47 protein-coding genes and 1 riboswitch (2 of these 48 only partly in view) are annotated in these 57671 nt (G+C 68.9%); of the genes, 22 read left to right on the top strand and 25 right to left on the bottom strand.

Translation table 11 applies throughout. From position 1 onward, the window contains the following. The 4 genes from sigM to ACFWU3_RS13355 form a co-directional block, all read right to left on the bottom strand. Positions 1 to 349 carry the start of an RNA polymerase sigma factor SigM gene (sigM, locus tag ACFWU3_RS13370; RefSeq protein ID WP_384435564.1) on the bottom strand. Its footprint begins 368 nt before the window's first position, so 349 of the gene's 717 nt are visible here — the first part of the coding sequence; it begins with the start codon at positions 347 to 349; the stop codon falls past the left edge of the window. A 189-nt stretch (positions 350 to 538) separates the two neighbouring features. Further along, positions 539 to 2254, bottom strand: a complete 1716-nt coding sequence (locus tag ACFWU3_RS13365; RefSeq protein ID WP_384435561.1) for a protein kinase family protein — start codon at positions 2252 to 2254, stop codon at positions 539 to 541. Between the two features lie 120 nt (positions 2255 to 2374). Next, complete coding sequence (gene murJ, locus ACFWU3_RS13360; protein WP_384435558.1) at positions 2375 to 4528, bottom strand: murein biosynthesis integral membrane protein MurJ; 2154 nt, start codon at positions 4526 to 4528, stop codon at positions 2375 to 2377. Between the two features lie 45 nt (positions 4529 to 4573). Beyond that, positions 4574 to 6967 (bottom strand): DUF6049 family protein, encoded by a 2394-nt coding sequence (locus ACFWU3_RS13355; RefSeq protein WP_384435556.1) that lies wholly within the window; start codon positions 6965 to 6967, stop codon positions 4574 to 4576. Between the two features lie 249 nt (positions 6968 to 7216). Between ACFWU3_RS13355 and ACFWU3_RS13350 the strand changes: the two genes are divergently transcribed. Continuing rightward, a complete protein-coding gene (locus tag ACFWU3_RS13350; RefSeq protein WP_384435553.1) occupies positions 7217 to 8659 on the top strand; it encodes a CCA tRNA nucleotidyltransferase in 1443 nt (480 codons plus the stop codon). A gap of 103 nt (positions 8660 to 8762) precedes the next feature. On the opposite strand, the gene ACFWU3_RS13345 is transcribed toward ACFWU3_RS13350, so the two are convergent. From ACFWU3_RS13345 to ACFWU3_RS13335, 3 genes are all read right to left on the bottom strand, one after another. Continuing rightward, on the bottom strand, positions 8763 to 10055 hold the full coding sequence (locus ACFWU3_RS13345) for an MFS transporter (RefSeq protein ID WP_384435550.1): 1293 nt from the start codon (positions 10053 to 10055) through the stop codon (positions 8763 to 8765). Between the two features lie 75 nt (positions 10056 to 10130). Then, positions 10131 to 11213, bottom strand: a complete 1083-nt coding sequence (locus ACFWU3_RS13340) for an inositol-3-phosphate synthase (protein WP_384435547.1) — start codon at positions 11211 to 11213, stop codon at positions 10131 to 10133. 59 nt (positions 11214 to 11272) lie between these two features. Next, positions 11273 to 11989: a helix-turn-helix transcriptional regulator gene (locus tag ACFWU3_RS13335; RefSeq protein ID WP_384435544.1), complete on the bottom strand. Its 717-nt coding sequence runs from the start codon at positions 11987 to 11989 to the stop codon at positions 11273 to 11275. 359 nt (positions 11990 to 12348) lie between these two features. On the opposite strand from ACFWU3_RS13335, the gene ACFWU3_RS13330 reads away from it, so the two are divergent. Together ACFWU3_RS13330 and ACFWU3_RS13325 are read left to right on the top strand one after the other, a co-directional pair. Further along, the gene (locus ACFWU3_RS13330) at positions 12349 to 15060 is read left to right on the top strand and encodes a transglycosylase domain-containing protein (RefSeq protein WP_384435540.1); all 2712 of its coding nucleotides are present in this window, start codon (positions 12349 to 12351) and stop codon (positions 15058 to 15060) included. Positions 15061 to 15172: 112 nt separating this feature from the next. Further along, positions 15173 to 16678 carry a glycosyltransferase family 87 protein gene (locus ACFWU3_RS13325; protein WP_384435537.1) on the top strand — a complete coding sequence of 502 codons (1506 nt, stop codon included), beginning with the start codon at positions 15173 to 15175 and terminating at the stop codon, positions 16676 to 16678. Positions 16679 to 16742: 64 nt separating this feature from the next. On the opposite strand, the gene ACFWU3_RS13320 is transcribed toward ACFWU3_RS13325, so the two are convergent. From ACFWU3_RS13320 to ACFWU3_RS13310, 3 genes are all read right to left on the bottom strand, one after another. Then, on the bottom strand, positions 16743 to 17774 hold the full coding sequence (locus ACFWU3_RS13320; protein WP_313945332.1) for an alanine racemase: 1032 nt from the start codon (positions 17772 to 17774) through the stop codon (positions 16743 to 16745). Between the two features lie 85 nt (positions 17775 to 17859). After that, entirely contained in the window at positions 17860 to 18978 is a 1119-nt protein-coding gene (locus ACFWU3_RS13315; protein ID WP_313945333.1) for a peptidoglycan bridge formation glycyltransferase FemA/FemB family protein, read from the bottom strand. Positions 18979 to 19207: 229 nt separating this feature from the next. Further along, positions 19208 to 19531: a hypothetical protein gene (locus ACFWU3_RS13310; RefSeq protein WP_384435533.1), complete on the bottom strand. Its 324-nt coding sequence runs from the start codon at positions 19529 to 19531 to the stop codon at positions 19208 to 19210. Positions 19532 to 19790: 259 nt separating this feature from the next. Here ACFWU3_RS13310 and rpsF point away from each other — a divergent pair, with 259 nt between their 5' ends. The 4 genes from rpsF (at position 19791) to rplI (ending at position 21506) form a co-directional block, all read left to right on the top strand. Then, complete coding sequence (gene rpsF / locus ACFWU3_RS13305) at positions 19791 to 20081, top strand: 30S ribosomal protein S6 (RefSeq protein WP_159689873.1); 291 nt, start codon at positions 19791 to 19793, stop codon at positions 20079 to 20081. A 74-nt stretch (positions 20082 to 20155) separates the two neighbouring features. After that, positions 20156 to 20752, top strand: coding sequence for a single-stranded DNA-binding protein (locus tag ACFWU3_RS13300; protein ID WP_327682417.1), 597 nt, complete (start codon positions 20156 to 20158; stop codon positions 20750 to 20752). Positions 20753 to 20805: 53 nt separating this feature from the next. Further along, on the top strand, positions 20806 to 21042 hold the full coding sequence (gene rpsR / locus ACFWU3_RS13295; protein ID WP_003956534.1) for a 30S ribosomal protein S18: 237 nt from the start codon (positions 20806 to 20808) through the stop codon (positions 21040 to 21042). Positions 21043 to 21059: 17 nt separating this feature from the next. Further along, on the top strand, positions 21060 to 21506 hold the full coding sequence (gene rplI / locus ACFWU3_RS13290) for a 50S ribosomal protein L9 (protein ID WP_313945336.1): 447 nt from the start codon (positions 21060 to 21062) through the stop codon (positions 21504 to 21506). A 104-nt stretch (positions 21507 to 21610) separates the two neighbouring features. Here the strand turns inward: rplI and ACFWU3_RS13285 are convergent, their stop codons facing one another. After that, entirely contained in the window at positions 21611 to 22948 is a 1338-nt protein-coding gene (locus tag ACFWU3_RS13285; RefSeq protein WP_384435529.1) for an MATE family efflux transporter, read from the bottom strand. 442 nt (positions 22949 to 23390) lie between these two features. Here ACFWU3_RS13285 and dnaB point away from each other — a divergent pair, with 442 nt between their 5' ends. Both dnaB and ACFWU3_RS13275 read left to right on the top strand, forming a co-directional pair. Further along, positions 23391 to 24857: a replicative DNA helicase gene (gene dnaB, locus ACFWU3_RS13280; RefSeq protein ID WP_384435738.1), complete on the top strand. Its 1467-nt coding sequence runs from the start codon at positions 23391 to 23393 to the stop codon at positions 24855 to 24857. Positions 24858 to 25078: 221 nt separating this feature from the next. After that, positions 25079 to 25711: a DUF2461 family protein gene (locus ACFWU3_RS13275; RefSeq protein ID WP_384435526.1), complete on the top strand. Its 633-nt coding sequence runs from the start codon at positions 25079 to 25081 to the stop codon at positions 25709 to 25711. Between the two features lie 73 nt (positions 25712 to 25784). On the opposite strand, the gene ACFWU3_RS13270 is transcribed toward ACFWU3_RS13275, so the two are convergent. After that, on the bottom strand, positions 25785 to 26348 hold the full coding sequence (locus tag ACFWU3_RS13270) for a dihydrofolate reductase family protein (RefSeq protein ID WP_384435523.1): 564 nt from the start codon (positions 26346 to 26348) through the stop codon (positions 25785 to 25787). Positions 26349 to 26704: 356 nt separating this feature from the next. Between ACFWU3_RS13270 and ACFWU3_RS13265 the strand changes: the two genes are divergently transcribed. Then, positions 26705 to 28087, top strand: coding sequence for a serine hydrolase domain-containing protein (locus tag ACFWU3_RS13265; RefSeq protein WP_384435521.1), 1383 nt, complete (start codon positions 26705 to 26707; stop codon positions 28085 to 28087). Between the two features lie 76 nt (positions 28088 to 28163). Here the strand turns inward: ACFWU3_RS13265 and ACFWU3_RS13260 are convergent, their stop codons facing one another. The 5 genes from ACFWU3_RS13260 to ACFWU3_RS13240 form a co-directional block, all read right to left on the bottom strand. Continuing rightward, positions 28164 to 29327, bottom strand: a complete 1164-nt coding sequence (locus tag ACFWU3_RS13260) for a winged helix DNA-binding domain-containing protein (protein ID WP_384435518.1) — start codon at positions 29325 to 29327, stop codon at positions 28164 to 28166. Positions 29328 to 29352: 25 nt separating this feature from the next. Beyond that, positions 29353 to 29805, bottom strand: a complete 453-nt coding sequence (locus tag ACFWU3_RS13255) for a GNAT family N-acetyltransferase (protein WP_384435515.1) — start codon at positions 29803 to 29805, stop codon at positions 29353 to 29355. 10 nt (positions 29806 to 29815) lie between these two features. After that, a complete protein-coding gene (locus ACFWU3_RS13250) occupies positions 29816 to 30274 on the bottom strand; it encodes a MarR family transcriptional regulator (RefSeq protein ID WP_313945343.1) in 459 nt (152 codons plus the stop codon). 101 nt (positions 30275 to 30375) lie between these two features. Next, the gene (locus ACFWU3_RS13245) at positions 30376 to 31233 is read right to left on the bottom strand and encodes a GNAT family N-acetyltransferase (protein WP_384435511.1); all 858 of its coding nucleotides are present in this window, start codon (positions 31231 to 31233) and stop codon (positions 30376 to 30378) included. Positions 31234 to 31238: 5 nt separating this feature from the next. Continuing rightward, a complete protein-coding gene (locus ACFWU3_RS13240; RefSeq protein ID WP_384435508.1) occupies positions 31239 to 31784 on the bottom strand; it encodes a DUF2269 family protein in 546 nt (181 codons plus the stop codon). A gap of 761 nt (positions 31785 to 32545) precedes the next feature. On the opposite strand from ACFWU3_RS13240, the gene ACFWU3_RS13235 reads away from it, so the two are divergent. Next, positions 32546 to 34273, top strand: a complete 1728-nt coding sequence (locus tag ACFWU3_RS13235) for a globin domain-containing protein (RefSeq protein WP_384435505.1) — start codon at positions 32546 to 32548, stop codon at positions 34271 to 34273. A gap of 99 nt (positions 34274 to 34372) precedes the next feature. Here the strand turns inward: ACFWU3_RS13235 and ACFWU3_RS13230 are convergent, their stop codons facing one another. From ACFWU3_RS13230 to ACFWU3_RS13215, 4 genes are all read right to left on the bottom strand, one after another. Continuing rightward, positions 34373 to 34852 (bottom strand): NUDIX domain-containing protein, encoded by a 480-nt coding sequence (locus ACFWU3_RS13230; RefSeq protein ID WP_384435502.1) that lies wholly within the window; start codon positions 34850 to 34852, stop codon positions 34373 to 34375. A gap of 52 nt (positions 34853 to 34904) precedes the next feature. After that, on the bottom strand, positions 34905 to 35795 hold the full coding sequence (locus ACFWU3_RS13225; protein WP_384435499.1) for a LysR family transcriptional regulator: 891 nt from the start codon (positions 35793 to 35795) through the stop codon (positions 34905 to 34907). Between the two features lie 348 nt (positions 35796 to 36143). Beyond that, entirely contained in the window at positions 36144 to 37271 is a 1128-nt protein-coding gene (locus tag ACFWU3_RS13220; RefSeq protein WP_384435496.1) for a cystathionine gamma-lyase, read from the bottom strand. 169 nt (positions 37272 to 37440) lie between these two features. Then, positions 37441 to 37818 carry a phage holin family protein gene (locus ACFWU3_RS13215; RefSeq protein ID WP_384435493.1) on the bottom strand — a complete coding sequence of 126 codons (378 nt, stop codon included), beginning with the start codon at positions 37816 to 37818 and terminating at the stop codon, positions 37441 to 37443. Positions 37819 to 37869: 51 nt separating this feature from the next. Here ACFWU3_RS13215 and ACFWU3_RS13210 point away from each other — a divergent pair, with 51 nt between their 5' ends. The 4 genes from ACFWU3_RS13210 to ACFWU3_RS13195 all read left to right on the top strand — a co-directional run bounded on the left by ACFWU3_RS13210 (position 37870) and on the right by ACFWU3_RS13195 (position 39951). Then, positions 37870 to 38187 carry a cupin domain-containing protein gene (locus tag ACFWU3_RS13210; protein WP_313945351.1) on the top strand — a complete coding sequence of 106 codons (318 nt, stop codon included), beginning with the start codon at positions 37870 to 37872 and terminating at the stop codon, positions 38185 to 38187. A 128-nt stretch (positions 38188 to 38315) separates the two neighbouring features. Beyond that, positions 38316 to 38528, top strand: a complete 213-nt coding sequence (locus ACFWU3_RS13205) for a DUF5326 family protein (RefSeq protein ID WP_313948945.1) — start codon at positions 38316 to 38318, stop codon at positions 38526 to 38528. A gap of 109 nt (positions 38529 to 38637) precedes the next feature. Beyond that, positions 38638 to 39408: an IclR family transcriptional regulator gene (locus ACFWU3_RS13200; RefSeq protein ID WP_384435490.1), complete on the top strand. Its 771-nt coding sequence runs from the start codon at positions 38638 to 38640 to the stop codon at positions 39406 to 39408. A gap of 108 nt (positions 39409 to 39516) precedes the next feature. Continuing rightward, positions 39517 to 39951: an SsgA family sporulation/cell division regulator gene (locus ACFWU3_RS13195; RefSeq protein ID WP_384435488.1), complete on the top strand. Its 435-nt coding sequence runs from the start codon at positions 39517 to 39519 to the stop codon at positions 39949 to 39951. Between the two features lie 15 nt (positions 39952 to 39966). On the opposite strand, the gene ACFWU3_RS13190 is transcribed toward ACFWU3_RS13195, so the two are convergent. After that, positions 39967 to 41313 (bottom strand): YibE/F family protein, encoded by a 1347-nt coding sequence (locus tag ACFWU3_RS13190; RefSeq protein WP_384435485.1) that lies wholly within the window; start codon positions 41311 to 41313, stop codon positions 39967 to 39969. Positions 41314 to 41384: 71 nt separating this feature from the next. Then, positions 41385 to 41541, top strand: a riboswitch (TPP riboswitch). Between ACFWU3_RS13190 and thiC the strand changes: the two genes are divergently transcribed. Continuing rightward, a complete protein-coding gene (thiC, locus tag ACFWU3_RS13185; RefSeq protein WP_384435482.1) occupies positions 41534 to 43300 on the top strand; it encodes a phosphomethylpyrimidine synthase ThiC in 1767 nt (588 codons plus the stop codon). (Overlaps the previous riboswitch by 8 nt.) 101 nt (positions 43301 to 43401) lie before the next feature. On the opposite strand, the gene ACFWU3_RS13180 is transcribed toward thiC, so the two are convergent. The 3 genes from ACFWU3_RS13180 to ACFWU3_RS13170 all read right to left on the bottom strand — a co-directional run bounded on the left by ACFWU3_RS13180 (position 43402) and on the right by ACFWU3_RS13170 (position 46881). Next, a complete protein-coding gene (locus tag ACFWU3_RS13180) occupies positions 43402 to 44232 on the bottom strand; it encodes a hypothetical protein (RefSeq protein WP_384435479.1) in 831 nt (276 codons plus the stop codon). A 147-nt stretch (positions 44233 to 44379) separates the two neighbouring features. Continuing rightward, entirely contained in the window at positions 44380 to 45594 is a 1215-nt protein-coding gene (locus ACFWU3_RS13175) for a metallophosphoesterase (RefSeq protein ID WP_384435476.1), read from the bottom strand. A gap of 174 nt (positions 45595 to 45768) precedes the next feature. Then, entirely contained in the window at positions 45769 to 46881 is a 1113-nt protein-coding gene (locus tag ACFWU3_RS13170) for a LacI family DNA-binding transcriptional regulator (RefSeq protein ID WP_384435473.1), read from the bottom strand. A 355-nt stretch (positions 46882 to 47236) separates the two neighbouring features. On the opposite strand from ACFWU3_RS13170, the gene hisC reads away from it, so the two are divergent. The 6 genes from hisC to ACFWU3_RS13140 all read left to right on the top strand — a co-directional run. After that, on the top strand, positions 47237 to 48316 hold the full coding sequence (gene hisC, locus ACFWU3_RS13165) for a histidinol-phosphate transaminase (protein ID WP_384435470.1): 1080 nt from the start codon (positions 47237 to 47239) through the stop codon (positions 48314 to 48316). A gap of 237 nt (positions 48317 to 48553) precedes the next feature. Next, a complete protein-coding gene (locus ACFWU3_RS13160; RefSeq protein ID WP_384435467.1) occupies positions 48554 to 50062 on the top strand; it encodes a cytochrome ubiquinol oxidase subunit I in 1509 nt (502 codons plus the stop codon). A gap of 21 nt (positions 50063 to 50083) precedes the next feature. Next, positions 50084 to 51085 (top strand): cytochrome d ubiquinol oxidase subunit II, encoded by a 1002-nt coding sequence (cydB, locus tag ACFWU3_RS13155; RefSeq protein WP_384435464.1) that lies wholly within the window; start codon positions 50084 to 50086, stop codon positions 51083 to 51085. A 6-nt stretch (positions 51086 to 51091) separates the two neighbouring features. After that, positions 51092 to 54631, top strand: coding sequence for a thiol reductant ABC exporter subunit CydD (cydD, locus tag ACFWU3_RS13150; protein ID WP_384435461.1), 3540 nt, complete (start codon positions 51092 to 51094; stop codon positions 54629 to 54631). Between the two features lie 53 nt (positions 54632 to 54684). Then, entirely contained in the window at positions 54685 to 56400 is a 1716-nt protein-coding gene (locus ACFWU3_RS13145; protein ID WP_384435458.1) for a GAF domain-containing protein, read from the top strand. Positions 56401 to 56555: 155 nt separating this feature from the next. Next, positions 56556 to 57671, top strand: partial view of a M23 family metallopeptidase gene (locus ACFWU3_RS13140; RefSeq protein ID WP_384435455.1) — the 5' portion only. The gene runs 132 nt beyond the window's last position; 1116 of the gene's 1248 nt are visible here — the first part of the coding sequence; its start codon is at positions 56556 to 56558; its stop codon lies off the right edge, out of view.

Below are 57671 nucleotides of genomic sequence, written 5' to 3'. Positions count from 1 at the left end.
GCTCAAGGAGCTGTTCCAGGCGCTCCGTGTCGTCGACGGGCGATGTCTTGCGGGAAGCAGCCTTGCGTGCCCGGTCGAGACAGGCATTCACCGTGATGCGGTGAAGCCACGTGGTGACAGCAGACTGGCCGCGGAAGGTGTGTGCTGCACGGAAGGCGGACACGAGTGCGTCCTGTACGGCGTCCGCGGCTTCCTCCCGGTCTCCCAGGGTGCGCAGGGCCACCGCCCAAAGCCGGTCGCGGTGCCGGCGTACGAGCTCTCCAAAAGCCTCGGGGTCGCCCCCGACATGGCGGGCCAGCAGCTCCGAGTCACTGAGTGAGTTGGACGCCCCAGTCGTCACGGCCTCCACCCTCTGTCCGGTACCACCCTGCCTGTGGTCACGCTCGGTCGTGGCTCGGACTGTCTATCACGATTCGCGTCGCCAAGGTCAGGGAGATGAAGAGCATAGAGCCGGGCCGGTCCCCAGGGGTACCGGCCCGGCTTCGACATCGCTTGTCCGGCCACAGCCGGCGGACGCTGCTGCACCCGACCGGGCCGCTCAGTGTCCGAGGAGCTTGATCTCCGAGATGCCGCCCCGGAAGGAGGACGGGGAGCTGTCCGGCGCCAGTTCGGTGATGCGGACCAGCACGTAGCGCGTACTTGTCGGCTTGTCGAGCGTGGCCTTCACGTCCTTCCCCGCCTTCTCCAGAGCAGTGAGACGTTCGGAGAAGTCCCCGAGCGACGTGGGGTCGGAGGCGTCCTCACCGGCGGCGAGGACCTCGACCTTCTGACCGCTGCGGTACATGACGACCTCGATGCCGACGACCTCCTGGACCTTGCCCAGGTCGACGATGATCCCGCTGCCCTGGCGGCGGTAGTCGAGATTGCCGAAGTTCGCGGCGCCGTCGTATCGCGGTGTGATCCACGCGGTGTCGGGCCTGCCGTCGACGGCGTTGGGTGCGTCCGCCTCCTGTATGCCGCCGGAGGTGCTCGGCACGAACTCCGACGCGTCCTTGATCTCCAGCGGCTGAGGCGCCTTCACCTTGTCGTCGTCACCCTCGCCGGGGTTCGTCTGGGTGTTGCCCGAGCCCTTGTCCTTGTCGATCAGCTTGTCCGCGATCTGCCAGCTGCCGAGCCCCAGCGCCGCGATCAGCAGGGCGGCCACGCCCCACTTGAGGACCCGGCCCGTACGGCTTTCGAGCGGTGCCGGCGGGACAGGCACGGGCTGCGGGGCAGCCGACCCGCCGTGGTTGGCCGGACGGCCGTAAGAGCCCTGCTGGTACGTCGTCTGCTGATAGTCGGGGGTCGCGGTGAACGACGGCTCGGGCGGGCGGATGCGGGGCATCGCGGCGACGGCCTTCGCGAGCTCGTCAGGCGTCGTGCACGGCGGCTCCTGGCGGGAAGCCGTGGCGCCGTCATTGATCAGAGCGCGCATGGCGAGCTCCGAGAGCCCACGGTGCACCCCTGCCCGCACCTGGTCGGGCGCGACCAGACCGACGCCCTTGGGCAGTCCGGAGAGCCCGTACGCATCGCTCTCGTACGGCCAGCGCTGCGTCAGTGCGGCGTAGAGCAGAGCGCCGATCGCTTCGGTGTCGGTGCGCTGAGGGCGCTCCGCGGTGATCCCTCGGAGGGCGGCGTTCACCGCGAGGCCGCGGATGCGGTACTGCCCGGTCGAGCTCCGCAGGACCGCGCCGGGGGTCAGCTTGAGATGCGCGAGCCCTTCGCGATGTGCCGCGGCCATGGCTTGGGAGAGTTGGTCGACGAGCTGATAGGCGTCATGCGGTTCCATGGGCCCCATGGCGAGCAGGGCGGTGAGCTCTGTCGCGTCCGGAATCCATTCATGGACGACGTAGACGAGGTCGTTCTCCTCGACGGCGTCCAGCACCTGCACGAAGCGGGGATCGCCGAGCAGCGCCGATGAACGGGCTGCGGCGAGGACGGATCGGGCCCGGGGATGATCCGCGGGCAGCAGGTGGACTCCGACGGCGCGGCGCAGTTTTTCGTCGACCGCACGCCAGCTGCTGAAACCGTCCAGACGGGTGACGCACTCCTCGAGCCGGTAGCGTCTGGCGAGCTTGTGGCCACTGTGCAGCTCAGGCGTGGCGATGGTGGGCTCGGTGCCCTGCCCGTCGCTGCCTGCGTCCGGCGCGGACTTCTTCGCCGTGTCCTCGGTTTCAGCCGCCCCGTCGCTCGTGGCCTTCCCCGCCTGCGCGGACAGCGGATCATCTCCGCTGTTGTCAGCCACGTCGACGGCGGCCGTGCTACGTTCCGCCACCGTCGTTCCTGCCTCCCCATTCCGTTGCGCATAACCAACAGCCATGCCAATTGTGCCCACAGTCCGCCGCTATGCACGACACACGGCGGCTGACGATGGTTGTGCGAGCCCGCTGTCCGACTAGCGGCCGAGGCGTCCGCGCACCATGCCGACCATGGAATTGAGCTCCTCGATGCGCATCCGCTTCGCGGCCAGGAAGAAGACGCCCAGCAGCACCGCACCACCGGCCACCAGCGCGATCAACGAGCCTCCGGCACTGATGCCCAGGAGCTGGATGATGCCGTAGGCGGTAGCGCCTGCCGCGGCCGCAGCGGGCACGGATGCCATGCAGAGACGGGCATAGGTACGCATGACGCGGGTGCCGTCCAGATCGCCGCCGAGGCGCTTCTTGAGCCGCCGCCAGGCGATGCCCACACCGACCATGTACGCGAGGCCGTAGGACGCGGCCATACCGACGACTGCCCAGCGGGCGGGCAGCACCACGAACGCGATTCCGGAGGCGGCGGCGTTGACGAGCGCGACGATGACCGTGTTGTAGAACGGGGTCCGGGTGTCCTCGTAGGCGTAGAAACCGCGGAGCACGACGTACTGCACCGAGTACGGGATGAGGCCCAGACCGAACGCCATCAGCGTGTAGCCGATGCCGAGAGCGCCCTCCGAGCCGGATCCGGCGTAGAGCAGCGTCGCCATCGGTACGCCCAGGGCGACGAAGGCGAAGGCGCAGGGGACGATCGCGACGGCAGAGGTGCGCAGTCCGTACGAGATGTCGTCGCGCACCGCGGCGGGGTCGCCGTCGTGGGCGGAGCGGGAGATCCGGGGCAGCACCGCCGTCATCACGGACACGGTGATGATGGCCTGCGGCATCTGCCAGAGCAGCAGCGCGTAGTTGTAGGCGGTGATGCCGGTGCCGGTGTAGTTGTCCTCTTCGGCGATCGAGCCGGCCCAGGTGGCCAGCTGGGTGACCACGATCATGCCCAGCTGGTTGGCGAGGACGAAGAAGAAGGTCCACTTGGCGAGCCCCACGGCCTTGCCCAGGCCGTGCCCGCGCCAGTCGAAGCGCAGCCGCATCTTGAAGCCCGCGTCCCGCAGGTACGGGATCATCGCGAGCGCCTGGACGGTGAGCCCGAGCAGAGTGCCGAGGCCCAGCAGGCGGACGCCTTCGGGGGTGATGGTGGAGCCGCTGACACCGGACTCGGTGAAGCTGCCGAACGCCCAGATGAAGGCGCCGAAGGTGACGATGATGACGATGTTGTTCAGGACCGGGGTCCACATCATCGCGCCGAAGCGGCCGCGGGCGTTGAGGATCTGCCCGAGCACCACATGCAGGCCCATGAAGAACATGGTCGGCAGGCAGTAGCGGGCGAAGGTGACTGTGACCTCCATCCGCTGCGGGTCGGAGGCGATCTCCGCCGACATCATCCGGACCAGCAGCGGCGCCGCCAGGACACAGACGGCGGTGACGCCCGCCAGCAGGACGACCACGAGCGTGAGGAGGCGGTTGGCATACGCCTCACCCCCGTCGTCGTCGTTCTTCATGGCCCGGACGAGCTGGGGGATGAACACGGCGTTGAGGGCGCCGCCGCCGACGAGGACGTAGATCATCGTCGGCAGGACGTTGGCGACCTGGTAGGAGTCGTTGAGGGTGCCGACGCCGATCGCCGCGGCCATCACCAGGGTCCGCAGGAAGCCCGTGAGCCGAGAGACGATCGTGCCCGCGGCCATCACGGCGCTGGACTTCAGCAGGCTGCCGGCCCGGCCGGCCGACTTGGCGGGTGCGGGCGCTGCCGGCACCGGTTCGGGGGCCGGAGCGGTCTGCCCCGAGCTCTCCTGGTCACGGAAGAGGTGCGCGAACGCGTCGTTCTCCTGCTCCTCCTGGCCCGCGTGGGTCACCAGGTCGTCGACGCCCGTGTACTGGGTCGTCCTGGCGTCGTCGCCATAGGGCAGAAGCCGCGACGCCCCACCGGGCTCGGGCGGCGGGGTCTGCGCCCAGACTCGGGGGTCGGGAGCGTGCTCCGGCGCCTGCGGCTGGTGGTACAGCGGCTGCGGTTCCTGGTAGGTACCGGGAGGCGGCGGCGGGTGGGAGGCACGGTCGTACAGCGCCTCGGACACGGGGTCCTGGGCGGACAGATCCTGCTCCCGGTAGGGGTCGCGGTCGTACGCCTCCTGGACGTACGGATCCTGCGCATAGGGGTCGGGCGCGGGGGGCGGCGGGACCTGGCCTGCCGGGTCCACGCCCGCGCCCTGACCGCGGTCACCGTCGTACGGCGCGTTCATTGCTACCCCACCTCATCGTCCCCGGCCGACCGGCCACGACATCGCTCAACGGTCCACTTTCTCACCCGTACTGGACGGGTTGTCGCTTTCCCGTCCGGTGTCCGGCGCCGGGTCACTCGCCTGCCCGGGATCCGGGTCGGCGATGTCGCCCTGGGGCCCCGTGGGCTCGTCCGGTGCGTCACCGCCGTCAGGCGTGGGCTCCGCACTCGCGGAACCGGCGTCGCCGCCGTCCCCGCCGTCGGGGTAGTCGCCATTCTCGGCGATCGGCGCCTGGGAGGCCGACCGCTTGCGCTGGCTGTACATGCGGACTCCGGCGAGGACCAGCAGCAGAACACCGCCGGCGATGACGAGCATCACAGTGGGGGTGATCTCGGAGACCTTCACCGTGAACTGCATCTTCTCGCCGTACGGCTTGCCGTCCTCGGTGTAGAGCTGCGCCGTCATCTTCACCGGGCCGTTCGCGTTGGCGGCGGCGTCGAACTTCACCGACTGGCTGTGCCCGCCCTCGACCTTGATCGGCCGCTCGGCGATGGCGTTGTCGCCGTCGAGGCTCAGACGGGTGGCGTTGTCCGAGCTGAGCCGCAGGACCAGGCCGTCGATGCCCTGGACCAGGCGGTTCTGCACGGTGACGGGAATGGTCGCACTGCGCCCCGACAGTGTGACCTGCGACTTCTCGATGAGCTTCACCTGCTCGGTGAGCACCTGGAGGTTGCTCCGCACGCTGTCGCGATAGAGCTGGGCCTCATCGGCGAGCCCTCTCCAGGAGGTGGACATCTCCCGGTCGATGGACCTGCCGAAGGGGGCCGCCACCCGGTCCTCGAGCGTCAGAATGACCGTGAAGTTGTCGAGTGCGCTCTGGGTGGTGCGGATGTCCTCGAACGCCCGGACCGGTAGTTCCTGCTCCCGGAGCTGTCCGGGGTACCGCGACGTGGCGGGCACCTTCGTCGTCGCGTCGGCGTCCGGCTTGACGCCCGCCGCCGCGACCAGGTCCAGCGGCTGGGTCCAGCGCTGACCGTCGAGGGCCGCGATCGCGCGAGCCATGGACTGCGCCTGTGAGGCGGTCGGCCTGCGCTGCGGGGCGACGACGATGCTTCGTTGGTTGTCCGGATCCTGGCGGGTCACGGCCAGCGTCTGGGCGAGGAACTTCTGGACCGCGAGCGTGGAGTTGCCGGAGTCCAGCATGTTGCCCTCGAAGGCCTTGGAGAGCCGTGCGTCGGCCACCACCGCCGTGGTGCCGCCACCGATGGGCCGTGCCGCCGTGGGCGTGTATGCCAGATCGTCGCGCAGGCTGTCGCTGCGGGCGATGACCTTGTGGGCACCGGCAGAGGTGGCGACGTCCACGATCGACGAATCGATCGCTCCGTCGACGGGCCAGGCGAAGTCGACGGACGGCTTCACATGGACGATCGTCTCGACGGTCTTCTCCGCGACCACGGTGGCCGGCTGAAGGTGGCTGAGGGAGCCGGAGACGTTCTTGCCGCGGTGGGCCAGCGAAGCGAGATCGGGATCCGCGAACGGCAGCGCGATGACCTTGCGCCCCTGGACGGCCGCCTCCACCGCGTTCAGCCACTGCTTGGCGACGGCCTGGTTCTTGCCGGCGACCGTGGTGGTGCCGCTCTTGACCCGGTAGTTCCTGGTCATCGCATCGACGGTGGCCAGAAGATCCGGATCGATGACCCAGGTGACGGGCAGTTCACTACCGAGGCTGACGAGCTGCCCGAGCCGTCCCTCGGGTGCGAGCTCCTTGGCCAGCGCCTCATCCTCGAAGACAGGCGTCTGCTGCTCGTCCGATCCCGTTTCCGACGTCAGGTGTGTCGACGAGATCAGCGGCCAGAGGTAGGTGAGCTGCGTCTTCTTCTCGGTGGCCTCCGGCTGCCAGGGCAGGAAGGTCCGCTCGATGCCCCGCACCTGATCGAAGGGCTCGTCGGGGGTCCGGCCCTCGAGGGCCACGCCGAGCTGATAGACGCCGTCGTCGTCGAGGTTCAGCTCGCTGACGGGGACGGTGAGCGAGAACTCCCGGCTGATGCCGGAGACGAGCTTGGGGAGCTTCGCCGCGAATTTCGCATCGACACGGGAGCCGTCGGCGCCGTCGATGAAGCCGGTCCGCTCGGCGGCGCGGTCGATGGCGTTCCTGCCTTCGAGCTGCGGCCCGATCCGCACGCCGATCTCGGCGTCCGTGACGGTCTGCTTGCCCTCATTGGTGACCGTGCCGGAGATGGTGATCTTGTCGTTCGGTCCGGGGGCGGTCGGCGTCATGGTGTCGATGGACACATCCACCATGTTCGAGCCGGTGGCGTCCTCGTCGGCGTGCGCCGAGGCGGCGGCCGGCCCGATGAGGAGCCCGGCCACGAGCGGTGCGCCGGCGATCATGGAGGCTGTGCGCCGCAACCACCGGCGGGCAGGAGAAGTCATCCCCTGGAAGTCTGCCGCCTCCGTCACGCGCTCGTCCGTCCCTCGTCGTCTGATGCCGTCGGTCGTTGTCGCTCAGTGCGTCCACGCATGGTAACGAGGTCCGCTGTGTCGAAGTGCCGCGGAGGCCTCACAAGATCGCAAGGAAGTGTGGGGACTCCATGGAGTCCGGCGAGAAGCCGATCATCGGCCCGCGGCCGGGAAGCTGCCACCGCGACCGGGCGCGCGGCCCATAAGCAGGGGCACCGGGCCCGGCGGGGGCACGTACCCTCTTCTGTTGTGCCGAACGTCAATGAAGACAACCCCAACGCCCTGAGCCAGGTGCAACGCCGTGCGGTGACGGAACTACTCCGTGTAGCGCCCGTCGCCGATGACCTCGCCCGTCGCTTCCAGGATGCCGGGTTCAGCCTCGCTCTGGTCGGCGGCTCGGTCCGGGACGCGTTGCTCGGCCGGCTCGGCAATGATCTGGACTTCACCACGGATGCCCGCCCCGAGGATGTCCTGAAGATCATCCGCCCCTGGGCCGATTCGGTATGGGATGTGGGTATCGCCTTCGGCACGGTCGGGTCCCAGAAGGACGGCTACCAGATCGAGGTCACGACCTACCGCTCCGAGGCGTACGACAGGACCTCCCGCAAGCCCGAGGTGTCCTACGGCGATTCCATCGAGGACGACCTGGTCCGTCGCGACTTCACGGTGAACGCGATGGCAGTGGCGCTGCCGGAGAAGGAGTTCATCGACCCGCACCACGGCCTGGAGGATCTGGCCGCGCGCGTGCTGCGTACGCCGGGAACGCCCGAGGAGTCCTTCTCCGACGACCCGCTGCGCATGATGCGGGCCGCCCGTTTCGCCGCACAGCTGGACTTCGAGGTGGCCCCCGAGGTCGTCACCGCGATGAAGGGCATGGCCGAGCGCATCGACATCGTCTCCGCCGAGCGGGTGAGGGAGGAGCTGAACAAGCTCATCCTCTCCGCACACCCCCGGAAGGGGCTGGCCCTGCTCGTCGACTCGGGCCTTGCCGAGCGGGTGCTGCCCGAGCTGCCCGCGCTGCGACTGGAGAGCGATGAGCACCACCGGCACAAGGATGTCTACGAGCACTCGCTGACGGTTCTGGAACAGGCCATCGATCTGGAGGAGGACGGCCCGGATCTGATCCTGCGGCTGTCCGCGCTGCTCCATGACATCGGAAAGCCCCGGACGCGGCGCTTCGAGAAGGACGGCGGGGTCTCCTTCCATCACCACGAGGTGGTGGGCGCGAAGATGACCAAGAAGCGAATGACCGCGCTGAAGTACTCCAACGAGATGGTGAGGGATGTCTCGCGACTCGTGGAGCTGCATCTGCGGTTCCACGGCTATGGCGCCGGCGAGTGGACCGACTCGGCCGTGCGTCGCTACGTCCGGGATGCAGGTCCGCTGCTCAGCCGGCTCCACAAGCTGACCCGCTCCGACTGCACCACCCGCAACAAGCGCAAGGCAGCCGCGCTGTCGAGGGCATACGACGGGCTCGAAGAGCGGATCGAGCAGCTGAAGGAGCAGGAGGAGCTGGACGCCATCAGGCCCGACCTGAACGGCAACCAGATCCAGGAGGTTCTGGGGGTTGGTCCCGGACCGGTGATCGGGAAGGCGTACGCGTTCCTGCTGGAGCTTCGGCTGGAGAACGGTCCGATGGAGCAGGACGCCGCTGTGGCAGCCCTGAAGGAATGGTGGGCGACGCAGGACTGAGTCTGGGCGAGCTCGACCGTGAAGCGGCTCGATGTTTCACGTGAAACATCGAGCCGGGCGGTGCACTGAGGGGCGATGTTTCACGTGAAACATCGCCCCTTTGTTATGGCCGCAGAGGATCCGATCGGTGCGCTGTCGCGTCCACCCGGCCCCACCGGGCCATTGCTACGGCGATCGCTGCGTAGATGAGGGACACGAGAACCACCAGAGGGACCGAGCGGCCATCGGGCGGCAGCATCAGTGCCGCGACGCCGGCAGCTCCCACGAACGCCACATTGAACAGCACGTCGTAGAGCGAGAAGACGCGGCCGCGATAGGCGTCGTCCACCGATGTCTGGATCACCGTGTCCGTCGTGATCTTCGCTCCTTGAGTGATCAGTCCCAGGACGAACGCCGCGACCAGTATCGGCACCGGGGCGAACGGCAGTCCCAGAGCGGGCTCCAGAACGGCGGCCGTCCCGGCGCAGGCCACGAGCCAGCCATAGGTTCCGAGCTTTTCGACGGCCCATGGAGTCACCACGGCCGCCGCGAAGAAGCCGGCACCCGAGATGGCGATGGCGATGCCGAGCAGAGCGAGACCGTCCTTCTCGTCCTCGTACCAGGCGTACCGGCACAGCATCAGGACCATGACCGTCAGTGCCCCGTAGCTGAACCGCATCAGGGTCATGGCGATCAGTACACGCATCGCCGGCCTGCGGCTCGCCAGGTGCCGTACTCCGCTCGCCAGGCCGCGTGCCGTGGAGGCGATCGCAGAGAGCAGTCGGTGTTGTTGCAACTCCTCGTCCGGCCCCAGCAGTTGGCGGCTCATGCGGAGTGAGGCGAGAGCAGAGCACAGATAGAGCGCGGCACCGAGCAGGACCACCACGGCGTCGGAGTTGTCGGCCAGCAGCCGTACGGCAAAGGCGAGGCCCCCGCCTGCTGTCGCCGCGAGCGTGCCGGCGGTGGGTGAGAGCGAGTTGGCCATGACGAGCCGGTCCGCGTCGACGACCCGGGGCAGGGCGGCGGAGAGACCGGCCAGGACGAAGCGGTTGACCGCGGTGACCGACAGAGCGGAGGCGTAGAACAGCCAGTCGGGCACGGAGGCGAGGATCAGCAACGCGGTGCAGGAGGCGAGCACCGCCCTCAGGAGATTCCCGTAGAGGAAGACCTGGCGGCGCTGCCAGCGGTCCAGCAGGACGCCGGCGAAGGGGCCGATCACGGAGTACGGAAGAAGCAGGACGGCCATGGCCGACGCGATGGCGGCGGGCGAGGTCTGCTTCTCCGGGGAGAACACCACGTATGTGGCGAGCGCGACTTGAAAGACGCCGTCGGCTGCCTGGGACAGCAGCCGGACCGTCAGGAGTCGACGGAAGTGGGTCAGGCGCAGGAGTACGCGCAGATCACGTACGACGGGCATGTGATCAAGCCTCACACACGCCGAGGGTCCCCGGGCGGTAACCCGGGGACCCTCGGCGGACGATCAGCTGAACGCTTAGCGCTCGACCTCGCCCTTGATGAACTTCTCGACGTTGGCGTAGGCCTCGTCGTCGAAGTACTGCACCGGCGGGGACTTCATGAAGTACGAGGACGCGGAGAGGATCGGTCCACCGATACCCCGGTCCTTGGCGATCTTCGCGGCGCGCAGCGCGTCGATGATGACACCCGCGGAGTTCGGGGAGTCCCAGACCTCGAGCTTGTACTCCAGGTTCAGCGGGACGTCACCGAAGGCGCGGCCCTCGAGGCGGACGTACGCCCACTTGCGGTCGTCCAGCCAGGCCACGTAGTCCGACGGACCGATGTGGACGTTCTTCTCGCCCAGCTCGCGGTCGGGGATCTGCGAGGTGACGGCCTGCGTCTTGGAGATCTTCTTGGACTCGAGGCGGTCGCGCTCCAGCATGTTCTTGAAGTCCATGTTGCCGCCCACGTTGAGCTGCATGGTGCGCTCAAGACGGACACCGCGGTCCTCGAACAGCTTCGCCATCACGCGGTGCGTGATGGTGGCACCCACCTGCGACTTGATGTCGTCACCGACGATCGGGACGCCCGCCTCGGTGAACTTGTCCGCCCACTCCTTGGTGCCGGCGATGAAGACCGGGAGAGCGTTGACGAAGGCGACCTTGGCGTCGATGGCGCACTGCGCGTAGAACTTCGCAGCGTCCTCGGAACCGACGGGCAGGTAGCAGATCAGGACGTCGACCTGCTTGTCCTTCAGGGTCTGGACCACGTCGACCGGAGCCTCGGTGGACTCCTCGATGGTCTGGCGGTAGTACAGGCCCAGACCGTCGAGGGTGTGGCCGCGCTGCACGGTGACGCCGGTGTTCGGCACGTCGCAGATCTTGATGGTGTTGTTCTCGCTGGCGCCGATGGCGTCCGCCAGGTCGAGGCCGACCTTCTTGGCGTCCACGTCGAAGGCGGCCACGAACTCCACGTCGCCGACGTGGTAGTCGCCGAACTGCACGTGCATCAGACCCGGCACCTTGCCGGCCGGGTCGGCGTCCTTGTAGTACTCGACGCCCTGCACCAGCGAGGCGGCGCAGTTGCCCACGCCGACGATGGCTACGCGAACCGAACCCATTCCGGTTGCTCCCTGTGTGATCTCGGTATTCCGGATGAAACCCTGCGGACCGCGGGGTCTCACTTGGTGGTGTCGTCGGACGGATCCGGCGGGGTGGAGGGCCCGGGAGAGAATCCCCCGGACGACTCGGCACTCCCGTACCGGGGCAGGCCGCCCGTCGCTCCAGATGTGCTGTCCTGCTGAGCCGCGCTCTCGGGGGAGGGCTGTTGCCGGCCCCGCCCCGCCCGCTCGCTCTCGATGAGCTCGTTCAGCCAGCGCACTTCGCGCTCCACGGACTCCATGCCGTGCCGCTGAAGCTCGAGGGTGTAGTCGTCGAGGCGCTCCCGTGTGCGGGCGAGGGAAGCGCGCATTTTCTCCAGGCGCTCCTCCAGCCTGCTGCGACGGCCTTCCAGCACCCGCATCCGCACCTCTCGCTCCGTCTGCCCGAAGAAGGCGAAGCGAGCAGCGAAGTGCTCGTCCTCCCAGGTGTCCGGGCCGGTGTGCGAGAGCAGCTCCTCGAAGTGCTCCTTACCTTCTGCCGTCAACCGGTAGACGATCTTGGCGCGGCGCCCTGCGAGTGACGCGGCGAGAGCATCCTCGGGAGCACTTCCCGGTTCCTCGATCAACCAGCCGTTGGCGACCAGCGTCTTGAGGCAGGGGTAGAGGGTTCCGTAACTGAAGGCGCGGAAGATCCCCAGCGACGTATTGAGTCGTTTGCGCAGCTCATAGCCGTGCATCGGGGCTTCACGGAGCAGACCGAGGACGGCGAACTCGAGGATGCCGGAGCGCCTGCTCACCGATACCTCCTTCGCCATCCCGGTCATTTATGTCGTGCTGATGTATCGACTCGATACATCAGCACGATAGGCCCGTGTGCCTCCTGCGACAAGGGGGGTCATCGTGAACGGCGTCACATCATCAATTCACAGCAGGCAACTTGCCTGATTTGGGGTGAACTTCATTGCTAGGTGGGTTTTGACCGTGCGTAGTCTGTGCGGCATGCAGACCACCGGGAACCATGAGACGCCTGTGTGCGTCCTCGCCGTGGATGCGCAGCGGATGAGCTCTTTCACGAGCTGGTCCGTATCCATTTCGGGGGGACCGGAACTCAACTGCCGCTTCCAGGCGTCTCGCCTGCCCGAGGAGTAGTCGTTCGATGAGCGAGCACCGTCGCAAACCGCCGCAGCCGCAAGGTGGCGGGCGTGCGGCTGCCAGGCGCGCCGCCCAGCAGCCCACTGGCCGCCGCGCAGCCCCGCGGGGCACCGGCTCGGAATCTCCCTCCGCTTCGTACGGTGAGGAGCGGACTTATGGTGGCCGGGCCGAGGCCCGCCGCGCCGCACAGCGTGGTGGCAGCCGCCGGCGCGTCGACGAGGCCGCGGGCGCCGGGCACGGCGGCCGCGGCGCAGGTCGCCGCGGAGGCGGCGGGGGCGGGGGCCATGACGGACCCGGCCGGGGCGGTGGAGGCCCCGGCAAGAAACGCCTGATCGACTATCCGCGCCACAACAAGTACGGATGGCGACGCTGGGTTCCTTCGTGGAAGCTCGTCACCGGGTTGTGCATCGGATTCCTCGGCAGTCTCATGGCGGCCGCCACCATCGCCTACGCGATGGTGGAAGTGCCCGACCCGAGCAAGACCGCCCAGGCGCAGAACAACGTCTACTACTGGGCCGACGGCACACAGATGGCTGCCACCGGTGGGGAGATCAACCGCCAGATCGTCGGCATCGGGGAGATCCCGCAGGCGATGCAGAACGCGGTGATCTCGGCGGAGAACAAGACGTTCCGTACGGACTCGGGAATCGACCCCATGGGTATCGGCCGGGCCGTGGTCAACATGGCCAAGGGCGGCCAGACCCAGGGTGGCTCGACCATCACCCAGCAGTACGTGAAGAACGCGCGGCTCGGCGACCAGTCGCAGACCCTGAGCCGTAAGTTCAAGGAGCTGTTCATCTCCATTCGTGTCGGTACCGACATGGACAAGTCGGAGATCATGGCCGGCTATCTGAACACCTCGTACTACGGGCGTGGCGCCTATGGCATCCAGGCCGCGGCTCGTACGTACTACGGCAAGAACGCCAAGGATCTGAACCCCAGCGAGTGCGCTTTTCTCGCCTCGCTGCTCAAGGGTGCGACGTACTTCGATCCGGCCGGTTCCGTGGACATCGATCCGGCAGCGACGCCGCAGGCCAATCTGGCCCGCGCGACGGAACGCTGGCAATGGATCATGAACGAGATGGTCAAGGACGGGCATCTGCCCGCCACCGAGCGGGCGGACTACCCCAAGTTCCCGATGCCCCAGTCCATCTCCAAGGGGGCGAAGCTCGGCGGACAGGTCGGCTATCTCGTCGATCTCGCCAAGTCGAACTTCCTCAACAACTACGAGAACGTCGACGCGAACGACCTGGCGCGCGGGGGATACGAGATCCGCACGACCTTCGACAAGAAGAAGGTCCAGCAGCTCGAGAAGGCGGTGCGAAAGGTCCACGCGGCCAACATCAAGCCCGACAAGCGGCCGGAGACGGACACCCACGTCCAGTTCGGTGGTGCCTCGGTCGACCCGCGGACCGGTGCGATCGTCGCCATCTACGGCGGCGCGGACGCGACCAAGCACTTCACCAACAACGCCAACGAGACCGGTGCCCAGGTCGGATCGACCTTCAAGCCGTTCGTCCTGGCTGCCGCCATGCGTGACGGTGTGCGCGACCCGCAGGGCGGCGCGGACCAGGGCAGTGACGAGCGCACGATCGTCGACCCCGACAAGAGCATCTACAACGGCCAGAACAAGCTCAAGATCAAGAACTACGACGGCTCGGTGTGGCAGAACGAGGAGGGGAAGGAGTGGCTGCAGACCAACGACGGCGATGAGTCGTACAAGGACATCACGCTGCGTGAAGCCATGATCCACTCCGCGAACTCGCCGTTCGTGCAGCTCGGTATGGACGTCGGCATCCCGGTGGTCCGCCAGGCGGCCATCGACTCCGGTCTTCTCGAGAGCTCGCTCAACAAGTCGGACGTCCCCTCGTTCTCGATCGGTATCTCCTCCCCCAGCGCCATCCGTATGGCCGGCGCCTACGCAACCTTCGCGGCCGAGGGCGAGCAGCGTGCCCCGTACTCCGTCAAGGAGGTGAAGCGGGAGGGCAAGACGATCTACGAGCACAAGGACGACCCCGTCGGGAAGTTCACTCCGGCCGTCGCCAACAACGTGACCGATGTGCTCAAGGACGTCGTCGAGGACGACGAGGGCACCGGCAAGAACGCGCGCCTGCCGGGCCGTGAGGTCGCCGGCAAGACCGGTACGACCGACGGCAACAAGTCCGCCTGGTTCGTGGGCTACACCCCGCAGCTGTCGACCGCGATCGACATGTACCGCCTCGACGACAACGAGAAGAACGCCAAGCGCGGCTTCCTCGAGATGTTCGGAACGGGTGGCCAGAAGAAGATCCACGGTGCGTCGTTCCCGTCGGAGATCTGGCAGGCGTACATGAAGGAAGCTCTCAAGGGCCAGAAGGTCATGAAGTTCCCCGAGCCGGAGCCGCTCGGACAGGCCGTCTGGGGCGGCGGAGCCGTCAGCCCGTCTCCCACGCCGTCCGAGACGCCGAGCGAGACGCCGTCCGAGACCCCGAGCGAGACGCCGTCCGAGACCCCGACCGAGAGTCCCGACCCGTCCGAATCCTGCAACCCGTGGGAGGACATCACCTGCGGTACGCAGGGTGGTGCCACCGGTGGCCAACCCGGCGGTTCGGACAACGGCGGAGGCGACAACGAAGGGTCGGACGGCGGCCCGACGAGCAGTTCGTCGCCACCGGCGGGCAACGGTGGCAACAACGGCAACAACAACGGAGGCCTCTTCGGTGGCCCAGGGGGCTGACGCCCCCGCCGTGGCTCCGTGACCACAGGGCCGTCGCAGCCGGGACGCACAGCGTGCGTCACGATGCGGCGGCCCTGCGGCGTATCCGATCCCGTACGGCAGGATGTGCACCATGCCCAGCGCAGAAGAGACGAGCGTGTACGAGGACAGGCCGGATGTCCGGCCCACCCGGCGGGATTCCGTCGCCGCGTCCGGCAGCGAGCTGATCGGCGGCCCGGCCGGCCGCTGGGCCCTGCGTGTCCGCAGCGGCTATCTGACGCCGGTACGGGTCGTGGCGCTGGTGGCCATCGGCATGTTCGCGCTGGGCATGGTGCAGAAGATGCCCTGTTACAACTGGGCCTGGTTCCGGGGCACCAGCTCGCAGTACACGCACGCCTGCTACTCCGACATTCCGCATCTCTTCCTGGGGCGCGGCTTCTCGGAGGGGCTCATCCCGTACTTCGACCGGCTGCCCGGTGACATGGAGTACCTGGAGTATCCGGTGCTGACCGGTCTGTTCATGCAGGTGGCGTCCTGGCTGAATCTGGCCGACGGCTCGCTTCAGCAGCAGGAGCAGGCCTACTGGATGATCAACGCAGGCATGCTCATGATCTGCACGGCGGTCATCGCTGTCTGTGTGGCCCGCACACACCGCCGCCGGCCGTGGGACGCGCTCCTGGTGGCCCTGGCGCCCGCGTTCGCCCTGACCGCGACCATCAACTGGGATCTGCTGGCGGTGGCACTGACGGCGGCGGCGATGCTGATGTGGTCCCGTGGCCGGACGCTGGCCTTCGGCATCCTCATCGGGCTGGCGACCGCTGCCAAGCTCTATCCCGTACTTCTGCTGGGCCCTTTGCTCCTGCTGTGCTGGCGGGCCGGCAAGTGGCGAGAGTTCGCCACCGCGGCGCTGGGCGCGGCGGGCGCGTGGTTCGTCGTCAACCTGCCGGTCATGGCGCTGGCGCCCGAGGGCTGGAAGAAGTTCTACACCTTCAGCCAGGAACGGCAGATCGACTTCGGCTCGTTCTGGCTGATCATCACCCAGCGCACCGGCGAGGGCATCGACGTCGAGAAGGTGAACACCTACGCGACGCTGCTCATGCTCCTGGCCTGCGCGGGGATCGCGGCGCTCGCGCTCGGAGCGCCACGGCGGCCGCGTCTCGCGCAGCTCGCCTTCCTGGTCGTCGCCGCGTTCATCCTCACCAACAAGGTCTACTCGCCGCAGTACGTCCTGTGGCTGATCCCGCTCGCCGCGCTGGCACGGCCGCGCTGGCGCGACTTCCTGATCTGGCAGGCATGCGAGGTCATGTACTTCCTCGGGATCTGGATGTACCTCGCCTACACGACCAGCACCAAGCACCAGGGACTGCCGCCCGAGGGGTACCAGGTGGCGATCGCCCTGCATCTGTTGGGGACGCTCTATCTGTGCGCCGTGGTGGTGCGGGACATCCTGATGCCGGAGCGGGACGGCGTACGGCAGGACGGCTCGGACGACCCGTCGGGCGGAGTGCTCGACGGGGCGGAGGACGTCTTCGTCGTGGGGCAGGCGGCGCGCCCTGCGCGGCATGCGGCGCACGCGGTGGAGGGGCCGAAGGTGGAGTGGGGAACGGGGCCGCGAACGACCGGCGGAGCCCAGCCGTAGGGCCGGAACCCGTCATGGGGCCCCCGGGAGGTCAACGGACTCCCGGGCGGCCCTCAGAATCGGCTCAGCGGTCCACCAGGCGGTCGAACTGGGTCGTGGTGTGGCGAAGATGCGCCACCAGCTCGTCGCCGACCCGCGGCTCGTCCGCATCCGAGGGGACGAACAGGATCGAGACCTGCATGTGCGGGGGCTCGGCGAACCAGCGCTGCTTGCCCGCCCAGACGAACGGAGAAAGGTTCCGGTTGACGGTCGCCAGGCCTGCTCGGGCGACGCCCTTGGCACGGGGCATCACACCGTGCAGCGCCTTCGGAGCCTCCAGGCCGACGCCGTGCGAGGTGCCGCCGGCGACGACGACGAGCCAGCCGTCGGACGCGGCCTTCTGCTGCCGGTAGCCGAACCGGTCGCCCTTGGCCACACGGGTCACGTCGAGGACGGCACCGCGGTATTCGGTCGCGTCGTGGTCGCCGAGCCACAGCCGCGTGCCGATACGGGCGCGGAACCGGGTCTGCGGGAACTGCTGCTGGAGACGGGCCTGCTCCTCGGACCGCAGATGGCTGACGAACATGGTGTGCAGCGGCAGACGGGCGGCACGCAGCCGGTCCATCCAGCCGATGACCTCCTCGACCGCGTCGGAGCCGTCGGTGCGGTCCAGCGGCAGATGCAGGGCGAAGCCCTCCAGCCGTACGTCCTCGATGGCGGAGTGGAGCTGTCCCAGGTCCTGCTCCGAGACGCCGTGGCGCTTCATGGAGCTCATGCACTCGATGACGACGCGGGCGCCGACAAGGGCGTGCACGCCGTCGACCGAGGAGACGGAGCGGATCACGCGGTCGGGCAGCGGAACCGGCTCCTCGCCCCGGCGGAAGGGCGTGAGGACGAGGAGGTCGCCGCTGAACCAGTCCTTGATCCGGGCCGCCTCGTACGTCGTCCCGACGGCCAGCATGTCGGAGCCGAAGCGGGAGGCCTCTTCCGAGAGCCGCTCGTGACCGAAGCCGTAGCCGTTCCCCTTGCAGACCGGTACGAGGCCGGGGAACTGGTCGATCACGGTCTTCTGGTGCGCCCGCCAGCGCGCGGTGTCGACGTAGAGGGAGAGCGCCATGGCCGGCCCGGAACCTTTCTGGTGTGTGCGGTGTATCAGAGGTATGTACGAGATCTACGAGGTTACGGGTTCGGCCGCGGACACGTCAGCGGCGCGACATGTACATGTCCAGCGCCTTGTGCAGCAGCTTGTTGAGGGGGAAGTCCCACTCGCCGACATACTCCACGGCCTCGCCGCCGGTGCCCACCTTGAACTGGATCAGACCGAAGAGGTGGTCGGTCTCGTCCAGCGAGTCGCTGATGCCGCGCAGGTCGTAGACCGTCGCACCCATGGCGTACGCGTCGCGCAGCATCCGCCACTGCATCGCGTTGGAGGGCCGGACCTCACGCCCGATGTTGTCGGAGGCGCCGTAGGAGTACCAGACATGCCCACCGACGACCAGCATCGTCGCCGCCGACAGGTTCACACCGTTGTGCCGCGCGAAGTACAGCCGCATGCGGTTGGGGTCCTCGGAGTTGAGCACCTTCCACATGCGCTGGAAGTACGAGAGCGGGCGGGGCCTGAAGTGGTCGCGCACGGCGGTGATCTCGTACAGGCGCTGCCATTCCTCGAGGTCGTCGTAGCCGCCCTGGACGACCTCCACGCCGGCCTTCTCGGCCTTCTTGATGTTGCGTCGCCAGAGCTGGTTGAAGCCCTTGAGGACGTCGTCGAGGGACCGGTTCGCGAGGGGCACCTGATAGACGTAGCGCGGCTGGACGTCACCGAATCCGGCACCGCCGTCCTCGCCCTGCTGCCAGCCCATCTTCCGCAGCCGGTCGGCGACTTCGAAGGCGCGCGGCTCGATGTGGGAGGCCTCGACGTCGCGCAGCCGCTTCACGTCCGGGTCCTGGATGCCCGACTTGATGGCAGGAGCGTCCCAGCGCCGGATGACGACCGGCGGACCCATCTTCACGGAGAAGGCGCCCTGCTGCTTGAGATGGGCGAGCATCGGCTGGAGCCAGTCGTCCAGGTTCGGGGCGTACCAGTTGATGACCGGGCCCTCGGGCAGATAGGCGAGGTAGCGCTTGATCTTGGGGAGCTGGCGGTACAACACCAGGCCGACGCCGACCAGTTCGCCGCTCTTGTCGAACCAGCCCAGGTTCTCCGAGCGCCATTCGGTCTTCACATCAGCCCACGCCGGGACCTGGCAATGACTGGCCGACGGCAGTGTCTGGATATACGCCAGATGCTGCTCTCGGCTGATGGTCCTCAGGGTCAGGCTCATGCGGGGCGCTCCTCGGCAGGTGTGTCCCCATGGGTCAGGGGCTCCGGCTCTCGCGCCGAAGCCTACTGCGCTGGGGGAGCGCCCCGAATGGCTGCAGGGAACAGCGTCCCTGTGACATGAGCCCTGCCCGCCCGCGCTGCCCTGCCCGAGCGAGCTGTCGATGAATCCGGGCCGACTGCTCCGGACGGGCCAGGGCCTGTCGAGGGGTGGGGTCGCCGCTCGGACCGGGCTAGCCGATGAGCCCGCCGAAGAGACCGCCGTGGGCCATGCCGAGGAAGAAGCCGAGACCTGATGCGCCGAGGCCGACGATCAGAGCGAAGCGCTCGCGGGTCGTCGCCGAGATGAACTGCCCGTACGCACCCGTGAGCAGGCCGATGAGGCCGGCCCAGGAACTGATCAGATGGAGGCTGTGGAACATCGCCGTGACGAAGGCGAGGACGCCGAGCACCAGCGTCACCGCGACCAGGGTGTCCTGGAGGGGGTGGGGCTTGCCGTCCGTGGCGAAGAGGGAAACAGCGGACTGACTGGACTGACGTCGCATTGCCTGTGCCATGAGGCACCTCCTGGCGTTGCCGGAAGGCGGCGCATCGTAGCGCCGCGCACACCCGATGTGTACAGATTGCGTCCCCTGGCCACCGGATTTCAACCGGAAGCACGTCTGCAGGTACTCTGTACGGTCTGCACCGGTGTCTGCCCTGCCCACAGCCGATCGTCCGCGATTGTCAGTGGTGGCGGATACCGTTGCTTACGCATCACGACCCTCCTGCCACGGAACGACCGTGGCCGCTGAGTCCAAAGGAGGTGGGTTCTACATGCGTCACTACGAAATGATGGTCATCCTCGACCCCGATCTCGAGGAGCGCGCTGTCTCCCCGCTGATCGAGAACTTCCTCTCCGTCGTCCGTGAGGGCAACGGAAAGGTGGAGAAGGTCGACACCTGGGGCCGTCGTCGTCTCGCTTACGAGATCAAGAAGAAGCCCGAGGGCATCTACTCGGTCATCGACCTGCAGGCCGAGCCTGCGGTCGTCAAGGAGCTCGACCGCCAGATGAACCTGAACGAGTCGGTCCTCCGGACCAAGGTCCTCCGTCCCGAGACCCACTGAGCGCCTAGCTCAGAGGTCATCGGGTTCGAGTAGCAGCAAGCAGCCAGAAGCAATCCCCGCCGAGAGGTTCACCCATGGCAGGCGAGACCGTCATCACGGTCGTCGGCAATCTCGTCGACGACCCCGAGCTGCGCTTCACCCCGTCCGGTGCGGCGGTCGCGAAGTTCCGCGTCGCGTCCACTCCCCGCACCTTCGACCGTCAGACCAATGAGTGGAAGGACGGCGAGAGCCTCTTCCTCACCTGCTCGGTCTGGCGTCAGGCGGCGGAGAACGTCGCAGAGTCGCTCACGCGCGGCATGCGCGTCGTCGTGCAGGGCCGGCTCAAGCAGCGGTCCTACGACGACCGCGAGGGCGTCAAGCGCACGGTCTACGAGCTGGACGTCGAGGAAGTCGGCCCCAGCCTGAAGAACGCCACGGCCAAGGTCACCAAGACCACCGGTCGCGGTGGCCAGGGCGGCTACGGCGGCGGTCAGCAGCAGGGCGGCGGCGGCAACTGGGGCGGCGGCTCCAGCGGTGGCCAGCAGGGTGGCGGCGGTGCTCCCGCCGACGACCCCTGGGCCACCAGTGCGCCGGCCGGCGGCCAGCAGCAGGGTGGCGGTGGAGGCGGCAGCTGGGGCGGAAGCTCCGGCGGCTCTTCCGGCGGCGGCTACTCGGACGAGCCCCCCTTCTAGGGATTCCCCAGGGGAGCTTGTACCCCCACTTCTTGATCACACAGGAGATACACATGGCGAAGCCGCCTGTGCGCAAGCCGAAGAAGAAGGTCTGCGCATTCTGCAAGGACAAGACCGTGTACGTGGACTACAAGGACACGAACATGCTGCGGAAGTTCATTTCCGACCGCGGCAAGATCCGTGCCCGCCGCGTCACCGGCAACTGCACGCAGCACCAGCGTGACGTCGCCACGGCAGTCAAGAACAGCCGTGAGATGGCACTGCTGCCCTACACGTCCACCGCGCGCTAAGGAAGGGTGACCGAATCATGAAGATCATCCTTACCCACGAGGTCTCCGGCCTCGGCACCGCCGGCGACGTCGTCGACGTCAAGGACGGCTACGCTCGCAACTACCTGGTCCCGCGCGGTTTCGCGATCCGCTGGACCAAGGGTGGCGAGAAGGACGTGGCGCAGATCCGCCGCGCCCGCAAGATCCACGAGATCGCGACCATCGAGCAGGCCAACGAGATCAAGGCCCGCCTCGAAGGCGTGAAGGTGCGTCTGGCTGTTCGCTCCGGCGACGCCGGCCGCCTCTTCGGCTCGGTCACCCCGGCGGATGTCGCTGCGGCGATCAAGTCTGCCGGTGGCCCGGACGTGGACAAGCGTCGCGTCGAGCTCGGTACGCCGATCAAGACCCTGGGCTCGCACCAGGTGTCTGTGCGTCTGCACCCCGAGGTTGCCGCGAAGCTCGGCATCGAGGTTGTTGCCGCGTAACGCGCTGCACTCAGCAGTACGGCAGAGGGCCGCACCTTCCGGTGCGGCCCTCTCGCCGTTTCACGTGAAACAGCGCGTTTCACGTGAAACATCCGCTGGATTCCTCAGCGGCTTGCGCCCGTGACGACCCAGCGGCCCGACTGCATTCGGTGCCAGAGGGTCAGCATGCGTACGGCCATCATCAGCGTCATGGCCCACCACAGAGCCGTCAGCCCGCCACCGAGGGTGGGAACGAGCAGGGCCGCAGGCGCGAAGACGGCGAGGGTCACCAGCATCGCCCCGGCGAGATAGCGCCCGTCGCCCGCTCCCATCAGCACGCCGTCGAGCACGAAGACCACGCCGGCGATGGGCTGGGAGAGAGCGACCACCAGCAGGACAGGCAGCAGGGTGTCGTGCACGACCGGATCACCCGTGAACAGCGGGAGGAAGAGCGGGCGGGTGGCGACGATCAGCAGCCCCAGCACAACGCCCGAGGCGATGCCCCACTGCACCATGCGGCGGCACACCTGACGTGCGCCGTCGGCATCACCGGCGCCGAGATACCGGCCGATGATCGCCTGTCCTGCGATGGCGATGGCGTCCAGGGCGAAGGCCATCAAACTCCACAGGGAGAGCACGATCTGGTGAGCGGCGATCTCCGCGTCGCCGAGGCGGGCCGCGACCGCCGTCGCGATCAGGAGGACGGCACGCAGCGAGAGCGTACGCACCAGGAGAGGTGCACCGGCCTGGGCGCTGGCTCGTATGCCTGCGGTGTCGGGTCGGAGCGAGGCGCCGTGCTTCCGTGCCCCTCGAACGACCACGATCAAGTAGGCCACGGCCATGCCGCACTGGGCGATGACGGTGCCCCAGGCCGATCCTGCGATGCCGAGTCCGGCGCCGTAGACCAGGCCGACGTTGAGGGCCGCATTGGCAGCGAAACCGCCGATGGCCACATACAGGGGAGTGCGGGTGTCCTGGAGACCGCGCAGAACGCCGGTCGCGGCCAGCACGATCAGCATGGCGGGGATACCCAGGCTCGAGATGCGCAGATACGTGATGGCGTAGGGGGCGGCGGTGTCGGATGCTCCGAAGATGTCGACCAGCCAGGGGGCGGCCGGCAGGGTGACGGCGACCACGGCAGCGCCGAGAAGCAGCGCCAGCCAGATTCCGTCCATGCCCTGGCGGATGGCCGAAGCCAGGTCGCCCGCGCCGACGCGGCGTGCGACGGCCGCGGTGGTGGCGTAGGCGAGGAAGACGAAGATGCTCACGGCGGTCATCAGGAGAGCCGCGGCGACACCCAGCCCGGCGAGTTGCGGGGTGCCGAGATGGCCGACGATGGCGCTGTCGACGATGACGAAGAGCGGCTCGGCGACGAGTGCACCGAAGGCGGGGACGGCGAGCGAGACGATCTCTCGGTCGTGGCGTCGCCGGACCGTCTTCGGATCCCTGAGGGCCTGAGTCATGGGGTCAATGTAATCTTCCACAGGTAAGAGATGCAATTGCCAAGAGGCCCTTACTTCCCCCTCCTGTGGAGGCGCGGCCGTGCGCCGTTTGTTCTGATCTTGGCCCAGTCGGGAAAGTTTTTCTCCCCCACAGCCGGTGGACGGAAAAAGCCCAGCTCAGAGTTGGTGTGGCAAGGTGAGCCCGACTTTGTCCACAGTGCTGTCCCCCGGTCCGTGCACAGGTTCTGTGGGGTTCTCCACAGAACCTGTGCGGTCATCCACACGGCCTGTGGATAACCAGATTGGCTGACGGTGCCGCCGGGCCTACCGTGGACCGTCGCCCGACGCGCCGGAACCGGAGCCGGGCCACTCGTTTTGTCAGTGCCGTGCCGTAGAAAGAGGTGCACGGCTAGGTCCGCGGAGCGGACGGGAGGAGGTGGCCCGGGTGAGCATTTCCGAGCCCTTGGACGATCCGTGGGCGGCCGACAGCGGCCCCGGCGATCGTCTGCCCGTTTCCCGTCAGCGCCGTAACGACCACCGTGGTGGCCGTGACGATCAGCACGAGCGCGGCAGGGACAGCGGAGGGTGGGAGGGAGGCTCTCCCGGGTTCGAGCGGGTGCCGCCCCAGGACCTGGATGCCGAGCAGTCGGTGCTCGGCGGCATGCTCCTCTCCAAGGACGCGATCGCCGATGTCGTGGAGATCATCAAGGGCCATGACTTCTATCGGCCCGCCCACGAGACCGTCTACACGGCGATCCTCGACCTCTATGCCAAGGGTGAGCCCGCCGACCCGATCACCGTGGCGGCCGAACTGGTCAAGCGCGGCGAGATCACCCGGGTCGGCGGAGCTCCCTATCTCCACACGCTCGTCCAGTCGGTCCCGACCGCGGCGAACGCCTCCTACTACGCGGAGATCGTCCATGAGCGGGCGGTGCTGCGACGGCTCGTGGAGGCCGGCACCAAGATCACGCAGATGGGATACGCGGCCGACGGCGACGTCGACGAGATCGTCAACTCCGCCCAGGCCGAGATCTACGCCGTCACCGAGCAGCGGACCAGCGAGGACTATCTCCCGCTCGGCGAGATCATGGAGGGCGCTCTCGACGAGATCGAGGCGATCGGGTCACGCAGCGGCGAGATGACCGGTGTGCCCACCGGCTTCACGGACTTCGACTCCCTGACGAACGGTCTGCACCCGGGCCAGATGATCGTCATCGCGGCCCGCCCCGCGATGGGTAAGTCCACGCTGGCGCTGGACTTCGCCCGGGCCTGTTCCATCAAGAACAATCTGCCGAGCGTGATCTTCTCTCTCGAAATGGGACGGAACGAGATCGCGATGCGCCTGTTGTCCGCCGAGGCACGGGTGGCGCTGCACCATATGCGGTCCGGGACGATGACCGACGAGGACTGGACCCGGCTGGCCCGCCGGATGCCCGATGTCTCCCAGGCGCCGCTCTACATCGATGACTCCCCGAACCTCTCCATGATGGAGATCCGGGCCAAGTGCCGCCGGCTGAAGCAGCGCAACGATCTGAAGCTCGTGGTCATCGACTATCTCCAGCTGATGCAGTCCGGTGGCTCCAAGCGGGCGGAGAGCCGACAGCAGGAGGTCTCGGACATGTCCCGAAACCTCAAGCTGCTGGCCAAGGAGCTGGAGTTGCCGGTGATCGCGCTCTCGCAGCTGAATCGTGGACCCGAGCAGCGGACGGACAAGAAGCCGATGGTGTCCGACCTGCGTGAGTCGGGCTCCATCGAGCAGGACGCGGACATGGTGATCCTGCTGCACCGCGAGGACGCGTACGAGAAGGAGTCCCCGCGAGCGGGCGAGGCGGACCTGATCGTCGCCAAGCACCGTAACGGCCCCACGGCCACGATCACCGTGGCGTTCCAGGGCCACTACTCCCGTTTCGTGGACATGGCGCAGACCTAGGTCGTGCCTGTGGGATCCCACGTTCGGCTGCACCATCCCACCGTCCGCTTCATATCGACTGCGCTCTCCGTGGTCCTCGACGAACTCGCCCACCGCGCACGGCACACGGCACATCGAACTGGCCGGCGAGCCGCCGCCACACGTCCCACCAGGTCCGGGACCAGGCATCCCTGCCCGTCGCACTCTCCGCGCGCGGATCATGGGTGAGCTACCATCCGCGCATGCGCGGACAGTTCACCGGCTGGCCGGAGCAGGCCATGGACGTGTTGTGGCAGCTCCAGGGCGAACCGACCCACGCGACCCGCGAGCGCTGCCGCGCGGACCGCGAACGCCTGGTCCGGCAGCCGATGATCGCCCTTCTCAACGAGGTCGCGGACACCGACCCCCGGTACGAGGACTTCTCCGTCTGGCACTACCGCACCAACTCCTGGTGGTGGCAGCACCAGAGCGCGGTGATCCGGCTCGGCCGCAAGATCGAGATCGGTCTCCGGTTCTCCCTGGACGGCCTGCGGATCCAGGGCGCCTGGTGGTACCCCGATCCCGGCCAGGTGGACATGTTCCGTAGAGCCGTGGACTCCGAGGGGAGCGGCCGCGAACTGTCCGCCATCGTCGAGGACGTGCGGAAGAAGGGCTACGACATCTCCGGGGACGTGATGAAACGCCCTCCGCGCGGCTATCCGACAGACCACGCCCGTACGAACCTGCTGCGGCACCGTTCTCTGATCGCCGCGCGTCCCCTCGGCTGCGAGGAGTGGCTGCACACCCCCGAGGCGGTCGACCGGGTCCTCTCGGCCGCCGCCGACCTGGACGCCCTGCTGATGTGGCTGGTCCGCCACGTGAAGCGCGCCGCCTGACATCGCAAGGGCGCCGCGCGGCAAGTAGGCGCGGACAGGGGCGATCCCCCGCGCGGCGCTCCCGGACGGGCGCTCAGCGCCGCGTCTCGTACCTGGTCAGGACCACGCCGCCGGGAAACGTCCGCGTCTCCACCAGATTCAGGTTCACCCGGCTGTCCAGCGCGGTGAAGAACGGCGTGCCGCCACCCACCAGGACCGGCACGGTGGCCAGCACGTACTCGTCGATCAGCCCGGCCCGCATAGCCGCCCCGGCGAGCGCCGCGCCGCCGATGTCCATCGGGCCGCCGTCCTCGGCCTTGAGCCGGGTGATCTCGGCGACCGCGTCGCCGGTGACCAGGCGGGTGTTCCAGTCGACCTGGTCGATCGTCGAGGAGAACACGACCTTCGACATGTCCCGCCAGCGGCCCGCGAACTCGATGTCCGCCGGGGTGGCGTTGGGCTGCTGGTCCCCGGTCGGCCAGTAGGAGCTCATCGTCTGCCACAGCTTGCGCCCGTACAGCGTCAGGTCGGTCGCCTGCAACTGGTCGGACCAGAACTGGAACAGCTCGTCGCTCGGCACGCCCCAGCCGATGTCGTCGCCGGGCGCGGCGATGTAGCCGTCCAGGGACAGGTTCATGCCATAGATCAATTTCCGCACGGTGCCAGCCTTCCGCGAGTCGGTCTCCCACGTACAGACCGGCGCGCCGCGGGAAACTCATCGGAGCGCGGTCTGAGCTCACACTGGGTCCTTGTGCTCGATGGCTCAGCAGCAGACTCATCGTTCCGCCGAGGAAATGGCATCGATCTGAGACGGATCTCGGGTGACCTCGTGGTGAGACAACAGAGAGCCGGCAGATCACAGAAGTTCGACATGTCATCGGCGGCGAGACCCTGCAGCCCTGGAGCCGCGGCCCGTCGCGGAGCCCGCCAGGGCCTCCGGTCGTCTCTTCCGCGGGTCGCGAAATGCCGGGGAATGCGGTCGACGTGGCGAGGTGCCGCCGGTAGACCTGCCTCATGACCTCACCCTTTACCGAGCTGCTCCCCGCCACCAAGCGGGCTCTCCTGCACCGCATCGCGGTCGCCCAGGCCGAAGGGCGCGCACCCTCGTTCGTTGCCGGGGTGGCGCGTGAGGGCCATCTGGCGTGGACGGGGTCCCGCACCTCCGTCGACGGCCACGGTCCGGACGCCGACACGCAGTACCGCATCGGCTCGATCACCAAGACGTTCACCGCCGTCCTGGTGATGAGGCTGCGGGACGAGGGGCTGCTCGATCTGAGTGACCCACTGGAGAAGCATCTGTCCGGTACCGGCGTGGGGGACGCGACCATCGCCCAACTCCTCGGCCACAGTGCCGGGTTGAGCGCCGAGTCTCCGGCGCCGTGGTGGGAGCGGACGCCGGGATCGCAGCGGCCGGAGCTCGGCGATGTCCTGGGTGAGGGGGCGCGTACGCACCCGGTCGGGCGGCGGCACCACTACTCCAACCCCGGCTACACGCTGCTCGGATCATTGATCGAGGCGGTGCGCGGTGCTTCCTGGGAGGACGTGCTGCGGACGGAGATTCTGGAGCCCTTGGGCCTGAGCCGTACGAGCACTCAGCCCGACGCTCCGCACGCCGGTGGCTGGGCCGTGCACCCCTGGGCCGACGTGCTGTTGCCCGAACCGTCCGAGGACCTCGGGCTGATGGCGCCGGCGGGACAGCTCTGGTCGACGGTCACCGACCTCTCCCGGTTCGCTGTCTTTCTCGCCGAGGGCGACGAGCGCGTCCTGCGGGAGTCCTCGGTACGGGAGATGCGGACACCGTCCGTGCCGCTGGAGAGCGGGGGCTGGGACGCCACCTACGGGCTGGGTGTGCAGATCGTCCGGAAGGACGGCCGAACTCTCGTGGGGCACACAGGCTCGCTGCCCGGCTTCGTCGCGAGCCTGTGGGTGAGTGTCGATGACGGGGTCGCAGCCGTCGCGCTCGCCAATGCCACCTCAGGGCCGCTCACAGCGGCTGTCGCGGCCGATCTCGTCGGCATCGTCTCCGAGGCCGAGCCCCGCATCCCCGAGCCCTGGAAGCCGCTGCCGGAGGTCGATCAGGAGCTCTTGGCGCTGACCGGGCCCTGGTACTGGGGGACTTACTCCTTCGGGCTGCGGCTGCTCGCCGACCGCGGTCTGGAGCTGCTTCCGTTGCAGGGCGTCGGCAGGGAGGCGCGGTTCATCGCGGAGGAGGACGGTACGTGGACCGGCCAGAACGGCTACTACGCCGGCGAGACCCTGCGTGTGGTGCGCCGTGAGGACGGTTCGGTCCTGCATCTCGACCTGGGGTCGTTCGTGTTCACTCGGGAGCCCTATGAGCCGGAGGGCGGGGTGCCGGGCGGAGTGGACCCGGAGGGCTGGCGCGGACTGCCGCTGTGAGGCCGGCCCTTGCGAGTCTCTCCCTGCGGGTTCGGGCCGATGTTTCACGTGAAACGTGCGCAGCCGCCGATGCGGTCTAGGCCGACAACTCGCGCTCCAGGGGCGTACGGAACCGAGGGGTGATCCGGGCGTCGCCCACCCAGCCCGCCAGCCGTGAGGCCTCCGTTTCGACGGCGGCGCTGGCCTCACGGCCGGCATCGCTGAGCAGACGCCAGACGATCTCGCCGTCCGGCCGCTGCGCCCAGCCACCGATGATGCGGCCGTTCCACCAGACCGTCGGGCCGATGTTGCCCGACCGGTCGAAGAGGGCCGTGCGGTGCTCCGCGTCGAAGTGGAAGCCGCGGTCGGCCCAGGCCATGGCACTGGGGTCGAGTCCCGGCAGCAGCGCCGCCCAGGGCTCCGGCGCGAAGTCGGGCCCGATGTCGCCGGGCGCCACATAGCCGGCCGCACCACCGTCGAGCCCGACCTCCTCGGCGGCGACGGCGGTGAGCGCCTTGCGCACATGCCCGAGGCTCCATCCCGTCCACCACTTCAGATCCGCTTCGGTGGCGGGGCCGTACGCGAGGAGCCAGCGGCGGGCCAGTTCGACGCGGGCTTCAGCCGCATCCACTGCCGGCCAGGTCCGGCCGACGGTCCAGCGGAACTGACTGGAGGTCCAGGAGCCTCGGGGCCGGTCGCGGCGAATACGGCCCTCGGCGGCGAGCACTCTGATGACGCGCGTGGCGACGCCTTGCACCGTCTCGTACTTCTTGCCGGGGAAGACGGTGATCTTCATCCGGAGAGCGGGGACGTCCGCGGAGAGCTGGGTGCCTGTGGCGGGGCCACCCCGGTCAAGAGCGGCGAGAACCGCCTCTTCCGCCTTGCCGAGCCAGCGCGCGTCCAGGCCGCCGCCGTCCTCCTCCAGATGCGCGAGGAGGGTGCTGCGCTCTTTGATCGCGATGGCGTGGGCCGTGGACGCCTCGACGTACGGCGCGAGTTCGGCGGAGACGGCGAACAACGTGCGGCGCATGGAGAGCAGCCGGACCAGCGTCACGTCGTCGTAGAGAGCTCGTTCCACAGCCTCGATACCCGGCGTCGAGAGACGGGCGCAGGTGGAGAGGAAGACGGTCGCGGCATCGGTCGCGTGCAGCGCGACGACCGCGTCCGCTGCTGCCACCGGGTCGTCCACCCGTGTGGAGGGGGCCAGACGTTGCCGACGGCCGAGCCGGATGCGGCGTTGTTCGTCGCTGATCCGATGCACGCGGACTCCCTGAGCGGAGAACTGTTCAGAGCTGGAGCTTGAACCCGATGTGAGACGCCTCGAAGCCCAGCCTCTCGTAGAAGCGGCGGGCGTCGGTGCGGGAAGCGTCCGAGGTCAGCTGGACGAGTCGGCAGTCCTGTCGGCGCGACTCGTCGATCGCCCACTCGATGAGCCGCGTGCCGAGGCCGCTGCCGCGTTCGTCGGCGTGGATGCGGACGCCTTCGATGATCGACCGGGTGGAGCCGCGGCGCGACAGACCGGGGATGATCGTGAGCTGGAGGGTGCCGACGACACGGTCCTGGCGGGCGGCCACGGCGAGGATCTGGTTCGGATCCCGGGCAAGGCGCTCGAAGGCCGCGTGGTACGGGGTCATGTCGTCCGGCGACTCGCGCTGAGCACCGAGTGGATCGTCGGCGAGCATCGCCACGATCTCCGGGATGTCGTCGAGTACAGCGGGGCGTATGTCCAGATCGCTCATGATCGGCAGACTACGCGGGGACCCGAAGTTCCTCGACGGTGCGGACCAGGGGAGCGAGCTCCGGAACCTTGGCGGCCTCGTCGAGAGCCTCGCGCAGCGCCGAGTCGTTGGTGGGGCGGGCCTCGGCAAGCAGAGTGAGGCCCGTCTCGGTCACGTCCGTGTAGATGCCGCGCCGGTCGGTGTCGCAGAGGTACCGGGTCAGCAGTCCGCGGTCCTCGAGGCGGGTGACGAGGCGGGTCGTGGCGCTCTGGCTGAGCACGACGGCGTCGGCCACCTGCTTCATCTGGAGGTGTCCGCCGGGGCCGCTGTGCTGGCGGCTGAGGACGTCGAGGAGGGAGTACTCGCGCATGCTCAGGCCGTGCTTGCTCTCGAGAGCCCGCTCGATGTGGGCCTCGATCCTCCCGTGGAGCAGCGACAGGGCGCACCAGCTCTGGGAGAGCGCGGTGAGCGCGGGATCGGTCGCGGTCATCTGTCTTCCTCCTCCAGCCCGAGTGGCTACCTCGTCAAGGATAGACGACACGTGCAATATTCCGCGTTTGCAATCATCTGCGCTCCCCCGACCTGGGAGTTCTAGCCTGCGGCCACCGAGAGCGGGGCGAAACGCCGGGTCCAGTCGCCGGGGAGGTCGTCGATGCCGTAGGTCATGACGGCGTTGAAGGCGATCGGTTCGAGGCCGCGCTCCTTCAGCCAGCCCAGCAGTTCCTTGTGCCGTACGTCGATGTCCGTCCGGAAAGGGCGGTCCGTGGCCGGAGCGAGCGAGGTGATCAGAGCCTTGGCCGTATCCGTGTCGCGGGCGATCAGAGGGCCGATGACATGCGTCTCCATGTTCGGCCAGGCCGCGGCGTAGCCCGTCAGTACGCCGTCGTCCTCTGCCACCCGGAGCTGGTCCGCGAAGGCCGGCAGGCGCGCGATCATGTGGGTGCGGTCGAGTCCGAAGACCTCGGTGTCCAGACGGACGATCCGGGGGAGGTCCTCGGCGGTTGCCGGGCGGGTGGTCACGGCTGTGGTGTCGGCCGGGTCCGGCCGGAAGTGGCCTCGGATCATCTCCGCGCGCCCGACGTTGACGAAGCCCAGCTGCTCGTACAGCGGGCGGCCGCTGGGGGTGGCATGCAGGCTGAGCGGGGTGGGGCCGGCCTCCCGCACCAGGTGCCGCATCATGCGGCGTCCGATGCCCCGGCGTTCGTACCGCTGCGCGACCAGGACCATGCCGATGGCGGACAGCCCGGGACCGTACGACGTGACGACGGAGGCCGCGACCAGTCCCTTGCCCGCCGGGTCATCGATTCCGTACCCCGTCCCCGCCGCCAGCAGCAGGCCCCACTTGTGTTCCTCGCGTGGCCATCCGCGGTCCTCGGAAAGATCGGCGCAGGCAACGAGGTCGTCCCTGGTGAGACGGCGGATGGGTAGCTCCGGGAGCGGTGTCGACATGAGGATCAGGCTGTCTGACGCAGTGATCGCTCGTCCAGTGCTTTCGCGGAAGTACTCGTGCTGCGCAGGCGGCGGCCACGGCGGGTGAGTCCCCAGGGCTTCAGAACGGAGATGACGGTCATGAAGACATAGGCGCTGAAGGAGACGATGGGTCCCATCATCAGGCCGAGAGGATCGGGCAGTGCCGCGCCCGACGAGACGGTCTCGACGGCCTCGTCGACACCTGGACGGAGGGCGAATGCCGAAGCCGCGATGGTGACCAGAGTCAGCCAGAACTTCGTGTAGACCCAACGGTGCCGTGCCAGGCCCCACTTGGTGCCGAGGGAGAGAACCAGTCCGGTGAGCAGGGTCAACAGGGCCACGGGCAGCACCAGCCAGTCCGTGAAGACCTTCATCGACCGGGCGGCGGCCTCGATCATGGCGGTGGAATCGGTGACGTTGGCCGAGACGGCAAGCGCGAGCAGGCCGAGCGTGAGCCCGAGCCAGCCGGCGGCCGCGGCGACATGGACGACGAGGATGGCCCGGCGAGCGGGGCGCTTGAGTGGTTTCACGTGAAACACAGTGCCGGGCAGGGCGATGGATGGCGTCTGACGGAGGGAGTAATCCCCCGTACTAGCTCCGGCGTACATGGCGCTCGGCCACCGACCGCACAGGCTGACTCTTCCGGCTGTGTCTTTCCGATGGCGCTCGGGTGACGTCCCCATGGCGCCCCGAAGATGACGCCGGCCACCTGCGGGGGGCACCGTTGACTCACCCGTGATGACCGCCGCTATTCTCTGCTCGGCCGTAAACGTGAAGATCGCGAACCGGCTCTGTGCAGAATCCGAGATGGGTCTGGACGCATGTGTTGCATGCGGTGATTCCATGTCCGACGCAGAGATACTGCGTCGGCGCCCACGCGGCCGCTGTGCACGCCGGCCGTCGTCTCTCGGGCGTGGCCACACACATCGATGCGGGGGGCAATCTGCGCGAGGCCTGTGAACTGGTGTGTTTCCGCGGGCGGTACGGATGAGGGCAGCGGCCTCGGTGGTGCCCGGTGAACAGGCATGGGTGGCATTGGAGCCTAACGGGTAAGCGGGTGTGGATGCCCGGACTTTCCGCTCTTTGTCCGTTGACGGGGCGCCGACTGACATGCTGCGACGACGGGTGCTGCGGTCAACGTCACATTCCGAGCCCGCTCGTCCCGAATCAGCCGAGGCCCATGGTTAGTGTGGCCTGGACGTACTCCTGGGGCAGAAGCGGGGAATGAGGCACGTTCCGAATCACCGGAAGTGCGGGGACCGACCGAGAGATGTTCGAGGCGAGGCAGACAATGGACGCTCCGACCACCACGTCGGCCGACTACGGCACTTCAGGCGAAAACGACAAGGGTGGCTGGTTCACCCCGCGCAAACAGCCGGACCAGGGCCGCACCGCAACCGGTGACGCGCCGGAGGGCGCCGGACGAGAACGGACCGCCGTCCCCAAGCGGCCGGTGGCATCCATACGCCCGGTGGGTTCCGGTGCCTCCCGTACCGCCCCACCGCCTTCAGCGACAGAGTCCGAGGCCTTTCCCGCCGAGCAGGTGACCGCGGCGGACGACGACCCCCCTCACAGAGCCCCGCGCCCCGAAGCGCGGCCCGAGCAGGAACCGCAGCACGACGCGGCGCAGGGCAGGCACCCGCAGCACGACGTGCCGCAGGGCGGGCTCCCGCAGCATCACATGGCGCAGGGCCAGATGCCGCGGTACGAGACGGGCCACCCCGGTGAGACACCGACGCGGCTGCACCTGGCCGGCCATCCGCACGACGCCCAGGCCGCTCAGGCCCCGGCGGCCCAGCAGGCTCAGGCGCACGAAGCCCAGGCCGCGCACCGGGCCCTGAGCCAGGAAGCCCCGGCGTACGGCGATCCCTACGCGGACCACCTGCCGCCCGCCGCACCTGCCGACAACGCTTCCCCCGACGCGATCCTCATCCGCCGGACCATGGCGGAGATCGCCCCCGTCGCGGACAAGGTCACGTCCTACTTCTACGCCCTGCTCTTCGTCCGCCACCCCGAACTGCGCGGGCTCTTCCCGGCGGCCATGGACTCCCAGCGCGACCGGCTCCTCAAAGCGCTGCTCACCGCGGCCGAACACATGGACAACGCGGAGGTGCTCACCGAGTACCTCCAGCACCTGGGCCGCGGCCACCGGAAGTACGGTACGCATGCTGCCCACTACCCCGCCGTCGGTGAGGCCCTGATCGGCGCCCTCACCCGGTACGCCACGTCCACCTGGGACGAGGAGACCGAGGCCGCCTGGGTGCGGACGTACACGACGATCTCGCAGATCATGATCGACGCGGCGGCCCAGAACGAGCGTCTCGCACCGGCGTGGTGGCATGCCGAGGTCGTCTCGCACGATCTGCGGACGCCCGACATAGCGATCATCACCGTCCGCCCGGACCAGCCCTATGCGTTTGTCGCCGGGCAGTACACCAGCCTGGAGACGCCCTGGTGGCCGCGGATATGGCGGCACTACTCCTTCGCCGGGGCCCCGCGCTCGGACGGTCTGCTCACGTTCCATGTGAAGGCCGTCCCGGCGGGCTGGGTCTCCAACGCGCTCGTCCATCACGCCCGTCCCGGCGACGTGCTGCGGCTCGGTCCGCCCGCCGGGTCGATGACCGTCGACCACACCACCGACAACGGTCTGCTCTGTCTCGGCGGCGGCACCGGTATCGCGCCCATCAAGGCCATGGTCGAGGACGTCGCCGAACACGGGACGCGTCGGCCGGTGGAGGTCTTCTACGGGGCACGGACCAACTTCGACCTGTACGACATCGACACCATGCTGCGGTTGCAGCAGACGCACCCCTGGCTGTCCGTCCGGCCCGTCGTGGACGACCGGGCGCACTTCCCGGACGCGGTCCGCGAGTTCGGCCCCTGGTACGAGTACAGCGCCTTTCTGTCCGGGCCGCCCGGGATGATCCGCAGCGGCGTGCACGCGCTGCGCGGTATCGGCATCCCGGTCGACCGGATCCGCCACGACTCCCTCGAAGAGCTCGTCGCGGCCGGCGACTGAGGAACCGGCGCTCGCGAGAGCCGGGCCGAAGCACCGCAGGCCCCGCCGCGGGGACCGGGCAGTGGTGACCGGCGAGCCGCGACCGCCGGTTGGCTCGCGTCAGCCCAGGTCAGGCGCGTGCATCGCCCGGACGCCCTCGATATTGCCGTCCAGGTAGTGCCGCAGAGACAAGGGCACGAGGTGGACGGCCGCGATACCCACGCGGCTGAAGGGCACCCGTACGATCTCGTACTCCCCGCAGGGGTCGTCGATCTCGGGGCCGTGCCGACGCGAGGGGTCCATGGACTCCAGCCGGCAGACGAAGAAGTGCTGCACCTTCACACCGGTGACACCGCCGTCGGCGATGTGCTCGACGGTGTCGACGAAACAGGGCACCACGTCGGTGATCTTCGCGCCGAGTTCCTCGTCCACCTCGCGGTGGAGGGCGTCCACGACGGTGGCGTCCTCGGGTTCGACCCCGCCGCCCGGCGTCAGCCAGTACGGATCCACGCCTGGCTTGGTGCGCTTGATCAGGACGAGGTTCTCGCCGTCGAGCAGGATGGCGCGTGCGGTGCGCTTGACCACTGGCCGTTCGGTCATGGCTAGAAAATGGCCCGTGGCGCCCGTTCTGAAACTCCTGGTCCCCGGGTTGTCACCAGTCGACCGCAGCGCGCAGCAGCGACTCGTGCGCCCGCGCTATGTGGGGAAGGGCGAGTGTGCCGGTGCGGACGGCGAGGAAGTACGTGCGCAGCGGGGGCACCGGAGGGTCGAGCAGCGCCACGAGGCGACCGCTCAGAAGGTCCTGCTCGCACAGGTAGCGCGGCAGGACGGCCAGCCCCGCGCCCGACGCGGCGGTCTCGAGGACCGCGCGGAGGTCCGGCGCGATGACGGCGGCCGCGGCGGCCGGCCGGGAGTCGAAGACGGAGGACCAGTAGCGAGAGACCAGTGGCAGCGACTCGTGGACCTCGACCACGGGGAGCTGTTCCAGCAGCACATGGCCGCCGTGCAGCTCCTCGGGCCCGAGCCGGGCCGCCCAGCGCGGCGACGCGACCAGGACGTGTTCCTCGTCGCAGAGCGGGGTCGAGGTCAGCAGTCCGCCGCGCGGCCGCGCCGTGGTGATCGCCAGATCATGGTGTCCGGCCGCCAGCCCCTCCAGCGTCTCCTCCGCGTTCCCGAAGGACGTCCTGAGCGTCATGCCCTGGGATATCAGCGGGGTGAGGGCGGGCAGGGCCCGGAGCGAGGTGAACTCGGGGAGCCCCGCGAGATGCAGCGTCCGGATGCCCGATTCCTCGTCCAGACCGGTCTCCGTGATCTCCACGAGGGCGTCGAGATGCGGAGCGGCCCGGTGGGCGAGCTCGTCGCCGATGGTGGTGGGGGTGACTCCGCGGGCCTGACGCAGGAACAGCGGGCGCCCCAGCTGGCGTTCCAGCGTGCGTATCTGCCCGGTCACCGCGGGCTGCGAGAGTCCCAGCAGCGCGGCCGCCCGGGTGAAGGAGCCGGCCCGGTGCACCGTGACGAATGTGCGCAGCAGGGCCAGATCCATGCCGAGCCCTCCCGACCGTCGACGCCCCGGACCGGACAACTATAAATAAGTCGATAGGTCGCTGTCGCTACTGTGATTGGACACTGACGCAGAGTCAACTAGCCTTGTTGGCGCGGTTCTTCGGGAAATGAACCGGGGCGGTCCGAGCCATGAGGGGGGAGGCTCGGACCGCCATTTTCCTGTATGTGCCGCTCAGCGGCTGACGTACCCGGGCGTACGCCCCTCTCCCGTCCACACCTCGCTGCGCGCCCCGGGACGGCCCGCGCGGAGGCGCTGTGCGCCCCCGGCCCATCGAACCGCCCGCCTTGCGCCCCCCTCGGGCCCGGGCTCCGCAAGCTCGCGAGGCCCCTAACGCGCTGCCTCGTCGAGCGCCCGGAGCACATCCGCGACGAGATCGTCCTCGTCCTCGGCGCCCGCCGAGAGACGGATGAACCCCTCCGGCACCGCATCCCCGCCCCAGCGCCCGCGCCGCTCCGCCGACGAGCGCACTCCGCCGAAGCTCGTTGCGTCATCGACCAGCCGCAGCGCGTCGAGGAAGCGTTCCGCGTGCGGGCGATCGGGCAGGACGAAGGAGACCACGCTGCCGAACCGCCGCATCTGCTGCGAGGCGATCTTGTGCGAGGGATCCGTCGGCAGTCCCGGATACCGCAGCCCCGTCACGTCCGCCCGGCCGCCGAGCGCCTCCGCGAGCGCCATCGCGTTCGCGCACTGCCGCTCGGACCGCAACTGGAGCGTGGCCAGCGAACGGTGTGCGAGCCAGGCCTCCATCGGGCCGGGGATCGCGCCCACGACCTTGCGCCAGCGCCGCACCCCCGCGGCCCGCTCCGCGTCGCGGCAGGTGACATGTCCCAGCAGGATGTCGCCGTGGCCGGTCATCCCCTTGGTGTCGCTGGCCACCGAGAAGTCGGCACCCAGATCCAGCGGCCGCTGCCCCAGCGGCGTCGCGAGCGTGTTGTCGACGGCGACGAGGGCGCCGGCTTCGTGCGCCGCCCGCACCAGCCGCCGGATGTCGCAGACGTCGAGCCCCGGGTTGGACGGGCTCTCGATCCACAGCAGCCGCGCGCCGGCGAGGACGCCGAGCTGGGCGTCGCCGGCGGTCGGCGCGGTCCGCACCTCGATGCCGTACGCCTCCAGCTGCTCGCGCACCAGCGGGAGTGCCTGATAGCCGTCGTCCGGCAGGACGACCGCGTCGCCGGCCTTCAGCTGGGAGAAGAGCACGGCGGAGATCGCGGCCATGCCCGAGGCGAAGGTCACGGTCTCGACGGCCTCGCCCGGCGCCTCCAGCTCGCCGATCGCCCGTTCCAGGTGGGTCCAGGTGGGGTTGTCGTCGCGACCGTAGGTGTAGGGCCCGGTCGGCTCGCCCGGCAGATGGAAGTGGGCCGCGAAGACCGGGCCCGGCAGGGTCGGTTCGTACTTCACCGGGTCGGGCAGACCCGCCCGTACCGCCCGCGTGCCTTCTCCCGTGCCATCGCTCATGCCGACCACTCCTCGCCTTGCGTGTGTACCGCGCCGGACCGCCCTCGCCCGTCGCCACCACCATCTTGGGACATGTGCCGCCATGGCCGTCGCCATGTCCGCAGGTCGGACCCCGTAGGGCCCGTCGGACCCCGACGGGTCGGTCCTTCTCGGATCAGTCGTTCTCGGGTCAGTCCTTGTCGGGCAGGGCGACGTTCAGCGCCCACGACACGACCGAGATGATCAGGCCGCCCAGGACGGCCGTCCAGAAGCCTTCGACGTGGAAGTTCAGGTCGAACACGTCGGCGAGCCATGAGGTGAGCAGCAGCATCAAAGCGTTCACGATCAGCGTGATCAGGCCGAGCGTGAGGATGAACAACGGCAGTGTCAGCAGCTGCACCACCGGCTTGACCACAAAGTTCACCAGGCCGAACAGCAGGGCGACCAGGATCAGGGTCAGTATCTTCCTGCCGGTACTGTCCCCGGTGAGGGTGATGTCCCCGACCAGCCAGATGGCCACGGCCAGGGCCCCCGCATTGGCGATCGTCTTGACTACGAAATTCATCATGTGTCTGATCGTGGCAGACGTGATCGGGACGACGGCAGGGGCGGACGCACGATGAAGGCATTCCGACTGGACGAGCTCGAGGCGGAGCGGGCCGCGAACGACGGCGCATATCTGCAGTTCCTTCGCGAGCGGAACATGTCGGCCGGTCTCTACGCGCTCGACGCGGGTTCCCTGGACCCGCAGCTGCCCCACAACCAGGACGAGATCTACCTCGTCGTCAGCGGACGTGCCGCCATCACGGTCGGCATGGAGACGACCCAGGTCGGCCGCGGCAGTGTCGTCTACGTCCCCGCCGGAGTGGCCCACAAGTTCCACCACATCACCGAGGATCTGCGGGTGATGGTGATCTTCTCTCCGCCCGAGAGCTGACCTCGGACCCTGTGACTCCCTAGGGGTCCGGTCAGGGGAGTTCAAGGGATCGCGGGCCCCCGCACACCCCAGGCGTCCGCCTAGCATCGAGGGCAGGAACTCCGAGAAGCGAGGTAAGGGCGATGGCTGTGCGGGAAGTGTTCGCGGGGATGCCGTGGTGGGTGAAGTGGGTCGCGGTGCCCGTCATCGCCCTGTTCGTCTTCGGTGGCCTGATCACCAGTGTGATCGGCTTTGTGATCGGGCTGCTCTTCAAGCTCCTGGTCTTCGTCGCGCTCGTCGCGGGACTCATCTTTGTCGTACGGAAGTTCATGACATCGTCGAGTTCTCGGAGCGACTGGTAGCCGCTGCGGGTCAGGGCGTTAACCCGGGCGGGGGAACGCCCGCCGAACCCCGGGTTTCACCGGCGGGGCGGCCATTACTGTGGCAGCCCATCCAGCCCGGGGGTGACCTTTGGCCACGGCGACGAACGCCACGACCCCTACGCTCATCGGTTCGGTGCAGCGGGCGTTGAGGCTGCTGGAAGCCGCCGCGTCCCATCATGAGGGCGCGCCCGCCAAGGTCCTCGCGCGAGAGGCCGCCATTCCCCTGCCGACTGCGTACCACCTGCTGCGGACGCTGACGCACGAGGACTATCTCCGGCGCGAGAAAGGGGTGTTCGTCCTCGGCGGCGCCGTCGGCCGGCTCGCCCTCGGTGAGTCAGTGCAGAATCGTCGCAGCAGGCTCGAGGACGCACTCCAGCACTGGCGGGACGCGATCGGCGTCCCGGTCTACTTCGCGCTCTACCGCGAGGGCGAGATCGAGCTCGTCGCGGTCTCCGACACTCCCTACGCACCCGCCGTCGCGGAGTGGGCGGACTTCCGTGAGACCGGCCATGCGCACGCGATCGGGCAGTGTCTGCTCAGCCAGCTGGACGAGAACGCCCGACGCGACCATCTGGACCGGCATCCGGTCCAGCCGGTGACTCCCTACTCCGTGTCCGACCGTCGCACGCTGCTGGACCGGCTCGCCACCACGGGCCGGATGCAACCGGTCGTGGAACGGCAGGAGTACGCGCTCGGGACGGTCTGCGCCGCCATCCCGGTCACGGCCGGTTCCGGCGCGGCCACGATGGCCATTTCTCTTCCCCTGCACCAGGAAGAGCGACTGCTTCCGGCTATTGAGCAACTGCGCAAGGGAATTGGCGGTCTGCTCGGCGCGCTCGCGTTCTCTATCAGTATCTGAAAAATCACTCCTTGTGGACCTCTGGCGCTTACACCACGATTGTGGCAAGAAGGCCAAGGGGATCGTTCCGGCCGTTTTCAGCAGGCCTCATTCACTGCGGAGTACATGATGCGCGAGTCGGTCCAGGCCGAGGTCCTGATGATCTTTCTCGTCTCGGAGGAGCTCTCGTTCCGGATCCCGGTGGGGCTCCGCTACGAGACAGACGATCCGTATGCCGTGCGGATGACCTTCCATCTGCCGGGCGACGCACCTGTGACCTGGGCCTTCGGACGCGAGCTGCTGCTCGACGGGATCAGCGGGCCGAGCGGGGACGGCGATGTGCACATCGCGCCCACCGGCGCGGCGGGACTCTGCGACCTCGCCATCCGGCTCCAAGTGGGCAGCGACCGTGCACAGTTCCAGGTCGGGGCGGCGCCTGTCGTCGCCTTCCTGGACCGCACCGACAAGCTCGTACCGCTGGGGCAGGAGCACCAGTACGGCGACTTCAGGGAATGCCTGGAGAAGGCGCTCGACGGCATCCTCGCCGAGGAGAACGCCGGCTGAGCAGCCCCGGCCGCCTCACTTCTTGCGACGGCGTCCCTTGCCGCCCCGCCCCGGCGCCGCGCTGCGGGCGGGGGCTTCGCTCTGCCCTGCGGGCAGACCCGACCGGTCTGCCGAGACCACCAGCGCCGCAAGAATCGTCGTCACCGGTACCGACGCGACCAGACCGATCGATCCGATGAGGGTCCGTACGATCTCCTCCGCCACCAGCTCGCTGTTGGCGACGGTTCCGACGCTGCTCTGCGCGATCGAGAAGAGCAGGAGCAGCGGCAGCGCCGCACCCGCGTAGGCCAGGACGAGGGTGTTGACGACGGATGCGATGTGATCCCGTCCGATGCGGATACCCGCCCGGTACAAACCCTTCGCGCCCATGTCCGGGTCGGCCTGGTGCAGTTCCCACACGGCGGACGTCTGGGTCACCGTCACATCGTCGAGGACGCCGAGCGAGCCGATGATGACACCGGCCAGCAGGAGTCCGCTCATATCGATGTTCGGGTACAGGCCGTGGATCAGACCGGTGTTGTCGTCCGTGTTGCCGCTCAGGCTCGCCCAGCCGATGAACAGCGAACCGAGCAGCCCGATGAGCAGCAGAGAGATCAGCGTGCCCAGGACCGCGACCGAGGTGCGTGCTGTCAGTCCGTGGCACATGTAGAGCGCGATCAGCATGATGGCGCTCGCGCCGACCACGGCGACGATCAGTGGATTGGAGCCCTGGAGGATCGCGGGAAGGATGAACACCGTCAGGACCGCGAACGAGACGACGAGCGCCAGCAGCGCCATCACCCCGCGCATGCGGCCGACCAGTACCACCACCAGGGCGAAGATCCCGGCCAGTACCGCCATCGGGAATCCCCGGTCCACGTCGGTCACCGAGTACTGGAGATCGCGCGGGGCGTCGGGGGCGTACGCGACCACCACGCCCTGGCCCTTCTTCAACTGCCGAGGAGCGTCCGGCTGGACGATCTCGACGAAGGTGCGGCCCTTGTTCTTGCCGGAGGTGACCTCGACCGTCGCTTTCCCGCAGTCGCCCTGCTGGGAGTTGGCCGCCTCACGCCCCTCGGGTGTGGTGGGGTCCGCGGTCGGCGGGACCTGTCCGGCGTTCACGTCCTTGCAGTCGACCTTCTGGACCGACACCACCCTGCCCGACTCGGTCTGACGGTCGAAGCCCACTCCGGTGCGCTCGTGGCCGGGCGTGCCACCCGGCCAGAGCACCAGAAGCCCGACCACCACCGCGGTGGCGAAGGGGATCAGCACGGCCGCGATGACCTTGCGGAGGTGCCGGGAGACGGGTGCGGCGGGGCCATGGGAGTGCGAGTGGCCGTGCGGCTCGGGCGTCTGATGCGGGTCGGGCGGCGATGAGGTCACCGACAGATCATCGCAAGAACGAATGGGGGCCTCTGTTCAGCGCGCCAGACATGACGCTAGCGTGGAGGCACCTTTGCACACGCGGGAGCTCGGAGCACCGGGCTGAGAGGGCGCTGACCTTCGTCCCAGTGGTGTTTCACGTGAAACACCGTCGGACGGAAGCCGCTGCGTCGACCGCCGAACCTGTTACCGGGTAATGCCGGCGTAGGGAGTAGGTCTCATGACCGTTCAGGATGCACGCACGCCTGCCGCCGACCAGGCGGAGCGCACGCCGGGCTGGCACAAGGGATACGTCGAGGGATCGCGCCCCGACCTCCGTGTGCCCGTCCGCCAGGTGCACCTCACCAATGGCGCGGACGTCACGCTGTACGACACGTCCGGGCCGTACACCGACCCCACCGTCGAGACCGATGTCCGCCGCGGTCTCGCGCCACTGCGGGAGAACTGGATCATCGGCCGCGGCGACACCGAGGAGTACGCGGGCCGTCCCGTCCGCCCCGAGGACGACGGGATCAAGCACACCTCGCCGCGCGGCGGGCTGCGGAATCTCGACGCGGTCTTCCCCGGCCGCCCGCGTCAGCCCCGCCGGGGCCGGGACGGGCAGGCGGTGACGCAACTCGCGTACGCGCGCCGGGGCGAGATCACCCCGGAGATGGAGTACGTCGCGATCCGCGAGAACGTGCCCGCCGAGGTCGTGCGCGAGGAGATCGCGGCCGGCCGCGCGGTTCTGCCGGCCAACGTCAACCACCCGGAGATCGAGCCGATGATCATCGGCAAGCGGTTCCTGGTGAAGGTCAACGCCAACATCGGCAACTCCGCGGTCACTTCCTCCATCGAGGAAGAGGTCGAGAAGATGACCTGGGCCACCAAGTGGGGCGCGGACACGGTCATGGACCTCTCGACCGGCCGCAACATCCACACCACCCGCGAATGGGTGCTGCGCAATTCCCCCGTGCCGATCGGCACCGTACCGCTCTACCAGGCGCTCGAGAAGGTCGACGGCAGGGCCGAGGAGCTGAGCTGGGAGATCTACAAGGACACGGTCATCGAGCAGGCCGAGCAGGGCGTCGACTACATGACGGTCCACGCGGGCGTATTGCTGCGGTACGTCCCGCTCACCGCCCGCCGCAAGACGGGCATCGTTTCGCGCGGCGGCTCGATCATGGCCGCCTGGTGCCTGGCGCACCACAAGGAGTCGTTCCTCTACGAGAACTTCGAGGAACTGTGCGAGATCCTCGCCGCGTACGACGTGACGTACTCCCTCGGTGACGGGCTGCGGCCCGGCTCGATCGCGGACGCCAACGACGAGGCGCAGTTCGCCGAGCTGCGCACCCTCGGAGAGCTCAACACCATCGCCAAGCGCTTCAACGTGCAGACGATGATCGAAGGACCCGGTCATGTGCCGATGCACAAGATCAAGGAGAACATCGAACTCCAGCAGGAGATCTGCGAGGAGGCGCCGTTCTACACGCTCGGCCCGCTCACGACGGACGTCGCTCCCGCGTACGACCACATCACCTCCGGGATCGGAGCGGCGATGATCGCCTGGTGGGGCACGGCGATGCTCTGCTACGTCACGCCCAAGGAACACCTGGGCCTGCCGAACCGCGACGATGTGAAGACCGGCGTCATCACCTACAAGATCGCCGCTCACGCCGCGGACCTGGCCAAGGGCCACCCGGGCGCGCAGGAGTGGGACGACGCTCTGTCGGACGCCCGCTTCGAGTTCCGGTGGGAGGACCAGTTCAATCTGGCTCTCGACCCGGACACGGCACGGGAGTTCCACGACGAGACGCTCCCCGCCGAGCCGGCCAAGACCGCGCACTTCTGCTCCATGTGCGGGCCGAAGTTCTGCAGCATGAAGATCTCGCAGGACATCAGGCGCCGGCACGGCGACTCGCAGCAGGAGATCGAGGACGGAATGGCGGAGAAGTCCAAGGAGTTCGCCGCCGCCGGCAACCGGGTGTATCTGCCGATCGCCGAGTGAGCCCCGCGGCTCTGTGACCCGCGGTCCTCTCGAATCCACGAGGTCGTACATCCACAGTGCACGAGGCGCGCTCCCGTGGTCGTGGGGGCGCGCCTCCGGCATCACTCCGGCTGGTGCTCGGGGCCACCGAAGTCCGGGCTGGTGAAGTCCGGGCTGGTGAACGTCGGGCGCTGGCCCGCCGTGGAGCCCTCGCTCGGGCTGGAGTAGTCCGGACCGCTGTAGCCGATCTTGGGGATACGGCTCACCGGTCGCGGTGGCTTGCTCGACGTCGGGTCGACGCTGGGGTCCGCCAGCGCCGCCCGCAGAAAGGGCAGCAGGCCCCGTTCGAGCAGGGCGTGCCGCCAGGCGTCCTTGGCACGTGCCACCTCGTCGGGCAGTTCACCCGTCACCTCTTCGGCGGGCACCTGCGTCGCGCCGTTGCGCAGTGCGGTGAGCAGCAGGGCCACGGCGGCCACCAGGATCGCGGCCGCCGTGAGAGCCCCGAAGAACCAGCCCGCCGAGACCAGGGTCTGCGCGAACGCGGCCGACGGGCTGAGCGCTTTGAGGATGTAGCCGACGAGCAGGAATATCAGCGCGGCCGTACCGGCGAGCACCGGAGCGAGCACGGCGATGACGGCCGCGAAACCCGCACCGCTCTCGGCGGCGACCTCGCCGGTGACCGGCGCCAGCACGGAATTGCGCACGGACGCGGCGGCCTTGGGGGCGCGCATCTCCTCGCGGATCTTGGTGTAGTGCTCGTACTCGGCCGCGGCGGCGGTGGTGATCAGCGCCGTCGCGTTCAGTGCCATCGTGCGCAGCTGTTCGGTGTTCAGTCGCTGCCCCACGGCAGCGAGGTCCGGACGGTCATGGGCGTTGCGCAGCGCGTCGTCGAGGATGCGCTCGTACTCGGCGCGGTCCTCGGTCAGCAGGTGCGGAGCGCTGTTCATGTGCATCCCCCGATGCTCCGTAGGGCCGGATTGACCGGGCGAACCGGGCAGTTGGGCGGAAACGGAGGAGAGCCTGCTACGGATAAGCCGATGGTAGAGCGGTTACGGCACGGGGTGACAGGGGGTTTCAGTAAATCGCCTGTCGTGCTCTGCTCAGTTGGGCAGCGGAAGTTGCACGACAAGCAGCTTTCCGGCCATGGTCACGCCGCCGTCCATGGCGATGGCGAGCCCGTCGGCGTACACATGCGGCCCTTCGACGACCGGACGGGCGCCGTCCTCGCCGTCCTCGGTGCCCACTTCGCCGAGCAGATACGGAATGGGGCTGTGGCCGTGCACGACGCGCGTGCCCCCGTACGTGCCCAGCAGTTCGCGCACGGCCTCGGGGCCGCCGTCGTCGCGGAAGGCGAAGCGCTTGGTGAACTTGCGGAACACGTCCCAGCACTCGTCGGCGTCATTACGGGTGATGATCGCGTGGACGGTGTCGTTGACGTCCTCGATCGTGGAGCCGTAGTCGAGGTACGCCGTCGTGTCGGAGTGCAGGAGAAGGTGCCCGTCCTCCTCCACGACCGCGTCGAGGCGGGCCATCCACTGGAGATGGACGTCCTGGAGCCGGTCCATGTCGGACTTCTGGCCGCCGTTGAGCAGCCAGGCCGCCTGGAAGGTGGCGGTGCCCGCACCGGAGTTGACGGGGGTGTCGCCGAACCGCTTGGCGCCGAGGAGCAGCAGTTCGTGGTTGCCCATCAGGGCCTTGCAGTAGCCGCCGGCGGCCGCGGCCTCGGCGGACAGCCGCATGACGAGGTCGATGACGCCGATGCCGTCGGGGCCGCGGTCGGTGAAGTCGCCGAGGAACCACAGACGGGCGTTGCCCGCGGACCAGTTGCCCTCGGTGTCGATGAGGCCCTGCGCGGTGAGCGCGGCGACGAGTTCGTCGAGATAGCCGTGGACGTCGCCGACGACGTAGAGCGGACCGAGGCCGTCCTCGGACGCGTTGGCTTCGTCCGGATCGACGTGGACCTGCACGGTGTCGCCCGGGCCGCCTGCCCTGATCACCGGGAGATCGCGCGCGGTGGGGGTGTACCCGTCCGGCATCTCGTCCTCGGGCACCGCGTTGCCGGGGTGCGAGGACGGTGCGGCGGACTGCGGCGGCCGCTGTTCCTCGTGCGCGCGGCTCATGGGCGCCTGCCCCTGGGCCGGCACGTAGGGCTGCTGCGCGTGTGTGCCCGGAGATACCTCCTCGGGCATCTCCGGAGGCTGCCCCTGCCCATGGGGCGACTGTGACTGCACGGGCACCTGCGCATAGGGCGGGACACGGAAATCACGCAATGTCTCCGTACGCACCACGGGTCCCTGACCGGCCCCCTGAGTCATCGACCCCTCCACCACCGTCGCGCCGCCGTTCACCTCTCGGCCCAGCCTGGTCGGGGTGGTCCGCGGTGTCGTGCGCCCATCATAGGAATGAGGTCCGCGCTCTGTGACGCACCAGGGGTGGTGAATCCGTCCGCACCCCTGGCACGCCGGTCGTTTCGTCCCCATTCGGAAGGTCTAGTCCGGTGAGGGGGAACGCGGTGCGCTCACCGTCGTCCGCGGATTACGTCGCTGGGAGGACGTCCGGACGATCAGTTCCGTCGGTATCACCTGCTCGATCGGCCGGTCCTCGTCGATTCCCTCGATGGCGTCGATGAGGAGCTGGACGACCGCCGTGCCGATCCTGCGCGGCTTCAGCGAGAGAGTGGTGATGGGAGGCTCGGTCGTGGCGTACACCGTCGACTCGCTGCAGCAGACGAGCAGGAGATCCTCCGGGACCCGCAGTCCGTACCGCCGGGCGGCGGCGAGCAGATCGGTGCCGTTGGGGTCGAAGAGCCCGTAGACGGCGTCGGGCCGGTCCGGCCGCGCGAGCAGGCGGTCGGCGGCGACCGCGCCGGCACACGGGTCGTGCGCGGGGTAGGACTCGTAGACCGGGTCTTGGCCGACCCGCTCGCACCAGTTGAGATACGCGGTCGTGGACAGGCGCGTGTAGGTGTCCGTGGTGGTGCCGGTGAGAAGCCCGATACGGCGGGCGCCGGCGTCGGCGAGGTGGTCGAGCAGATCGAGTACGGCGGCTTCGTGGTCGTTGTCGACCCAGGCGGTGACCGGCAGGGTGCCCGCCGGGCGGCCGTCGGAGACCACGGGCAGGCCCTGGCGGACGAGCTCGGTGACCACCGGGTCGTGGTCGGAGGGGTCGATGACCACCGTGCCGTCCAGGGCGACGTTCGACCACACGTCGTGGCGGGATGTCGCCGGAAGGATCACGAGGGCATAGCCCCGGGCGAGTGCCGCGGAGGTCGCGGCTCTGGCCATCTCGGCGAAGTACGCGAACTCGGTGAAGGTGAAAGGTTCATCCCCGTACGTCGTGACGGTCAGGCCGATGAGGCCCGATTTCCCGGTGCGGAGCGTGCGTGCCGCCGCGGAGGGGCGGTATCCCAGCCGGTCTGCGACCTCCCGGACGTGCCGGCGGGTGGCGTCCGGGAGCCGGCCCTTGCCGTTGAGCGCGTCGGAGACAGTCGTGATGGAGACACCGGCTGCGGCGGCAACGTCTCGAATGCCCGCTCGGCCTTGCCGGCTGCCCCGGCGGGATGTGTCCGTCCGGCTCACCTGGTGCTTCCCTGCTGCTGTCATGGCGAGCCGATAGTAGGGCTCGGGCGGGCGGTTGAGCCGGTCGCATATGCCTGCGTTGACAGGCACGTTTCTGCAAGATCATAAACCACCAACTCCCTTGGAAACCAAGGCAGTTGACAGGTTCGGCGACAGCGTCTCGGGCGTCCGGCGGCATCGGCCTGCCGAATGGCTCATGTTTCGAAGAGGTCTCAACTCACCACTACGGGTGATGCGCGCTACGGAGTGAGCCACAGGCGCACGCCAGGAAAGTGCGCGCTCCCCCCTTTTCCCGGCGGCCATTCGCACCGGCGGGGAATCCTCATAAGGTGAGGAGTATTGGTTCCGATGTGAACGGACTCCTCGAGGAGGACCTGCGGTGAGCGAGACGAGCCCCAAGCTGCGCGCCGAGCTGGACGGCATCCCCACGTACAAGCCGGGCAGGCCCGCGGCGGCCGGCGGCCCTGTCGCGTACAAGCTGTCGTCCAACGAGAACCCGTATCCGCCCCTCCCGGGGGTGATGGAGCGCGTGACGGGCGCGGCCCACAGCTTCAACCGATACCCGGACATGGCCTGCACCGGCCTGATGAACGAGCTCTCGGACCGTTTCGGGGTGCCCCTGTCGCATCTGGCGACCGGCACCGGCTCGGTGGGTGTCGCCCAGTCCCTGTTGCAGTCCACCTCGGGCCCCGGCGACGAGGTCATCTATGCCTGGCGGTCCTTCGAGGCGTACCCGATCATCACCCGGATCAGCGGGGCGACGCCGGTGGAGGTGCCGCTGACCAGCGGTGAGGTTCACGACCTGGACGCGATGGCGGGCGCGGTCACCGACCGGACCCGGCTGATCTTCGTCTGCAACCCCAACAACCCGACCGGCACGGTGGTCCGCCGGGCCGAGCTGGAGCGGTTCCTCGACCGGGTGCCGTCGGACGTCCTGGTGGTGCTGGACGAGGCGTATCGCGAGTTCATCCGCGACCCCGAGGTGCACGACGGCATCGACATCTACCGCGAGCGCCCCAACGTGGCGGTGCTGCGGACCTTCTCCAAGGCTTACGGGCTGGCGGGGCTGCGGGTCGGCTTCGCGGTCGCCCATGAGCCGGTGGCCGCGGCACTGCGCAAGACGGCGGTGCCCTTCGGTGTGACGCAGCTGGCGCAGGACGCGGCCGTCGCCTCGCTGCAGGCCGAGGACGAGCTGCTCGGCCGGGTCGGCTCCCTCGTGAGCGAGCGGCTGCGGGTCTACGAGGGCCTGGTCAAGCAGGGCTGGACCGTCCCCGAGACCCAGGCGAACTTCGTCTGGCTGAGGCTCGGCGAGCGGACGGTCGACTTCGCGGCGGCGTGCGAGCAGGCCGGTGTCGTGGTGCGGCCGTTCCCGGGCGAGGGTGTGCGGGTCACGATCGGGGAGTCCGAGGCCAACGACATCTTCCTGCACACCGCAGAGGCGTTCCGCGCCCAGATGTAGCGCCTGAGCGCCCCTGATCTGCGCCGTTTCCAAGCGGCGGAACCCCCATGAGCCCGGTGCTCATGGGGGTTCCTTCCGTAGGGGGTACCCCCCCGGTCGACAGTTCGAGTGGAGCATGCGCCATAATGCTTGTGAATGTGAACGCGTTCACAAGCTAGTCCCGTTCCTCCCATGATCGGCGGGATTAACAGGACAAACGGCCGCTCGACCCTGCCGATGCTGTAAGGAGATGACGTCGTGGAGCTTGCTCTGGCGCCGGAAACGCTGGCGCGCTGGCAGTTCGGCATCACCACCGTCTACCACTTCCTCTTCGTCCCCCTGACGATCTCGCTGGCCGCGCTCACCGCGGGCCTGGAGGCCGCCTGGGTCCGGACGCAGAAGGAGAAGTACCTCAGGGCCACGAAGTTCTGGGGCAAGCTGTTCCTGATCAACATCGCCATGGGTGTCGTGACGGGCATCGTCCAGGAGTTCCAGTTCGGCATGAACTGGTCCGACTACTCGCGCTTCGTCGGCGATGTCTTCGGTGCGCCCCTCGCCTTCGAGGCGCTGATCGCCTTCTTCTTCGAGTCCACCTTCATCGGCCTGTGGATCTTCGGCTGGGACAAGCTGCCGAAGAAGATCCACCTGGCCTGCATCTGGATGGTCTCGATCGGCACCATCCTCTCCGCCTACTTCATCCTGGCCGCCAACTCCTGGATGCAGCACCCGGTCGGCTACCGGATCAACAAGGAGCGGGGACGGGCGGAGCTCACCGACTTCTGGCTGGTGCTGACCCAGAACACCGCGCTGACCCAGTTCTTCCACACCATCACGGCGGCCTTCCTCGTCGGCGGCGCGTTCATGGCCGGCATCGCGGCCTTCCACCTGGCACGCAAGAAGCACATCCCGGTGATGCGGACCTCGCTGCGGCTCGGCCTGATCACGATCATGATCTCCGGACTGCTCACCGCGGTCAGCGGCGATCTGCTCGGCAAGGTCATGTACAAGCAGCAGCCGATGAAGATGGCCGCCGCCGAGGCCCTGTGGGAGGGCGAGGCGCCCGCGCCCTTCTCGGTCTTCGCCTACGGCGACGTGGAGAAAGGGCACAACAAAGTCGCCATCGAGATTCCGGGACTGCTGTCCTTCCTCGCCAACGACGACTTCACCTCGTACGTCCCCGGCATCAACGACGTCAACAAGGCCGAACAGGAGAGGTTCGGGCCGGGGGACTACCGGCCCAACATCCCCGTTGCCTACTGGGGCTTCCGCTGGATGATCGGCTTCGGCATGGCGTCCCTGGCCATCGGGACGATCGGCCTCTGGCTCACCAGGAAGAAGTTCCTGCTGTCGCCGGGGCTGCGGACCGGTGAGGACGAGGTGCCCCATCTGGTGCTCTTCAAGAACAAGGCCCTGAACCCGCGGTTCACGAACTGGTACTGGGTCGTCGCGCTCTGGACCATGGCCTTCCCGCTGATCGCCAGCTCGTGGGGCTGGATCTTCACCGAGATGGGCCGGCAGCCGTGGGTCGTCTACGGGGTGCTGCGCACACGGGACGCGGTCTCCCCCGGCGTATCGCAGGGCGAGGTGCTCACCTCGATGATCGCGTTCACGACGCTCTACGCGATCCTCGCGGTGATCGAAGTCAGGCTCCTGGTGAAGTACGTGAAGGCAGGACCGCCCGAGCTCACCGAGGCCGACCTCAATCCGCCCACCAGGATCGGCGGCGACGACCAGGACGCCGACCGGCCGATGGCCTTCTCGTACTGAGCCCTGAGGAGCTGCTGAGGCATGGAACTTCACGACGTCTGGTTCGTACTCATCGCCGTCCTGTGGACCGGCTACTTCTTCCTCGAGGGCTTCGACTTCGGAGTCGGAGTCCTGACCAAGCTGCTGGCCAGGAACCGGGCCGAGCGGCGCGTGCTCATCAACACCATCGGGCCGGTCTGGGACGGCAACGAGGTGTGGCTGCTGTCCGCGGGCGGAGCCACCTTCGCCGCCTTCCCCGAGTGGTACGCCACCCTCTTCTCCGGCTTCTATCTGCCGCTGCTGCTGATCCTGGTCTGCCTGATCGTGCGCGGGGTCGCCTTCGAGTACCGGCACAAGCGGGACGAGGCGCTCTGGCAGAGCAACTGGGAGCACGCGATCTTCTGGACCTCGCTACTGCCGGCCCTGCTCTGGGGTGTGGCCTTCGGCAACATCGTGCGCGGGGTGAAGATCGACGGCGACAAGGAGTACGTCGGCACCCTCTTCGACCTGCTCAACCCGTACGCGATCCTCGGCGGGCTGGTGACGCTGACGCTGTTCACCTTCCACGGCGCGGTCTTCACCGCACTCAAGACCGTCGGCGACATCCGGGTCAGGGCCCGGTCGCTGGCTCTCAAGCTCGGCCTGGTCATGGCCGCTCTGGCGCTCGGTTTTCTCGGTTGGACCCAGGTCTCGCGCGGGGACGGCACCAGCCTGGTCGCGATGATCGTCGCGGTGGTGGCACTGGTCGCCGCCGTCGTAGCGATCGCCCGAGGGCGCGAGGGATGGTCGTTCGCCTGGTCGGGCCTGACCATCGTGGCCGTGGTCGCGATGCTCTTCCTGACGCTGTTCCCCAACGTCATGCCCTCTTCGCTCCAGGAGGACTGGAGCCTGACGGTCACCAACGCCTCGTCGAGCCCGTACACCCTGAAGATCATGACCTGGTGCGCCGGCATCGCCACACCGCTGGTGCTGCTCTACCAGGGCTGGACGTACTGGGTGTTCCGCAAGCGCATCGGTACGCAGCACATCGCCGATGCTCACTAGTGGGGGATGTTTCACGTGAAACCGATCGACCCGCGTCTGCTCCGCTACGCCCGAACCACTCGTCGCTTTCTGATCGCGGTGGTACTCCTCGGCCTGGTCGGGGCGGCGCTGGTCGTCGCCCAGGCGATGCTCATCGCCGAGGTGGTGGTGGGTGCCTTCCAGGACGGCATGGCGCCCTCCGGCCTCATGACTCCGCTGGCCCTGCTCGCGGCGGTCGCCGCGGGCCGGGGCCTGGTCTCCTGGCTGACCGAACTCGCCGCCCATCGGGCGAGCGCGGCCGTGAAGTCGGAGCTCAGGGGCCGGCTGCTGGCACGGGCCACGGAACTCGGCCCCGGCTGGCTGAGCGGTCAGCGGACCGGGTCGCTCGTCGCCCTCGCCACCCGCGGAGTCGACGCGCTCGACGACTACTTCTCCCGCTATCTGCCCCAGCTCGGCCTTGCCGTCGTGGTTCCGGTGGCCGTGCTCGCGCGGATCGTGACCGAGGACTGGGTCTCGGCTGCCGTCATCGTCGTCACGCTCCCGCTGATTCCCCTGTTCATGGTGCTCATCGGCTGGGCGACCCAGACGCGGATGGACCGTCAGTGGCGGCTGCTGTCCCGGCTGTCGGGCCACTTCCTCGATGTCGTGGCCGGTCTGCCGACCCTGAAGGTCTTCGGGCGGGCGAAGGCGCAGGCGGAGTCGATCCGGTCCATCACCGCCGAGTACCGGCGGGCCACGCTGCGGACCCTGCGGATCGCCTTCATCTCCTCCTTCGCGCTGGAGCTGCTCTCCACCCTCTCGGTGGCTCTGGTGGCCGTCGGCATCGGCATGCGCCTGGTGCACGGGGACCTGGACCTGTACACCGGACTGGTCATCCTGATCCTGGCGCCCGAGGCGTATCTGCCGATTCGGCAGGTGGGGGCGCAGTACCACGCGGCGGCCGAGGGGCTGTCTGCCGCGGAGGAGATCTTCCGGGTCCTGGAGACCGAGCCGCGACCGACCGGTCACGGCGAGGTGCCCGGCACCCTGCGGATCGAGCTCGATGAGGTGACCGTCCGTCATGCCGGGCGCAGCGAGGCGTCCCTGGACTCCGCATCGCTCGTCGTGGAGAGCGGCGAGACCGTCGCCCTGGTGGGGCCGAGCGGCATCGGGAAGTCGACGTTGCTCGACGTCCTGCTGGGATTCGTCGAACCGGCGCAGGGCCGGGTGCGCATCGGCGGTGTGGACCTGCGGGACATCGACCCTGACCGCTGGCGCGAGAAGATCGCCTGGGTGCCGCAGCGTCCCCACCTCTTCGCGGGAACGATCGCCGAGAACGTACGCCTGGCCAGGCCGGACGCCGATGACGCCGCGGTGACGGCCGCGCTGCGGGACGCCGGGGCGTACGACTTCGTCAACGCGCTCCCCGAGGGCGTGGCGACCCTGCTCGGGGAGGACGGCGCAGGACTCTCGGCAGGGCAGCGCCAGCGGCTCGCGCTGGCCCGGGCGTTTCTCGCGGACCGGCCATTGCTGCTGCTCGACGAACCGACCGCGGCCCTGGACGGGGAGACCGAGGAAGCGATCGTCGACGCGGTACGACGGCTCGCCGAGGGACGCACCGTCGTTCTGGTCGTCCACCGGCCGGCGCTTCTGGCGGTGGCCGACCGCGTGGTCACGCTCACGCGCCGAACCCCGGACGGGGTCAGGTCCGAGCAGCCGGCGCTCCCCGTACGGCAGGCCGCGGCAGGCGAATCGGATGCCGACCCCTACCGGCTCGCCGAGTCCATGAACGGCGAGCCCGCAGCAGGTGGTGCCCCGCTCGCCCGGGTGCGCACGGCGGCGGGAAATCTGCGCGGCCGGTTCTGGCTGGCGCTGCTCCTCGGAAGTCTCGCGCTGGGATCCGCCGTCGGGCTCATGGCTGTCTCCGGCTGGCTCATCTCGCGTGCCTCGGAACAGCCGCCGGTCCTGTATCTGATGGTGGCCGTCACGGCGACCCGCGCCTTCGGCATCGGCCGCGCCGTCTTCCGGTACGCCGAGCGGCTCGTCTCCCACGACGCCGTGCTGCGGATGCTCGCCGAACTGCGCGTCGCCGTCTACCGGCGTCTGGAGCGCATCGCACCGGCGGGCCTGCGGCAGAGCCGGCGCGGTGACCTGCTGTCCCGGCTCGTCTCCGACGTCGACGCCCTGCAGGACTACTGGCTCCGCTGGCTGCTGCCGGCCGGTGTGGCCCTCGTCGTCGGCGCGGGCTCGGTCGGCTTCACCGCCTGGCTGCTCCCCGAAGCGGGAGCGGTGCTCGCCGTCGGACTGCTCGTGGCCGGCGTCCTCGTGCCCCTGGTCAGCGGCCGGGTCGCACGGCGGGCGGAGCGGCAACTCGCCCCCGCCCGCGGCGAACTCTCCACCCGGGTCGCCGACCTGTTGCGCGGAATCGCCGAACTGACCGTCGCCGGGGCCCTGAAAGGCCGCGCCGAAGGGACGCGCGCGGCTGACAGACGGCTGACCCTGATCGCCTCACGAGGAGCCGCGGCCACGGCGCTCGGCGCCGGGCTCTCCGCGCTGGCCTGTGGACTGACCGTGGTGTGTGCCGCGTTCGCCGGGGTGCAGGCCGTACGGGAGGGACGCCTCGACGGGGTGTCGCTCGCCGTTGTGGTTCTCACCCCGCTCGCCGCCTTCGAGGCCGTGACCGGGCTGCCGCTCGCCGTGCAGTACCGGCAGCGGGTGAAGCGCAGCGCCGAGCGCGTGTACGAGGTGCTGGACGCTCCGGCTCCCGTCCGCGAACCGGAGCACCCGGCGCAGCCACCCGCTACCGCGTTCCCGCTCGACGTCCGCGGGCTGCGGGCCCGGCACACGGGTCAGGACCGGGACGCGATCGCCGGACTCGACCTCACGATCACCGCCGGTACGCGGGTCGCCGTCGTCGGAACGTCGGGCTCGGGCAAGACCACCCTCGCGCAGGTCCTGCTCCGTTTCCTGGACGCGGAGGCGGGGACGTACACGATCGGCGGTGTGGACGCGGCGGCACTCGACGGCGACACCGTCCGGCGGTTCGTCGGACTGTGCGCGCAGGACGCCCACCTCTTCGACAGCTCCGTACGGGAGAACCTCAGGCTGGCGCGGACCGGCGCGACGGAGGAGGAGCTCCGGAACGCGCTCGCCGAGGCCCGCCTGCTGGAGTGGGTGGACGCCCTGCCGGACGGAATGGACACGCTCGTCGGCGAGCACGGCGCCCAGCTCTCCGGCGGTCAGCGCCAGCGCCTCGCCCTGGCCCGAGCGCTGCTCGCCGACTTCCCCGTCCTCGTACTGGACGAGCCGGCCGAGCATCTGGACCTGGCGACCGCGGACGCGCTGACGGCGGACCTCCTGACGGCGACCGAGGACCGCACGCTGCGAGGAGCGGCGACGGTGCTGATCACGCATCGGCTCCAGGGGCTCGACGCCGTGGACGAGGTCGTGGTCCTGGAGGACGGCCGGGTGGCGCAGCGCGGCCCGTACGCCGAGATCGCGGCGGTGGACGGTCCACTGCGCCGGATGGTGGAGCGGGAACGGGCGGCGGATCTGCTCGGGACCCGGATGGCGGCGGCAGGGGTCTGATCCCGGAAGATGGCGACTTTCCCTCGCAAACAGGGCTAACTACGCTCAAGGTCATGACCGAGCCCGAGCCGCAGGAATCGAGGGACCCCGCCGTAGCCGCGACACGGGCGACCCGCAGCCTCCAGGGGCTGTCCACCGAGCTCACGGCCCGGGTCCCGCAGCTGCTGGAAGCCATGAGGTCCGTCGGCACCGGGCTCGAACTGCACGCCACGCTCGACCGGATCTGCAAGACCGCGGCCGAACTCGCCGACGCCCGCTACGCCGCCATCGGCGTCGTCGACGAGGAGGGCGAGGGCCTCTCCGATTTCGTGACCTACGGCGCGGACGAGGGGGCGGCGCAGCGGATCGGGCATCCGCCGGGCGGCCGGCACGGGCTCCTCGGCGCACTGATCCACGGGCCCGCACCCGTACGGCTCACCGATCTCACGTCCGATCCGCGCTTCACGGGACTGCCGCCGGGGCATCCGCCGATGCGCTCCTTCCTCGGCGTCCCCATCCGCGTCCAGGGCGAGATCTTCGGCAATCTCTATCTGACGGAGAAGAGGAACGGAGCCGACTTCGACGACGAGGACCTCCACATGGTGCGCGTGCTCGCCACCGAGGCCGGAATCGCCATCGGGAACGCACGCCTCTACGAAGCGGCACGTCAGCGGGAGCGCTGGATCGACGGTTCGGTCGCCGTGACCACCGCCCTGCTCTCCGGCGGTGACGCCGACGACGCGCTGGCCGTCGTCGCCGAGCAGGCCCGCAGGCTCGCGGAGGCGGCCGCCGGGATCGTGCTGCTGCCGGCCGAGGACGGCGGACTGGAGATCGTCGCCGTGGCCTCCGACCGCCCCGCGACATCCCTGGGCATCGTCCTTCCGCCGGAGAGCCCGGTCGTGGCACAACTGCTGGCCGGGGAGGCGGTCTTCGTCACGGACGCGGCCACCGATCCGCGCCTGCTCACCCGGATGACGGGACGCTTCGGGCCCAGCATGCTGCTGCCCCTGCGCAGCGGGGGACGGGTGCTCGGCGCGCTCGCCACCCCCCGGGCACGCGGGGCCCGGCCGTTCAGCGAGGCGGAACGGACGCTCGCCGCACAGTTCGCCTCACAGGCCGCGCTGGCGCTGATGATGGCGGAGGCCCAGCGGGACCGGGAGCGGCTGGCGGTGTACGAGGACCGCGATCGGATAGCCCGGGACCTGCACGATCTGGTGATCCAGCGGCTGTTCGCCACCGGGATGATGCTCGAGAGCGCCCAGCGCCGGTCGGTCGTGCCCGCGGTGCAGGAGGGCGTGGGCAGGGCGGTCGACGAACTGGACGTGACCATCCAGGAGATCCGCACCGCCATCTTCGCGTTGCAGCAGGGCCCCGCCGAGGTGCCGTCCGGGCTGCGGACCCGGGTGCTGCGGGAGATCAACATGGCGGCCGTCCCTCTCGGTTTCAGGCCGGGCCACCGTTTCCTGGGTCCGGTGGACTCGGTCGTCGGCGAGCTCACCGGCAAGAACCTGATCGCGGCGCTGCGCGAGGCCCTGTCGAACGCCTTCCGGCACGCGGAGGCAACCCGTATCGATGTCGTCGTCGACGCGACCGTGACACTGGACGACGGCTCCGACGGCGTACGGCTGACCGTCGCCGACGACGGGGTGGGCATGTCGGCGGGCGGGCGGCGCAGCGGGCTGCGCAACCTCGCCCGCCGTGCCGAGGCGCTCGGCGGAACGAGCTACAGCGGCCCGGGGATCGGTGACGACGGCCGGGGGACGACGGTGTTCTGGGAGGCGCCGCTGTAGTCCGGGCTTTGCCCGGCGCCTCGGCCGGACGGCCGAGGCCGCCGGCCCCGCGTGGCGGTGGGCGTCCCGCGCAACGGGCCGGATCCTGGGCCAGGTGGCCGTACGACACCTCGGCGGTACCGGAAATCGCGCGCCCGCCGGGTGACGATCCGGACATGTGCCTGAGACCCCGTGACCGGCTGCTGCTCGTCCCGGTGGTGCTGTGTGCCCTTCTCGCGACGACCTCGTCCCCGGCCGCGGGCACACCGGTGGATCCGATGCCGCTGCCCACCGTGCCGGTTCCTGCGATCCCCGCTCCTCTGCTCCCCGCTCCGATGCTCACGGCTCCTCTGCTCCCGGGCCCCCTTCTCCCGGGGCCTCCGATGCTCCCGGGTCCCCCGGCCCCGGCTCTCGTGGCGCCCGCCGACCCGGAGCCGCCCGCCGCCGCGCCGGAACCGGCCGCGCCACCCGTCGACGGCCCGGACATCAGCATCAGCGCGGAAGTGGCCCGCCTGTACGCGGAGGCGGCGCGTGCCACCGCGGGGTACGAGCAGGGCCGACGCGCAGCCGATGCCCAGCGCGCCGCGGCCGGCAGACTTCAGGACCAGCTCGATCAGCAGCGGGGCGAGATGGGCCTCCTCCGCGACGACCTGGGTGTGGTCGCCCGCGCGCAGTACCGGACCGGCGGATCGCTCACCTTCGTGGCCCGGCTGCTCCTGTCGAAGACCCCCGACGAGTTGCTGCGCGGACGTCGTATCGCTCACCAGGCGGAGGAGGCCGTGGGCCGGCTGCTCGACCGGGCCCGTCTCGCCGAGCGGCGGCTGAGCGCGGCCGAGCGGCGGGCCCGGGCCGCCTGGCGCAACCTCGATGTCCGAAGGGCCCGGCTGGCCGCGGTCAAGCAGCGCATCACGACCGAGCTGGAGGCAGCGCAGTGGACGCTGCAGGGCGAGGCGGACCGGAGCGTGGCCGCCGGCAGCTGCGCGGGCGCCGTACCCGTCGACGAGGACACGTCACCGGCGACGGCGTGGGTTCCGCCCGTGGAGGACTACACGCTGTCCGCAAGCTTCGGGAGCGGCGGATCGCACTGGGTCAGCGGCCACACGGGCCAGGACTTCGCGGTGGGCATCGGGGCGCCGGTGCGCTCGGTGGGGGCGGGCCGCGTGCTGTCCGTCTCCTGCGGAGGAGCCTTCGGCATCGAGATCATCGTCCAGCACCCGGGCGGCTACTACACGCAGTACGCCCATCTGGCGTCCCTGGCCGTCGACCAGGGGCAGCAGGTGCGCACCGGGCAG

Source organism: Streptomyces sp. NPDC058685, from assembly GCF_042714725.1.
Classification (GTDB): Bacteria; Actinomycetota; Actinomycetes; order Streptomycetales; family Streptomycetaceae; genus Streptomyces.
The sequence above is the reverse complement of the archived record's forward strand: the minus strand, read 5'-3'. Positions and strand labels throughout refer to the sequence as shown.

Coding starts and splice junctions, on each gene's coding strand:
- ACFWU3_RS13330 (WP_384435540.1), top strand. CDS start 12,349: ATGAGCGAGCACCGTCGCAAACCGCCGCAGCCGCAAGGTGGCGGGCGT.
- ACFWU3_RS13265 (WP_384435521.1), top strand. CDS start 26,705: ATGACCTCACCCTTTACCGAGCTGCTCCCCGCCACCAAGCGGGCTCTC.
- ACFWU3_RS13285 (WP_384435529.1), bottom strand. CDS start 22,948: ATGACTCAGGCCCTCAGGGATCCGAAGACGGTCCGGCGACGCCACGAC.
- ACFWU3_RS13195 (WP_384435488.1), top strand. CDS start 39,517: ATGCGCGAGTCGGTCCAGGCCGAGGTCCTGATGATCTTTCTCGTCTCG.
- ACFWU3_RS13210 (WP_313945351.1), top strand. CDS start 37,870: ATGAAGGCATTCCGACTGGACGAGCTCGAGGCGGAGCGGGCCGCGAAC.
- ACFWU3_RS13345 (WP_384435550.1), bottom strand. CDS start 10,055: ATGCCCGTCGTACGTGATCTGCGCGTACTCCTGCGCCTGACCCACTTC.
- cydB (WP_384435464.1), top strand. CDS start 50,084: ATGGAACTTCACGACGTCTGGTTCGTACTCATCGCCGTCCTGTGGACC.
- cydD (WP_384435461.1), top strand. CDS start 51,092: ATGTTTCACGTGAAACCGATCGACCCGCGTCTGCTCCGCTACGCCCGA.
- ACFWU3_RS13255 (WP_384435515.1), bottom strand. CDS start 29,805: ATGAGCGATCTGGACATACGCCCCGCTGTACTCGACGACATCCCGGAG.
- ACFWU3_RS13340 (WP_384435547.1), bottom strand. CDS start 11,213: ATGGGTTCGGTTCGCGTAGCCATCGTCGGCGTGGGCAACTGCGCCGCC.
- ACFWU3_RS13245 (WP_384435511.1), bottom strand. CDS start 31,233: ATGTCGACACCGCTCCCGGAGCTACCCATCCGCCGTCTCACCAGGGAC.
- ACFWU3_RS13230 (WP_384435502.1), bottom strand. CDS start 34,852: ATGACCGAACGGCCAGTGGTCAAGCGCACCGCACGCGCCATCCTGCTC.
- ACFWU3_RS13220 (WP_384435496.1), bottom strand. CDS start 37,271: ATGAGCGATGGCACGGGAGAAGGCACGCGGGCGGTACGGGCGGGTCTG.
- thiC (WP_384435482.1), top strand. CDS start 41,534: ATGACCGTTCAGGATGCACGCACGCCTGCCGCCGACCAGGCGGAGCGC.
- ACFWU3_RS13170 (WP_384435473.1), bottom strand. CDS start 46,881: ATGACAGCAGCAGGGAAGCACCAGGTGAGCCGGACGGACACATCCCGC.
- ACFWU3_RS13215 (WP_384435493.1), bottom strand. CDS start 37,818: ATGATGAATTTCGTAGTCAAGACGATCGCCAATGCGGGGGCCCTGGCC.
- ACFWU3_RS13315 (WP_313945333.1), bottom strand. CDS start 18,978: ATGAGCCTGACCCTGAGGACCATCAGCCGAGAGCAGCATCTGGCGTAT.
- rplI (WP_313945336.1), top strand. CDS start 21,060: ATGAAGATCATCCTTACCCACGAGGTCTCCGGCCTCGGCACCGCCGGC.
- murJ (WP_384435558.1), bottom strand. CDS start 4,528: ATGAACGCGCCGTACGACGGTGACCGCGGTCAGGGCGCGGGCGTGGAC.
- ACFWU3_RS13225 (WP_384435499.1), bottom strand. CDS start 35,795: ATGGATCTGGCCCTGCTGCGCACATTCGTCACGGTGCACCGGGCCGGC.
- rpsR (WP_003956534.1), top strand. CDS start 20,806: ATGGCGAAGCCGCCTGTGCGCAAGCCGAAGAAGAAGGTCTGCGCATTC.
- ACFWU3_RS13145 (WP_384435458.1), top strand. CDS start 54,685: ATGACCGAGCCCGAGCCGCAGGAATCGAGGGACCCCGCCGTAGCCGCG.
- ACFWU3_RS13250 (WP_313945343.1), bottom strand. CDS start 30,274: ATGACCGCGACCGATCCCGCGCTCACCGCGCTCTCCCAGAGCTGGTGC.
- ACFWU3_RS13175 (WP_384435476.1), bottom strand. CDS start 45,594: ATGACTCAGGGGGCCGGTCAGGGACCCGTGGTGCGTACGGAGACATTG.
- ACFWU3_RS13275 (WP_384435526.1), top strand. CDS start 25,079: ATGCGCGGACAGTTCACCGGCTGGCCGGAGCAGGCCATGGACGTGTTG.
- ACFWU3_RS13235 (WP_384435505.1), top strand. CDS start 32,546: ATGGACGCTCCGACCACCACGTCGGCCGACTACGGCACTTCAGGCGAA.
- ACFWU3_RS13320 (WP_313945332.1), bottom strand. CDS start 17,774: ATGGCGCTCTCCCTCTACGTCGACACCGCGCGCTGGCGGGCGCACCAG.
- ACFWU3_RS13310 (WP_384435533.1), bottom strand. CDS start 19,531: ATGGCACAGGCAATGCGACGTCAGTCCAGTCAGTCCGCTGTTTCCCTC.
- ACFWU3_RS13180 (WP_384435479.1), bottom strand. CDS start 44,232: ATGCACATGAACAGCGCTCCGCACCTGCTGACCGAGGACCGCGCCGAG.
- ACFWU3_RS13325 (WP_384435537.1), top strand. CDS start 15,173: ATGCCCAGCGCAGAAGAGACGAGCGTGTACGAGGACAGGCCGGATGTC.
- ACFWU3_RS13300 (WP_327682417.1), top strand. CDS start 20,156: ATGGCAGGCGAGACCGTCATCACGGTCGTCGGCAATCTCGTCGACGAC.
- rpsF (WP_159689873.1), top strand. CDS start 19,791: ATGCGTCACTACGAAATGATGGTCATCCTCGACCCCGATCTCGAGGAG.